At 72.2% G+C, this 57,671-nt stretch carries 45 protein-coding genes and 1 pseudogene (2 of these 46 cut by a window edge); 26 read left to right on the top strand and 20 right to left on the bottom strand.

The genetic code is table 11. The features are described from left to right. Positions 1–273, bottom strand: partial view of a GNAT family N-acetyltransferase gene (locus tag J8403_RS39680; RefSeq protein WP_211127395.1) — the beginning only. It extends 288 nt beyond the left edge of the window; only the first 273 of its 561 coding nucleotides appear in the window; the start codon lies at positions 271–273; its stop codon lies off the left edge, out of view. 108 nt (positions 274–381) lie between these two features. Between J8403_RS39680 and J8403_RS39675 the strand changes: the two genes are divergently transcribed. From J8403_RS39675 to lplAB, 4 genes are all read left to right on the top strand, one after another. Continuing rightward, entirely contained in the window at positions 382–945 is a 564-nt protein-coding gene (locus J8403_RS39675) for a TetR/AcrR family transcriptional regulator (protein ID WP_211127394.1), read from the top strand. 76 nt (positions 946–1,021) lie between these two features. Then, positions 1,022–1,408, top strand: coding sequence for a tautomerase family protein (locus J8403_RS39670; RefSeq protein ID WP_211127393.1), 387 nt, complete (start codon positions 1,022–1,024; stop codon positions 1,406–1,408). Positions 1,409–1,569: 161 nt separating this feature from the next. Then, the gene (locus J8403_RS39665; protein WP_211127392.1) at positions 1,570–2,046 is read left to right on the top strand and encodes a hypothetical protein; all 477 of its coding nucleotides are present in this window, start codon (positions 1,570–1,572) and stop codon (positions 2,044–2,046) included. 90 nt (positions 2,047–2,136) lie between these two features. Further along, complete coding sequence (gene lplAB, locus J8403_RS39660; RefSeq protein ID WP_211127391.1) at positions 2,137–3,192, top strand: lipoate-protein ligase LplAB; 1,056 nt, start codon at positions 2,137–2,139, stop codon at positions 3,190–3,192. A gap of 127 nt (positions 3,193–3,319) precedes the next feature. On the opposite strand, the gene ligD is transcribed toward lplAB, so the two are convergent. Next, the gene (ligD, locus tag J8403_RS39655; RefSeq protein WP_211127390.1) at positions 3,320–4,333 is read right to left on the bottom strand and encodes a non-homologous end-joining DNA ligase; all 1,014 of its coding nucleotides are present in this window, start codon (positions 4,331–4,333) and stop codon (positions 3,320–3,322) included. A 90-nt stretch (positions 4,334–4,423) separates the two neighbouring features. Beyond that, complete coding sequence (locus J8403_RS39650) at positions 4,424–4,861, bottom strand: TIGR03618 family F420-dependent PPOX class oxidoreductase (RefSeq protein WP_211127389.1); 438 nt, start codon at positions 4,859–4,861, stop codon at positions 4,424–4,426. Positions 4,862–5,219: 358 nt separating this feature from the next. Here J8403_RS39650 and J8403_RS39645 point away from each other — a divergent pair. Next, a pseudogene (locus J8403_RS39645) lies at positions 5,220–5,957 on the top strand (sensor histidine kinase); the annotation flags it as partial. 31 nt (positions 5,958–5,988) lie between these two features. Here the strand turns inward: J8403_RS39645 and J8403_RS39640 are convergent. Next, positions 5,989–8,715, bottom strand: a complete 2,727-nt coding sequence (locus J8403_RS39640) for a helix-turn-helix transcriptional regulator (protein ID WP_211128662.1) — start codon at positions 8,713–8,715, stop codon at positions 5,989–5,991. A 94-nt stretch (positions 8,716–8,809) separates the two neighbouring features. Here J8403_RS39640 and J8403_RS39635 point away from each other — a divergent pair, with 94 nt between their 5' ends. After that, positions 8,810–9,706: an MBL fold metallo-hydrolase gene (locus tag J8403_RS39635; protein ID WP_211127387.1), complete on the top strand. Its 897-nt coding sequence runs from the start codon at positions 8,810–8,812 to the stop codon at positions 9,704–9,706. Further along, positions 9,697–10,833 (top strand): carboxylesterase family protein, encoded by a 1,137-nt coding sequence (locus J8403_RS39630; RefSeq protein ID WP_211127386.1) that lies wholly within the window; start codon positions 9,697–9,699, stop codon positions 10,831–10,833. The genes J8403_RS39635 and J8403_RS39630 overlap by 10 nt, the downstream gene beginning before the upstream one ends. A 302-nt stretch (positions 10,834–11,135) precedes the next feature. On the opposite strand, the gene J8403_RS39625 is transcribed toward J8403_RS39630, so the two are convergent. Further along, positions 11,136–12,023, bottom strand: a complete 888-nt coding sequence (locus tag J8403_RS39625; protein ID WP_211127385.1) for an MHYT domain-containing protein — start codon at positions 12,021–12,023, stop codon at positions 11,136–11,138. A gap of 330 nt (positions 12,024–12,353) precedes the next feature. Between J8403_RS39625 and J8403_RS39620 the strand changes: the two genes are divergently transcribed. Genes J8403_RS39620 through J8403_RS39610 form a run of 3 tightly spaced genes read left to right on the top strand, consistent with a single transcriptional unit; the run spans position 12,354 to position 17,346 of the window. Next, the gene (locus J8403_RS39620; RefSeq protein ID WP_211127384.1) at positions 12,354–16,010 is read left to right on the top strand and encodes a CHAT domain-containing protein; all 3,657 of its coding nucleotides are present in this window, start codon (positions 12,354–12,356) and stop codon (positions 16,008–16,010) included. Beyond that, positions 16,007–16,693, top strand: a complete 687-nt coding sequence (locus J8403_RS39615; protein ID WP_211127383.1) for a hypothetical protein — start codon at positions 16,007–16,009, stop codon at positions 16,691–16,693. Before J8403_RS39620 ends, J8403_RS39615 begins: the two co-directional genes overlap by 4 nt. A gap of 26 nt (positions 16,694–16,719) precedes the next feature. Next, the gene (locus J8403_RS39610; protein ID WP_246586211.1) at positions 16,720–17,346 is read left to right on the top strand and encodes an RES family NAD+ phosphorylase; all 627 of its coding nucleotides are present in this window, start codon (positions 16,720–16,722) and stop codon (positions 17,344–17,346) included. Positions 17,347–17,397: 51 nt separating this feature from the next. On the opposite strand, the gene J8403_RS39605 is transcribed toward J8403_RS39610, so the two are convergent. From J8403_RS39605 to J8403_RS39590, 4 genes are all read right to left on the bottom strand, one after another. Further along, the gene (locus tag J8403_RS39605) at positions 17,398–17,784 is read right to left on the bottom strand and encodes an FHA domain-containing protein (RefSeq protein ID WP_211127381.1); all 387 of its coding nucleotides are present in this window, start codon (positions 17,782–17,784) and stop codon (positions 17,398–17,400) included. A 194-nt stretch (positions 17,785–17,978) separates the two neighbouring features. Continuing rightward, positions 17,979–20,048, bottom strand: a complete 2,070-nt coding sequence (locus J8403_RS39600) for an AAA family ATPase (protein WP_211127380.1) — start codon at positions 20,046–20,048, stop codon at positions 17,979–17,981. After that, positions 20,045–21,700: a hypothetical protein gene (locus J8403_RS39595; RefSeq protein ID WP_211127379.1), complete on the bottom strand. Its 1,656-nt coding sequence runs from the start codon at positions 21,698–21,700 to the stop codon at positions 20,045–20,047. Before J8403_RS39595 ends, J8403_RS39600 begins: the two co-directional genes overlap by 4 nt. Beyond that, positions 21,697–24,285, bottom strand: a complete 2,589-nt coding sequence (locus J8403_RS39590) for a serine/threonine-protein kinase (protein WP_211127378.1) — start codon at positions 24,283–24,285, stop codon at positions 21,697–21,699. Before J8403_RS39590 ends, J8403_RS39595 begins: the two co-directional genes overlap by 4 nt. A gap of 223 nt (positions 24,286–24,508) precedes the next feature. Here J8403_RS39590 and J8403_RS39585 point away from each other — a divergent pair, with 223 nt between their 5' ends. Further along, positions 24,509–25,675, top strand: a complete 1,167-nt coding sequence (locus tag J8403_RS39585; protein WP_246586210.1) for a macro domain-containing protein — start codon at positions 24,509–24,511, stop codon at positions 25,673–25,675. 217 nt (positions 25,676–25,892) lie between these two features. Here the strand turns inward: J8403_RS39585 and J8403_RS39580 are convergent, their stop codons facing one another. Beyond that, positions 25,893–26,600: a 4Fe-4S cluster-binding domain-containing protein gene (locus J8403_RS39580; RefSeq protein ID WP_211127376.1), complete on the bottom strand. Its 708-nt coding sequence runs from the start codon at positions 26,598–26,600 to the stop codon at positions 25,893–25,895. 323 nt (positions 26,601–26,923) lie between these two features. On the opposite strand from J8403_RS39580, the gene J8403_RS39575 reads away from it, so the two are divergent. From J8403_RS39575 to J8403_RS39560, 4 genes are read left to right on the top strand one after another with little or no spacing between them, the layout of a single operon-like run. Further along, positions 26,924–27,607 carry a hypothetical protein gene (locus J8403_RS39575; protein WP_211127375.1) on the top strand — a complete coding sequence of 228 codons (684 nt, stop codon included), beginning with the start codon at positions 26,924–26,926 and terminating at the stop codon, positions 27,605–27,607. Further along, complete coding sequence (locus J8403_RS39570) at positions 27,604–28,383, top strand: hypothetical protein (protein WP_211127374.1); 780 nt, start codon at positions 27,604–27,606, stop codon at positions 28,381–28,383. Before J8403_RS39575 ends, J8403_RS39570 begins: the two co-directional genes overlap by 4 nt. Beyond that, positions 28,358–29,884 carry a hypothetical protein gene (locus J8403_RS39565; RefSeq protein ID WP_211127373.1) on the top strand — a complete coding sequence of 509 codons (1,527 nt, stop codon included), beginning with the start codon at positions 28,358–28,360 and terminating at the stop codon, positions 29,882–29,884. Before J8403_RS39570 ends, J8403_RS39565 begins: the two co-directional genes overlap by 26 nt. 46 nt (positions 29,885–29,930) lie before the next feature. Continuing rightward, entirely contained in the window at positions 29,931–31,346 is a 1,416-nt protein-coding gene (locus J8403_RS39560) for a hypothetical protein (RefSeq protein ID WP_211127372.1), read from the top strand. A 74-nt stretch (positions 31,347–31,420) separates the two neighbouring features. On the opposite strand, the gene J8403_RS39555 is transcribed toward J8403_RS39560, so the two are convergent. Continuing rightward, positions 31,421–32,245 carry a MerR family transcriptional regulator gene (locus J8403_RS39555; protein ID WP_211127371.1) on the bottom strand — a complete coding sequence of 275 codons (825 nt, stop codon included), beginning with the start codon at positions 32,243–32,245 and terminating at the stop codon, positions 31,421–31,423. A 111-nt stretch (positions 32,246–32,356) separates the two neighbouring features. On the opposite strand from J8403_RS39555, the gene J8403_RS39550 reads away from it, so the two are divergent. Beyond that, entirely contained in the window at positions 32,357–33,400 is a 1,044-nt protein-coding gene (locus tag J8403_RS39550; protein WP_211127370.1) for a 3-dehydroquinate synthase family protein, read from the top strand. Positions 33,401–33,415: 15 nt separating this feature from the next. Here the strand turns inward: J8403_RS39550 and J8403_RS39545 are convergent, their stop codons facing one another. Further along, a complete protein-coding gene (locus J8403_RS39545) occupies positions 33,416–34,315 on the bottom strand; it encodes an ROK family protein (RefSeq protein ID WP_281427999.1) in 900 nt (299 codons plus the stop codon). 86 nt (positions 34,316–34,401) lie between these two features. Then, entirely contained in the window at positions 34,402–34,836 is a 435-nt protein-coding gene (locus J8403_RS39540; protein ID WP_043236498.1) for a type II 3-dehydroquinate dehydratase, read from the bottom strand. Positions 34,837–35,062: 226 nt separating this feature from the next. On the opposite strand from J8403_RS39540, the gene J8403_RS39535 reads away from it, so the two are divergent. The 4 genes from J8403_RS39535 (at position 35,063) to J8403_RS39520 (ending at position 38,630) form a co-directional block, all read left to right on the top strand. Then, complete coding sequence (locus J8403_RS39535) at positions 35,063–36,229, top strand: DegT/DnrJ/EryC1/StrS family aminotransferase (protein WP_211127368.1); 1,167 nt, start codon at positions 35,063–35,065, stop codon at positions 36,227–36,229. After that, a complete protein-coding gene (locus J8403_RS39530) occupies positions 36,226–37,350 on the top strand; it encodes a Gfo/Idh/MocA family protein (RefSeq protein ID WP_211127367.1) in 1,125 nt (374 codons plus the stop codon). The genes J8403_RS39535 and J8403_RS39530 overlap by 4 nt, the downstream gene beginning before the upstream one ends. 172 nt (positions 37,351–37,522) lie before the next feature. After that, positions 37,523–38,218 (top strand): HAD-IA family hydrolase, encoded by a 696-nt coding sequence (locus J8403_RS39525; protein WP_211127366.1) that lies wholly within the window; start codon positions 37,523–37,525, stop codon positions 38,216–38,218. Between the two features lie 121 nt (positions 38,219–38,339). Next, positions 38,340–38,630, top strand: coding sequence for a hypothetical protein (locus J8403_RS39520; protein ID WP_211127365.1), 291 nt, complete (start codon positions 38,340–38,342; stop codon positions 38,628–38,630). Positions 38,631–38,749: 119 nt separating this feature from the next. Here the strand turns inward: J8403_RS39520 and J8403_RS39515 are convergent, their stop codons facing one another. Further along, positions 38,750–39,382: a sigma-70 family RNA polymerase sigma factor gene (locus J8403_RS39515; protein WP_211127364.1), complete on the bottom strand. Its 633-nt coding sequence runs from the start codon at positions 39,380–39,382 to the stop codon at positions 38,750–38,752. A gap of 184 nt (positions 39,383–39,566) precedes the next feature. Next, positions 39,567–40,262, bottom strand: coding sequence for a hypothetical protein (locus J8403_RS39510; protein ID WP_211127363.1), 696 nt, complete (start codon positions 40,260–40,262; stop codon positions 39,567–39,569). Positions 40,263–40,478: 216 nt separating this feature from the next. On the opposite strand from J8403_RS39510, the gene J8403_RS39505 reads away from it, so the two are divergent. Together J8403_RS39505 and J8403_RS39500 are read left to right on the top strand one after the other, a co-directional pair. Then, positions 40,479–42,008 (top strand): PepSY-associated TM helix domain-containing protein, encoded by a 1,530-nt coding sequence (locus J8403_RS39505; protein ID WP_211127362.1) that lies wholly within the window; start codon positions 40,479–40,481, stop codon positions 42,006–42,008. Positions 42,009–42,062: 54 nt separating this feature from the next. Then, positions 42,063–43,115, top strand: coding sequence for an NAD(P)/FAD-dependent oxidoreductase (locus J8403_RS39500; RefSeq protein ID WP_211127361.1), 1,053 nt, complete (start codon positions 42,063–42,065; stop codon positions 43,113–43,115). A gap of 125 nt (positions 43,116–43,240) precedes the next feature. Here the strand turns inward: J8403_RS39500 and J8403_RS39495 are convergent, their stop codons facing one another. Beyond that, positions 43,241–44,164: a S1 family peptidase gene (locus J8403_RS39495; protein WP_211127360.1), complete on the bottom strand. Its 924-nt coding sequence runs from the start codon at positions 44,162–44,164 to the stop codon at positions 43,241–43,243. A gap of 180 nt (positions 44,165–44,344) precedes the next feature. Between J8403_RS39495 and J8403_RS39490 the strand changes: the two genes are divergently transcribed. The 4 genes from J8403_RS39490 (at position 44,345) to J8403_RS39475 (ending at position 49,366) form a co-directional block, all read left to right on the top strand. After that, positions 44,345–47,026, top strand: a complete 2,682-nt coding sequence (locus tag J8403_RS39490) for a SpoIIE family protein phosphatase (protein ID WP_211127359.1) — start codon at positions 44,345–44,347, stop codon at positions 47,024–47,026. Positions 47,027–47,171: 145 nt separating this feature from the next. Beyond that, positions 47,172–47,678, top strand: a complete 507-nt coding sequence (locus tag J8403_RS39485) for a methylated-DNA--[protein]-cysteine S-methyltransferase (protein WP_211127358.1) — start codon at positions 47,172–47,174, stop codon at positions 47,676–47,678. Between the two features lie 116 nt (positions 47,679–47,794). Beyond that, a complete protein-coding gene (locus J8403_RS39480; protein ID WP_211127357.1) occupies positions 47,795–48,523 on the top strand; it encodes a 2OG-Fe(II) oxygenase in 729 nt (242 codons plus the stop codon). Positions 48,524–48,673: 150 nt separating this feature from the next. Further along, positions 48,674–49,366, top strand: a complete 693-nt coding sequence (locus J8403_RS39475; RefSeq protein WP_211127356.1) for an alpha-ketoglutarate-dependent dioxygenase AlkB family protein — start codon at positions 48,674–48,676, stop codon at positions 49,364–49,366. On the opposite strand, the gene J8403_RS39470 is transcribed toward J8403_RS39475, so the two are convergent. The 4 genes from J8403_RS39470 to J8403_RS39455 all read right to left on the bottom strand — a co-directional run. Beyond that, positions 49,348–50,547, bottom strand: coding sequence for a cytochrome P450 (locus tag J8403_RS39470; protein ID WP_211127355.1), 1,200 nt, complete (start codon positions 50,545–50,547; stop codon positions 49,348–49,350). The two genes, J8403_RS39475 and J8403_RS39470, sit on opposite strands and share 19 nt — an antisense overlap. 96 nt (positions 50,548–50,643) lie before the next feature. Further along, the gene (locus tag J8403_RS39465; protein WP_211127354.1) at positions 50,644–51,870 is read right to left on the bottom strand and encodes an LLM class flavin-dependent oxidoreductase; all 1,227 of its coding nucleotides are present in this window, start codon (positions 51,868–51,870) and stop codon (positions 50,644–50,646) included. A gap of 69 nt (positions 51,871–51,939) precedes the next feature. After that, complete coding sequence (locus J8403_RS39460; RefSeq protein ID WP_211127353.1) at positions 51,940–52,698, bottom strand: arylamine N-acetyltransferase family protein; 759 nt, start codon at positions 52,696–52,698, stop codon at positions 51,940–51,942. 51 nt (positions 52,699–52,749) lie between these two features. Beyond that, positions 52,750–57,671: the 3' portion of a type I polyketide synthase gene (locus tag J8403_RS39455; RefSeq protein WP_425519920.1), read on the bottom strand. 3,445 nt of this gene lie beyond the right edge of the window; the window shows 4,922 of its 8,367 coding nt (coding positions 3,446–8,367); its start codon lies off the right edge, out of view; it ends in the stop codon at positions 52,750–52,752.

The following is a 57,671-nucleotide window of genomic DNA, read 5'->3' as shown; positions in this document are numbered from 1 at the left end:
CTGGTTGACGTCCATCGTGCGGAAGAGGACTCCGCCGACCAGCTTGCCGTCCGTCCAGATGCCGTAGATCCGCCCGGCGTCGGCCGCCGCCTTGTCCGCGTAGCCCTGGAGGAACGCCCGGGCCGACTCCAGGTCGGAGGCGGCGTCCGCCAGCGGGATGTACCGTCCGATGAATTCCCGTCCCCGGTCCATGTGCGTAAGGAACTCCTCGGCCTGCCACGGCTCCAGCGGGCGCAGCTCGGCGCCGTCCTCGCCCAGGGATATCGCGTACATCGTCACCTTCCACCGTCCGGACCAGCCCACACAGTACGGCGGGATCCTCTCACCGAGGGCGCGTCCGCGCGCTTCAATTTGTACCTACTAGTATGTATGATCTTGCTCATGGACACCCGGGAACGACTCATCGCAAGCACCCGCGAGCTGCTGTGGGAGCGCGGCTACGTGGGCACGAGCCCGAAGGCGATCCAGGAGCGTTCCGGAGCGGGCCAGGGCAGCATGTACCACCACTTCCGCGGCAAGCCCGATCTGGCGCTCGCCGCGATCAGCCGCAGCGCCGAGGAGCTGAGGGGCAGGGCGGAGGCCGAGTTCAGTGGCCCCGGCACCACGGTCGAGCGGATCAGCGCCTATCTGCGGAGGGAACGGGACGCGCTGAAAGGCTGCCCGGTCGGCCGCCTCACCCAGGACCCCGATGTGATGGCCGATCCGGAGCTGCGCCGACCGGTCGAGGAGACCTTCGCCTGGCTCACCGACCGGCTGGCCGGGCTGCTGGCGGAGGGCCGGGCGAGCGGGGAGCTCGACACCGGGCTCGACCCGGCGAGCGCGGCCACCGCGCTGGTCGCGGTGTTGCAGGGCGGCTATGTGCTGGCCCGTGCAGCCGACTCGGTGGAGGTGTACGCCCGGGCCATGGACGGAGCGCTCGGCCTGCTCACCGCTCATGTCCGCTGAGGCCATGTCCCCTGAGCTCATGTCCCCTGAGCCCGCGACCTTCCGCCGACCGACTCGCCCGAAAGAGAGTCCCGACATGCCCTTCGTCCGCATCGACGCGCTACGGGCCGACCCCGACCGGCTCGACGCCCTCGGCCGTGCCGTGCACGACGCCCTGGTGGAAACCATCGGCTTCCCGCCCAACGACCGGTTCCAGGTCCTGACCAGCCATGACGGCACCAGCGGCATGCTGCGCTACGACGACTACCTCGGGGTGCGGCGCGACGACGGCATCGTCTACATCGCGCTCACGATGCGCTCGGGGCGTACACCGGCACAGAAGCAGTCGCTGTACCGGCGGATCGCCGAGCTCGCCCAGGAGTACGCGGGGACCGAGCCGCGGAACGTGTTCATCACCCTGACCGAGAACGAGTCGGCCGACTGGTCGTTCGGCCACGGGGTGGCGCAGTACATCGACGGATGACCATGTCAGGGGCCCGGTATGGCGAGAATCCGTTGACTTCTGTCGTTCCAGCCCCTGGGTGATCTTCTCGCGGCTGCCTAGCGTGGGGCGGGCACCAGCCGCCCACGCTCGGAAGGAGACGCGGTGCCTGCCACGTTCGAAAGGGAGCCGGACACCACCCGATGACCAAGATCCTGCTCTCTCTGCATGTCCTGGCCGCCATCGTCGCGATCGGCCCCGTCACCGTCGCGGCCAGCATGTTCCCGCCCGCGGCCCGCAACGCCCACGCTGCCGCGGCGGCAGCCGCCGAGGGCAAGGCGGACCTGGGCACGGTCCGGCTTCTGCACCGCATCTGCCGCGTCTACGCCAAGATGGGCCTCGCCGTGCCCGTCTTCGGATTCGCCACGGCCGCCGTGATGGGTGTCCTCAGCAGCGGCTGGCTCACCGCCTCCATCGCGCTGACGGCCGCGGCCGCCGGTGTCCTGGTCGCCTTCGTCCTGCCCCGCCAGGACGAGCTCATCGACAGCCTCGGTGCGGGCAAGGCCCTGGAGCGGACCGATACCGCCCAACTGGCCATGTTCACCGGCGCGTTCAACCTGCTGTGGGCGACGGTGACCATTCTCATGATCGTCCGCCCGGGCTCGACCACGGGAGCCTGACCCCGCCGGATCACCGGTGCCGACCGAAGCCGCCCCGGCGCGGGATAATGATCGAGAGCGCCGGGGCGGAAACAGAAGGCGGTGCAGGGCATGCACGGTGAGTACAAGGTGCCGGGCGGCAAGCTGGTCGTCGTGGATCTGGATGTCCACGACGGCGTGCTGCGCGGGGTGCGGGTCGCGGGCGACTTCTTCCTGGAGCCGGACGAGGCGCTGCACGCCATCGACCGGGCCCTGGAGGGCGCGCCCGCCGACGCGGACGCGCAGGCCCTCGCCGCGCGCATCGAGGCGGGACTGCCCGCCGGCACCGTGATGGTCGGTTTCTCCGCCGAGGCCGTGGGCATCGCGGTGCGGCGGGCGGTGGCCCGGGCCACCGACTGGACGGACTACGACTGGCAGCTGATCCACGAGGGGCCACAGGATCCGGCGCTGCACATGGCCCTGGACGAGGTGCTGACCGGGGAGGTGGCCGCCGGGCGGCGGCCGCCGACGCTGCGGGTGTGGGAGTGGGACCGTCCGGCCGTCATCATCGGCAGCTTCCAGTCGCTGCGCAACGAGGTCGACCCGGCGGGCGCCGAGCGGCACGGGGTGACGGTCGTCCGGCGGATCAGCGGCGGCGGCGCGATGTTCGTCGAACCGGGCAACACCATCACGTACTCGCTGTACGTGCCCCAGTCGCTCGTCTCCGGCCTGTCCTTCGCCGACAGCTACGCCTATCTGGACGACTGGGTGCTCGGCGCGCTGGGCGAGATGGGCGTCAAGGCGTGGTACCAGCCGCTGAACGACATCGCCACGGAGGCCGGGAAGGTCGGCGGGGCCGCGCAGAAGCGGCTCGCGGCACACGGCGGTGCGGTACTGCACCACGTGACCATGTCGTACGACATCGACGCCGCCAAGATGGTGGAGGTGCTGCGCATCGGACGGGAGAAGCTGTCCGGCAAGGGCATCGCGAGCGCCGTCAAGCGGGTGGACCCGCTGCGCCGCCAGACCGGGCTGCCGCGCCCCGCCGTCATCGACCGCATGGTGGCCTCGTTCCGCGGGCGGTACGGGCTCACTGACGGCAAGGTGACGGACGAGGAGTCGGCGACGGCGCGGCTGCTGGCGGCCGGGAAGTTCGGCTCACCGGAGTGGACATCGCGGGTGCCGTGACACGGGCCGGGCGCGGTGGGCACGTCGAGTGCTGGGCTCGCGGGCACATTGGCCGGCTCACCCCTCCGCAGCGCTCAAGCGGACTTCCCCGGACTCGGCTCGGGCAACCGTCCGATGGCGGCCGCGCTCACAGCTCCTCGCGGACGACCTCGCGGGCCGGTTTGTCACGGCGCAGCCCCAGGAAACGGGGGTGACGCAGACGGCCTTCCGCTGTCCACTCGGTGAAGGCGATCTCGGCGACGAGTTCGGGGCGCGCCCAGTTGACCCCGGACCCGGTGGGCGGGGCGCCACGGGTGAATGGGCAGGTGGGGGTGCGCAGCTCGGTCAGCTGTCGGGCGAGGGCCTCCAGGGTGCGGGTGTCGAAGCCGGTGCCGACCTTGCCCGCGTAGACGAGGTCGCCGTCGCTGTAGTAGCCGAGGAGCAGGGCGCCGAGCCCGGGGCGGGTGCGCCGGGGATCGGTCCATCCGCCGATGACCAGCTCCTGCCGCCGCTCACATTTGAACTTGAGCCAGTCGCGGGAGCGGCCGTGCTGGTAGGGGGAGTCGACACGCTTGGCGATCAGCCCCTCCCATCCGTGGGCGCAGGCATGGCGGTAGTAGGTCTCGCCGTCGCGGTAGCGGTACGCGGTCAGGCGCAGCGGATCGCTCCAGGTGAGCAGGGAGCGCAGCAGGGTCTTGCGGCGGCGCAGCGGCAGCGCGGTGACGTCGTGGTCGCCGATGGCCTGGACGTCGAAGAGGTAGTAGTACACGGTCACGCCGGTGCGCCGGGCCTGTTCGGGTGAGCTGACGTGCATCCGCGGCTGGAGCCGGGCGAAGCTGGTGCGTCCGCGTTCGAAGGCCACCACCTCGCCGTCGAGGACCCAGTCGACCGTGGCTCGCCCGGTGAGGGCGTCGATGAGTTCGGGGTAGGCGGAGGCGGCGGAGAGGCCGTTGCGGCTGAACAGGTCGACGCGGCCGCGTTCGCGGACGGCGACGCAGCGCTCGCCGTCCAGCTTGCGTTCGTACAGCCAGCGCTCGTCGGAGAAGCGTTCGTGGGTGAGGGTCGCGAGCATCGGCTCGCGGCCTTCGAGCCCATGGCCGTGGGTGACGGGCCTGAGCAGTCGGCGCTCAGCGGGAGACAGGGCCCCCAGTGGATCGTTCACGTCGCCGGTTTCCCTCCGTGCTCTCCGCTCTCGCCCCATCTCCGCGCCGTCACGACGTGATCGGCCCCGCCCGGTCATGCGCCCCGGGGGTCAGTTGCTGTAGACGCGCTCGGGGTGGACGAAGACCGCGGCGCGGCCCTGCTCGGCCATCACCCGGTCGTAGGCGCCCCAGTCGTCGTGTGTGCCGCCCGCGGCGGTGAAGATCTCGCGCAGCAGCAGTCGCAGACGCTCCTGGTCGATCCCGGGGGACGGGTCGTCGGGGCCCGCGATCTCGGTACGGCCCTCGACGGCGGCCCAGTTCCATCCGGCGCGGAAGACCACGGTGGCCCGCGGTCGTGCCCGCAGGTGGGCGAGTTTGGCGCGGCCGTAGGTGACGAAGGCGACCACCGGCTCACCGGACACCGGATGGCCCATGATCCCGGCGTTGACCACGGATGCCTGGACCGAGCAGTCGGCGCGCGTCGTCGTCACGACCGCCAAGTGGTGGTCGGCCGTGGCGATGCGGTCCACTTCCTGAAGATCCGTCATCGGGTGCCTTTCTCGGCGGACCGGTCCTTCCACCATGGCTTCCTCGGCACGCTACCGCACCCTGGTGCGTCCATGCCGGTGAATCCCGGACCGCAGGGGCGGGCGTGGGCCGGCCGCCGGGCCGGGGGTGTAGCGGGCTCCACCGTCGATGGGGCGGCTCGCTCTCCCGCCCGCGTCCGGTCGGTCTTCTAGCCTCGTCGGCATGGGGAGAACGATGCGGCACGCGGTGCGGGCCACGGCCCTGCCGGCGTCCGCGCTCGCGTTGGCGTTCGGCTCGTACCTGCGCCGTCGGCGGCCCGGCCCGACGGACACGGAAACGGACACGGAAGCGGAAACGGACACGGAAACGGCCACCGACACGGCCACGGCCGCGGCGCGGCTGGCCGAGCGGGTGGCGGAGCTGGTGGAGACCCGGGCGGGCGCCATCGCCGCGCACGGTGCCGAACTACGCCGTATCGAGCAGGAGTTGCACGACGGCACCCAGGCACGGCTGGTCTCCCTGTCCCTGCGGATCGGCCTGGCGAAGCGGGTCTACGACCGGGATCCGACGGCGGCGCGCAGGATGCTGGACGACGCGCAGGACCTGGCCGAAGAGGCGCTGACCGAGCTGCGCCGGATGGTGCGTGGCATGCATCCGCGCGTCCTCACCGACCGTGGCCTGGCCGGGGCGGTACGGGCGCTCGCCGCGAGCAGTGGGCTCGATGTCACCGTGCGGGTGGACGGTCTGGAGGACGGGACACGGGCCCCGGCGGCGGTCGAGGCGGCCGCGTACTCCGTGGTGGCGGAGGCGCTGGCGAACGTGGCGAGGCACAGTGGCGCAGGCCGGGCCGAGGCCCGGCTGGCCCGCACACCGAGCGGGTTGTGGGTCTCGGTGCGGGACGAGGGACGAGGTGGCGCCGAGGCGGTGGCGGGCGGGTCCGGTGCCGGGGAGACGGGTGGTTCCGGCAGCGCCGAAGGTGGCTCCGGACGCGGTCCCGAAGGTGCCCGCGGGCTGCTCGGGATTCGTCGCCGCGTCGCCGCGCTCGATGGAACGGTGACGGTGACGAGCCCACGGGGCGGGCCGACGGTCGTCACGGTGGAGCTGCCCTGCCGGTGGCGATCGCCGGGAGCCCGCGTGGCCACCGCCACTACGACGGGGAGGACGCCTCGATCAGGTCGCGCAACTGGGAGCGGGCGGTGACGCCGAGTTTCGGGAAGCTGCGGTAGAGGTGCGAGCCGACGGTACGGGGAGAGAGAAAGAGCCGTTCGCCGATCTCACGGTTGCTCAGGCCCTGCGCCGCCAGGCGGATGATGTGCTGCTGCTGCGGGGACAGGGAGGTGAGGGCGTCGGGGCTGGTGGGGGCGGATTCGATCCCGGCGGCGCGCAGTTCGGCCTGGGTGCGGTCGATCCAGGGGCGGGCGCCGAGGCGGCGGAAGGTCTCCAGCGCGGTGTTCAGCTGGTGGCGGGCCTCGGTGATGCGGTGGCGGCGGCGCAGCCATTCGGCGTGGTCCAGCAGGAGCTGCGCGCGTTCGAAGGGCCATTGGCCGCCCGTGGGTTCGGCGAGGGCCGCGGCGAAGTGCGGCTCGGCAGCCGCCGGTTCGAGCAGCGCACGGGCGCGGTGGAGCAGGATGCGCATCCGGGGCGAGGGGTCCTCGGCGAGCCGGTCGGCGATGCGCTCCACGATGGCGGCGGTCTCGGCGCCGTGGCCGGTGCGGACGGCCGCGGCGGCCAGTTCGGCGACGGCGGGGAAGGAACACGCGTAGTGGACGGGCTCGCCGTCGGCCGTGAACAGCAGGCGGAACTGCTCGTAGGCGCCGACGTGGTCGCCGTCGGCCACCGCGGCCATGCCCAGCGCCCACCGGGCCCGGACGGCGACGGCGCGGCTGCGGTGCGGATCGACGAGGGCGAGCGCGGCGGAGCCCGCGGTGCGGGCCTCGTCGGTCCGGCCGGTCAGCGCGAGGGCGGCCGCTTCGAGCGACCGTGCGGCGGCGTCGAGGTGTGGCAGCCCGGCACCCGCGGAGTTGCTGTTCACGGCGGCGGTACGGGCCTGGGCCCACAGCCCGTGGTCCAGATAGGCCCACCCGGCCGAGCAGCCGAGCCCGATGGGCAGGGTGCCCCCCAGCCGCCAGCGGTGGAGGGCGTCGTCGAAGATCCGTACCGCGAGTGCGGTCTCGTCGAGCAGCCAGGCCATGGCGCCGAGCGAGATCAGCCGGGCGGGGTCGCCGTCCGCCCGCTCGACCAGCGCCGGGATCGCCGCCACCCGCTCGGACCGGTGCGCGGTGGGGTCGGTCACCGCGAGCGTCCAGGGGTCGTCCTGTGCCCGGGCCCGTACGGTGAGGCGGTATTCCTCGTCGCCCGAGTAGAAGCCCGCCACCGACGCGGAGGCGAGCGCGATCCGGCGCAGCCCGGGATCCTCCGCCGCCCGCAGCAGCAGGGACAGCGCGGTGTCGTGCTCGGTGCTCAGCGTGAGCACCTGGCCCACCCGCAGCGATGCCTCGGCCGACAGCGCCGGGTCGTCGGTGAGCTCCACGGCACCGGCGGCGAGCCGGCGCACCCAGTGCGGCTGTCCGGTGGACACCGCCGCACCCGCCGCGGCCACCAGGCGGCGGGCGCGGTCGCGGCGCCCGGGGCTCAGCTCGGCGGCACGTTCCAGCGCGGTGGTGGCGGCGGTGTATCCGCCACGCTCCAGCGCCCTGGCCGCCGACTCCTCCAGAGCCGCGGCGATCTCCTCGTCCGGTCCGTCCGCGGCGGCGGCCAGATGCCAGGCGCGGCGGTCGGGTTCGGCACCGAGCAGCGCGGCGAGGTCGCGGTGGGCCTGACGGCGGGCGGCCAGCGGTGCGGAGTGGTAGATCGCGGACCTGATCAGCGGATGCCGGAAGCGGGCCCGCCAGCCGTCGTGGCCGCCACCGGTGAGCCGCAGCAGTCCGGCGGCCTCGGCCGGGGCCAGCGCCTCGACCCGGCCCGCCACCGCCCGCTCGTCCGCCGCGACCAGGAGCAGCGCCTGCCGGGTGGCCTCGGGCAGGGGATCGAGGTCGGCGGCGAAGACCCGCATCAGACGGTCGGTGGGCGGCAGGAGCTCGCCTTCGGCGGAGTCGGCCGAGTCCGCGCCGCAGGCGCCGTTCGCCCGGGCCAGTTCGACCAGCGCCAGCGGGTTTCCGGCGGCCTGGTCGAGGATGCGCAGCCGGCCGCGGCCGGTCGGCGGATACGGCTGCCGGTCCAGCAGGAGGCCCGCGGCGGTCGCGTCCAGCGGGCCCAGCGTGCGCACGGGAAAGCCGGAGAACGGCGCCGTGGCCCCGCCCCGGATGCCCTCGCCCGCCGGTTCCCTGGCCGCGGCCAGCACGGCGAGGGGTTCGTCGCCGATGCGCCGGGCGGCGAAGGCGAGCAGTTCCAGCGAGCCGGCGTCGATCCACTGCAGATCGTCGGCGACCACCAGGACGGGCGATCGCCGGGCGAGGTCCGAGAGCAGGGTGAGCAGTGCGACGCCGAGCAGCAGCCGGTCGGGCGGGCCACCGTGGCCGCTGTCGATACGGCAGGGCTCGGCCCCCACGCGGCCGATGTCGTGGGGCTCGGCCTCCGCGCGGCCAGTGCCATGGGACTCGGCGTCCTCCAGGCCGATGGCGCCGAGCAGGGCCGACCGCTGACGCGCCGACAGCCCGGCGGTCTCCCCCAGCACCGGCCGCAGCAGCTGGTGCAGCCCCGCGAACGTCAGGTTCGCCTCGCTCTCGCTGCCCGTCATCCGCAGCACCCGGCCCTGGTGGCGATCCGCCGCGAGGCCGAGCAGGGTGCTCTTGCCGGCACCCGGTTCGCCCGTAAGGATCAGCACACCGCTGGTCAGACCGAGTACGGCCGCGCTCTCACTCTCCCGCCCGACCATGGTCATCCCTCGACTCTAACCCGTGGTGCAGTAGCCCGGTGGTGCAGTCACATGACGGATACCGCCGACGCCCGCGGACGCACAGGCTGGACTCATGGACACCATCACGCTTGGCAATGTCGAGATCACCCGCGTGGTAGAGGTGGCCCCAAGGGGTCTGCCACGCGACTTCGTCTTCCCCGACGTGGCCATGGAGCACTGGCGCACGCACGAGGGCTGGCTGGCACCCGAATTCCTGGATCCGGCCGCCGATGAGGTACGCACGACGATCCAGAGCTGGCTGCTCCGCAGCGAGGGCCGGACGATCCTGATCGACACCGGCGTCGGCAACGACCGGGAGCGGCCGCATATGCCGTTCTTCCACCATCTGCAGACGGACTACCTCGGGAAACTGGCCGCGGCCGGGGTCCGCCCGGCCGATGTGGACCTGGTGATCTGCACCCATGTACACGGGGACCACGTCGGATGGAACACCGCGTGGACGGAGGGCGAGTGGCGGCCGACCTTCCCCAACGCGGAGTATGTGTTCCCCCGGGCCGACTTCGACTACTGGAACCCCGAGAACGGACACCGGACCCGCTCCGGCCCCCGCATGGCGAACGTGTTCGAGGACAGTGTCGCCCCCGTCCACCAGGCCGGGCAGACCGTGCTGTGGGAGGGCGACCACTACGACATCGACGCCCAGCTGCGCCTCGAGCCCGCCCCCGGCCACACCCCCGGCTCCTGTGTGGTGCGGCTGCGGTCCGGTACGGATCGGGCGATCTTCGCGGGCGATGTGCTGCACAGCCCGCTGCAGATCGTGGAGCCGGACGTCTGCCCCTGTTTCGACGAGGACGAGCCCCGGGCGCGGGTTGCCCGCCGTCGGGTGCTGGGCGAGGCCGCGGACGAGCGCGCGCTGCTGTTCCCCGCGCACTTCCCCGGCGCGGGCGCGGCCGAAGTGCGGCGGGACGGCGGGCGGTTCGCGGTGAAGGAGTGGGCGGCATGGCGGTGAGCGTGGTCCGGAACATCCCGTACGCGGCCGCGCCCACCGGCGCCGCGCGGTTCGCCGCGCCGACCCCCGTGCACGGTGCCCCAGGCGGCGATGGGCCGGGGCCGACGGCTCCGGCACCCGAGCGACGGTTCGCGGTGGACCTGAGCCCGGCGCTGGGTCAGGGCTGGGTGCGTGGCGAGGACTATCTGACGGTCAACGTCTGGACACCCCGGACCGACGGCAGCGCCCCGGTGATGGTCTTCGTACACGGCGGCGGCTTTCTCTCCGGCACCGGCCAGGCGCCGCTGTACGACGGGACGTCCTTCGCCCGCGACGGCGTGGTCCTGGTCACCCTCAACTACCGTCTCGGCGCGCCGGGTTGGCTCGACCTGCCGGACGCCCCGCGCAACCGGGGGCTGCTGGACGTGCTCGCGGCGCTGCGGTGGGTGCGCGAGCACATCGCGGGCTACGGCGGGGACCCGGACCGGGTGACGGTGTTCGGGCAGTCGGCGGGAGGGATGATCGTCAGTGCGCTCCTGGTGACGCCCGAGGCCGCCGGGCTGTTCCGGGGTGCGATCAGCCAGAGCGGTGGGCTGCACACCCTGACCGGCGCGGAGGCGGCGCAGACGACCCGGGCCCTGGCCGACCGGCTGGGCATTGCGGCCACGGCCGAGGCGTTCGCCGACATCCCCGACGAACGCCTGGTGGCCGCGCTCGCCGGCCTGCCCGGGGTGGGGCCGAGGCTCTCGCCGCTCGGTGTGGTGCTCGATGAGCTGGAGGAGGTGTCCCCGCCGCATCCGGTGGATCTGCTGGTGGGCACGAACACCCAGGAGTCGCTGCTGTACCAGCGGCCGGAACGCGGCGCGGGCATCGACGCCATGTTCCGCGACGCCCGTGAGCGGCTGGTGTCCCGCTACGACAAGGTGTTCACCTACGACTTCGACTGGCGGGGCGGGCCGTTCGGCGCGTGCCACACCGCGGAGGTCCCGTTCGTCTTCGACAACACCGCTCTGCCCGCGCTCCGTACGGCGAACGGACTGCTCGGCCCGGACATCCCGCCGTCGCTGGCCAAGGAGATGCACGGCGCGTGGGTACGGTTCGCCATGACGGGGGATCCGGGCTGGTCGGGGACGCGCCGGTTCCACTAGGCCCTGTCCGATGCATCTTCGCGGATCAGCCCGCGGCGTCTGGTGCGGGGGGCACCTCCCAGCGGTAGCTGGGGGAGCATCGCAAGGCGGAGGGTCGTCCTCGTACCGGGTCGTACTCGGACGACCCCGACAACGCAGCGAGGTGCCGTGCCAGGCGTCGCGGGCCCGCGAAGATCCGCCGGACAACACACCCAGGGCCCACGGGACGCGGCGCGGGGGTGGCCGTTGGCGGCGGATCGATGCCCGCTCCGCCGCGTCGGCCTCGGCCCGCCTCGTCGCGCCCCGGACCGCCGGCCGCGGGTTCACCAACCGCCGTATTCCTGGCCGCCGTGGGGCGGGGCCGGGCGGCTGGCCGGGGCCTGAACGGGGTCCTCCGGCGGCCGGGCCGGCCAGACGGGCCGAGGTGGTGGCGGGGGCAGGCGCGAGCTGTCCGCCTTCTTTTCGTTCCACTCCCCCTCGCCCAGGACCAGCAGCGGATCGAACATGATGATGGTCCCCGCGACCACCAGAAAGATCACCGGGCCGATCAGCATGGGGAGGATCAGCGAAGCCGGCGCATTACCGCCGACGGAGGCGCCGAGCACATCGTCCAGCCGGACACTGACCGCGGCCATGCCCGTGTAGTGCATCCCGGTCACCGCGACCCCCATCACCATGCTCGATCCCAGGCTGGCGCGGAAGCCATGGATGGTCACGGCGGCCCAGAGGGCGGCGGTCGCGGCCACGACCGCGATCAGGACGGAGAGCAGCACGGTCGGCACGGAGTACTCCAGATGCCCCTGCATGCGCATCGCGGACATCCCGATGTAGTGCATGCCCGCGACGCCGAGTCCGGTGAACACACCGGCCGAGAGCAGCACCCCCCGGGAGACGCCCCGGTAGCCCACCATGAAGACGCCGATGCCGACGACGACGATCGCCACCAGAAGGCTGAGAAGGGTGGTCGGTATGTCGAAGCCGACCGGGGTTTCCTTCACATGGAACCCCATCATGGCGATGAAGTGCATCGTCCAGATGCCCGAGCCGATCGACGCGGATCCGAGCGCGAGCCAGCCCGGCTTCCAGGAGCGCTGAGTACGCACCGACCGGGCGGTGCAACGTAAGCCGAGGGCTCCCCCGAGACAGGCCATGAGGTAGGCCGCCAGCGGGGTGGTGACCCCGTAGTTGAACCCGTCGATCGTGCCGTACATGTACGTTCCGTCCTTCTCGCCGCGGGGGTTCTGTGCAGAAACGTTGAGCCACCGGCGAGGGTAGGGCGCGGGCAAGCACACCACCCACACATTTGGTCACGCATCGATAAAGGTGTTTCACCGGGCGTGACAGGATGTCGCATCATTCACCCCATGTCCCTTTTCGCCGTGACCACGGGGCGGGAGTTCCCGCGCGGCCCCGAACCCGCGTATCCGACTGGGCGATTCGAGGACGTCTTCCGGGCGGTTTCCGGAAAGAGCGATCAAAGGGGTCCTGTGCTCGGGCGGCCGGGCGGATGATGAGTGGGGCATGGCGAAGGGGGACGTTTCATGCACGGCAAGGACCTCGTGGCATTACGTGACCGAGCCGAACGAGCGGCGGCCGACGCGCTGGCGTGGATCGTCCCGCCCCCGCCGGACGGCCCGCCCCCGCCCGACGGCCCGGCGGCCAAGGGATCGTCCGACGGCACTCGGTCGCCCGTGGACTCGCCCGCCGACGCCGACGCCGACCCCGGGTCGCTCGACCGCCTCATCGCCGAACTGGGCGAACTGGAGGCGGCGTTGGCGGCGGCCGCCGTGCCGGAGGAGGACGCGCTGCTGTGCACCGTGCGCGCCCGGCTCGGCGGCCTGTACGCCGAGCGCTACCGGCACCACCCCACCGACGACGACCGGAGCCGGGGCCTGCGGGTGCTGCGGGCGGCGCGCGCCCGTGGGACGCTCGAGCCGTCGGACGAGCGGGCCTCCACCCTCCACCTGGTGCGGTTGCTGCTGACGCCCGGTATGACTGCCGGATGGGACGGCACGCTGCCCCGCCTCCTCGAATCCTTCCATGTGGGCCGCCAAGTGGTGGTGGGCGAGCCCGAACTCACCGCCGATCTGGCCGAGCTGCGCGGACTGCTGACCGACCTGCTGCCGACCCTGCCCGAAGACGTCGCCGAACCCCTGTCCTGGGCGGCCGAGGCCCTGGAGCGGGTGCCCGCCGCCGCGCGCTCCGGGGACTTCGAGCAGATGGCCGCCCTGGCCGCGGAACTGGCGGAGCGGATGCCGGACGCCAACTCCCCGCTGATTCAGGCCCTGTGCGGGATGGCCACCGAGTTCGCCACGACCGCGGCAGGCGGAGGCGATGAGACCGATCGGCTGGAGGAGCTCAGCGCGGAGGAGGCCGCCCTCACCTTCGCGCAGGCCGCGCTCATGCTGGAGCTCGAAGTGCCCGGCACCATCCGGACCGAGGATCTGGAGGCCCTGGTCAACGAGGTGAGCAAGGGGCCGGCCGGTGAAGAGGCGGAGACCGCGATGCGCGCCGCGATGAGCCGCATGGCGCGCGGTATGCGCACGGGTGACGCCGACCGGCTGGCCGAGGCGGCCGAGTTGATCGGCACGGCCGCCGGTAACGGATCCGGACGGGTGGACTGGATGGCCGGGGTCATCTCGCCCGGACTGCTCACCGCGGCCAACATCCTGGGCGGCAATCTCACCGACCGCGACCAGGCGCGTGCCCGCCTGGACGCGCTCTTCGGCCCCGCCTCCTCGGTGTTCGAATCCGCACACGCGACCGGGCCCGGCGCGGAGGGGCTGAGGCTGTGCTCCCGGAGCATGCACCTCCAACTGCGCCTCGACGAAGCGCTGGACGAGCGGGACGCCGAAACGCTGGAGGAGCTGCTGGACGAGCTGCTCGACCTGTTGGAGGAGGCCGGCGAGGACAGCGAGTGGCAGTTCCTGGTGCTCTTCCTGCTGGGCCAGGCGCAGTTGAGCCTGGCCACGCTGGACGGCGGGATCCCCGCACTGCGGGCCGGCGTGGCCTACTTCGAGGAGGCGGCGAACCACCCGAGGCTCCCGACCTTCGCGCGGCCCCTCATGGACGCGCAGTGGGCGCCCCTGCTGGCCCTGTTCTCCATGATCGAACCGGATCCCGTACGGGTCTCCGAGGCCGTGGCCAGGGCCCGCCGGGCCCTGGACGGCCCCGCCTCGACCCCCGACCAGCGGGTGTGGATCCGGCAAGGCATCGGGATGGCGCTGCTCACCGTCCACAGGTCGACCGGCGACCGCTCCGACCTGGAGGAGGCGGTCGGGGAGCTGGAACAGGCCAGGCGGGAACTGACCGAGCGCACCAGCCCGGCCATCCGGCAGAAGCTGCTGTGGGAGCTGGCCGAGGCGTACCGGCTGCGCGAGGACCGCGAGCGCGATGACACGGGGGCGGCCGTCGCCACCGCCCATGCCTCGCTGTGGGTGCTGGCCGAGGACGTGCTGCTGCAACTGGGCGCCGAGCACGGCCTGGAGGTGGCCAGGGCAGGGGCCAGCCGTGGACTGCTCGCCGCCCACTGGGCCGCCGTGGACGGCCGGATCGAGGAGGCCGTGGCGTCGCTGGAGAACGGGCGTGGCCTGGTGCTGCGGGCCGCGGCCGCGGCCGCCGGGATCCCCGAGCAGCTGGCCGCCCGGGGCGAGGCGGAGCTGGCCGAGCAGTGGCGGGCCGCCGTACGGGACCTCCCGGCCCCGGCCGCGCCGACCGGCGGCGGACTCGCGCCCGGCACCGGCGGCGGTACCCCGGACCAGGTCCGGAGCGCGCTTACGCAGGTCATGTCGGCCGCCCCCGGCGTCGAGATCCCCAGCAGGCTGCGCCGCCGCGCGCTGGACGTGCTGCGGCGGGACAGCGGCGAGGCACCGCTGCGCGGGCTGCTCGGCGCCCCGGACATCGGGGAGTTGCGGGAGGCGCTGTGCGCGACCGGCACCGACGCCCTGGTGTATCTGGTGCCCGGGCGGGGCACCGCCGACGGCGTGGCCGTCCTGGTACGGAGCGCCGCTGAGCCGACGGCGCTGGCGCTGCCGGGGCTCGGCGCGCCCGGCCGGGAGCCGTTGGAGCGCTATCTGGACGCGGGCGCCCGGCGGTCCGCCGTATCCGAGCACGGCATGGACGCCCACGCCGAGGCGCATCGGCACTGGGAGGCGGCGCTGGAGGGGCTGTGCGACTGGGCGGGCCCGGCCGTCCTCGGCCCCGTACTGGACGCGCTGGGCCCCCGGGCGGAGGGGCGCGAGGAACACAACACGCCGGTCCGGCTGGTCCTCGTGCCGTGCGGCAACCTCGGTGCCGTTCCCTGGCACGCCGCCCGCCTCCCCGGGCCACGGGCCGGTGCGCGGCGTCCGTACACCTACGCCTGCGAAGACGCGGTCATCTCCTACGCCGCGTCCGGCGGTGAGTTCCTGCGGGCCGCCCGGCGCGGCCGGGTGCCGGCGGGCGAGCGCGCGGTCCTGGTGGCCGATCCGAGCGGGGATCTGACGTGGGCGCAGGACGAGGTGTCGGCCCTGCGCACCGCGTACTACACCACGGCCCTGCTCTACGGCTGGCACGACGATGCCCCCGAGAACGCGCTGGGCACCCCCGAGGACGTGCTCTCCCACCTCCCCGGAGACCCGGCCGCGCCCGCCGCCTCGATGCTGCATCTGGTGGTGCACGGCCTGGCCGGGATGCGACCCACCGACTCGGCCCTCCACCTGGCCGGCCCGGCCCCGGAGGACGCCCCGGACCTCGAAGCCGCCCCGGGCCCGGGCAGGCTGACGGTGACGCGCATTCTCGACGTACCCGCCGGGGAACGGGCCGCCACCGGGCCGCTGATCGTGCTCAGCGCCTGCGAGACGGACCTCAGCAGCCGCGACCACGACGAGGCGCTGACGCCGACCACCGCACTGCTGGCGCGTGGTGCCACGGATGTGGTCGGCTCGCGGTGGAAGGTCTCGGACAGCGCGTCCGCCGCGCTGATGGTGGTCTTCCACCACCACCTGACCGTCGCCGGACTGGCCCCGCCGGATGCCCTGCGCGCCGCCCAGCTGTGGATGCTCGACCACGACCGCCGTCCCGTCCCCGGGCTGACCGGCCCGCTGCTGGCCGAGACGCAGAGCGATACGGGGGGCCTGGCCCGGATCGTCTCCTGGGCCGGATTCATCCACCAGGGCAACCCCACTCCGCACGCACCCGTGGAAGGACGACAGCCATGACCACCGACGATCTCCTGGAGCTGCTGCGTCGGCATCTGCCGGAGATCCGCGCCTCGCTGACCGCCACGCAGTTCAGTGGATTCCAGGACAGCGTGCTGCGGCTGCGGGCCGCCGGGGACGACGCCAGGGCCGTGCGCGCCGCGCTGCGGGAGATACGGCTGGCGCTGCGGCCCCTCCCCCGCGAGAACGAACTGCGCAGAAGACTGGACCAGTTCCGGTCCGGGGGCGCCGCTCCCTCCGCGGTCGTGCCGGACGCCGACCGGCTGGCCGATCTGATCCGGCTGCTGGAGTCGGTGGACTGGCCGGCGCTGGACCCCGCGAGCGCCGAGATCGCCCGGGCCGTACGGGACCGGCTGCTGACCGCCCCCGCGCGGGGCCCGGAGCAGCTCATCGGCGCCGCCGCCGAGAATCCCGCCGGGGCCGGGCTCATCCGCCTCTCCGACCCGGAGCGCGGCGATCGCTACCCTGACTTCCAGTTCGACCCGGACACCGGTGAGCCACGGCCGGTGGTGCAGCGGATCAACAGGATGCTGCTGTCGGACCAGGATCCCTGGGGCGCCGCGGACTGGTGGCTCGGTGGCAACACCTGGCTGCGCGACGCGCCGGCCGCCCTGGTGGGGCAGGTGCCGGACGCGCGGCTGACCGAGGCCGCCGCCGCGCTGCTGGGAGACGGCGGATGGTGAGGCAGGCGCCCCCCGAGGGCGCACGTATGAGCCCGAATCTGTTCGTCCTGAGCGCGGGCACCGAGCTGTGGCGGTGTCATGAAACCGCCTACCCCTGCACCGAGTTCAACCCGAAGCCCGCGCACTCCTTCTTCGGTGGCAACCGCTTCGACGCCACCGCCGAGGACCGGTATCCGTATCTGTACGCGGCCGTGGAACCGGCCACCACGCTCGCCGAGGTGATGCTGCGGGACATGGAGTTCACCGGGCCGGAGGCCCGGCGTCAGGTGCCGTGGGCGCTGGCGGCCACCCGCTCGCTGTCCAAGGTGCGGGTGACCGAGGATCTGGTCCTGGTGCGGCTGGTCCGGGAGGAGGACCTGGCCGCGGTGTTCCAGACCTCCTGGCTGCTGGAGACCGACGAGTACGCGCAGACCCGCGCCTGGGCGCGGGAGATCCGGCGCCAGGTGCCGGACGCCCAGGGGCTGGTGTGGCAGTCACGGCGGCACCGCCCGCACCCCGCCCTGGTGCTGTTCGGCGATCGCTGCGGGGAGGAGCCGCTGAAGGCGGTGCCCGGCCAGGCGCACAACCTGGGCACGTTCGAGGGGGCGGGCGAGGCCAACCGCCTGCTGGCGCCGCTGCGGGCGGTCGTCATTCCGCCCGGTACGCGGGCATGAGCGCGCGGGGCGGCCCGGGGTCGCCGCCCCGCGACACCGCCCGGCACCGGCTCAGCCGGTGCCGGGCCCCGGTCCGTACAGCCGTACGACGAAGCCGACCCGCAGCCCGAGCCGGAGCTGGTCGCCGTCGCGGACGGGGGTGCGCACGCCGGGCGCGATTCGGGCGCCGTTGAGATACGTGCCGTTGCGGGTGCCCGCCTCGGGCTCCTCGACCCAGGCGCTTCCGTCCGGCTCCACGGTGAGCGACGCATGCTGCCGGGAGATCTTGTTCCAGCCGGCGAACGCGGCGGCGGTCCGCGGTGCCCAGTCGGGGTGGCGGCCGAGGTGCAGCGGAGGGCCCGGGCCGTGGCGGAGCTCCAGACAGGGCTCGGTGCAGACCAGCAGCACATGGGTGCGCGTACGGTCGCAGGACGCGCAGCGGGCGTCCCGGGGGGCCACCGGCGCACGGCAGTTCCAGCAGGGCGCGGACACCTCGACACCGGCCGTGCCCGGCGCGGGCCGGGGTGCGGATTCCGCGATCGGCTCAGGCGCCGGTGCCTCGCCCGGCCTCCGCGCTGTCTCCCCTTCCTCTGGGCCTTCCAGTTCCTCGCCGTCCGGTATGTGAATCCACCCCGGGGGAGCGGCCCTCTCGCTCATCGGCCGCCCCCGGGACCGGGATCGGCGTCCCCCGTGTGCACCACCCGCAGGTCCAGGGCGACCGTGCCGTCCCCTGCGGGCCGCACACCGGTGACGGTGACCGCCGTGCCCGACAGCCGTTCCTGGTCGAACAGCGCCCGTGCCAGCGGGTTGATCAGATGCGTCTCCAGCAGCATGCCGATCCCCCGGCCGCCGTTGTCGACATCCGCCGTGCAGTAGGCGGACAGCGCCCGATGCGCCTCGTCGGAGAGGCGCAGATGCACTCCCTGCTCCTCCCGCAGCACCCGTTGGATGTTGCCCACCTGCGAGTCGAAGATCTCGGCGGCCACCTTGGCGTCGATGTAGTCGAAGACCACCACATTGCCGCCGAGCCGGTTCATCAGCTCCGGGCGGCCGATCTCCTCGACGAAGTGTTCCTTCACATTGGCCAGGATGATCTCCTCCAGCTGGTGGTACGGCATCCCGGGCTCGGCCACCCGCCCCTCGTGTCCGCGTCCGCCCTCGCCGGTCCGCTTCCTGACCCCGAGGTTGGAGGTGAAGATCAGCACGCATTCGCTGAAGTACGTGGTGACGCCCTGCCCGTCGGTGAGCCGGCCGTCCTCGAGCACCTGGAGGAACTTGTCGAGCACCCCCTTGTCGGCCTTGTCGATCTCGTCGAACAGCACCACCCGGAAGGGGTCGTTGCGCACCGCCGTGGTCAGTTCGCCACCGGCCTCGTAGCCCACATATCCCGGTGGTGCGCCGAGCAGCCGGTCCACCGAATGCGGTGCGGAGAATTCGCTCATGTCGAAGCGCAGACAGGCGTCCTCGGTGCCGAACAGCAGCTTGGCCACCGACTTGGCCAGCTCGGTCTTGCCGGTGCCGGTCGGCCCGGCGAAGAACAGCACCCCGCGCGGCCGGCTGCCGGGGTGGGACGCCTGGGCGCCGGACAGGCTGAGCGCGGCGCGCTTGAGGATGTCCAGGGTCTTGCCGACCGCCTTCTCCTGGCCCTTCACCCGCGCCCGCAGGTCCGCCTCGCCCTTCTTGATCTGCCTGCGGATGTAGTCCGCCTGCCACGGGTTGTCCTTGACGCCGAGCTGGTAGACGCGGACCGCGTCCCGCATCTCGGCGAACGACAGCCCGCGGTCGAGCGCCATACGGGCGCTCTCCCGCATCGCGCGCAGGGTCAGCCCGGCGGTGGCCCGCGCGAAGGTGTCGATGTCGTGTTCGTTCAGCGGCCGTCGCTTGTCGAGCCGGACCGGCCCGCCGTCGTCTTCGCCCTCGGACCCGGACGCGGCGGTGTGCTCCTCGGCCAGCAGCTCGGCCATGCGCCGCCTGCTGCCCAGGTCGGGCAGCGGGATGCCGATGGTACGGACCCGTTCGCTGCCCGCGACCAGCCAGGTGGGCAGATCGCGCTCCCCGTCGGCCAGCCAGATCACGGGGTTGAACAGCCGCCGTCCGCTGCCCGGGGAGGTGATCGGCCGTGCGTCCTCGGCCAGCTTCAGGCAGTTGAGGAAGAAGTCCCGCTCCGGATCGCTGAGCCGGGTGACATCGGTGGGGATCCGGGCGGCGTAGTCGATCAACAACACCACCCGGTAGGGCTGTTGGCGCGGTGCCGGGTCCGGGCGGGGCCGGCCGTCCGGTGTCTTCGGCTGCCGCCCCTGCTGCTTCCAGCCGGTGATGATGTCGCGCAGCGTCCGCTCCGCGTCGGCCAGGTGGACGGGGGTGTCGGCGCGCCGGGCGCGCCCGGGCCTGGCGGCGTCCCGCCCGTGCAGCAGCTCGCGGATCTCCTGGGCCGCAGGGCCCACGACGACGGTGAAGCCGTCCGCGATGTCGAAGCGGATCAGCGCCTCGTAGCCCTCCTGCCACAGGGCGTTCCACAGGACCTCGGTGAGGGTGTGATGGGCGTCGTACGTGGCCTCGGGGCCGCCCTCGTCGGGGTCCTTGTCGTGGCGGACGAGGTGGATGTCCCGGATGCTGCCGTGCAGGACGTACTGGGACTGGACGCCGAGCGTGCCGACCAGCTCCTCGGCGAAGGCCGGGAGCCTGCGGTCGTCGCGGCCCGGGGACGTCACCGGCTCGGTCATGACTTCCTCTCCTGGTCACGGTGGCGGGCCTTGGGTCCGGTGTGGTTCCGAGCGGGCCGGTCCCCCATGCGCCGGACGGGTCGTGCGGGCAGCTCGCCGAAGTCGAACGGGACGCTGAGCCCGGCCCGTTCGGTCAGCTCGCACAGCTTCCCCAGATGCTCGGGGGCCTCGTGGCACCGCTGCCAGTCGAGGTCCAGATCGTCGTCGGTCTCCTCGGCGGGGTCGCGCTCGCGGTGCATGGTGGCGACCCGGGCGGCGCCCCCGGCCTCCACGCTGACGCGGAGCCAGTGCTCCTCCCCCCAGCCCGGCGGGGTCCAGTCGATGATCTGCACCGCTCCGGAGGTGGTGCATCCGGCCGTCTCGGGCTGCGACCGCCGGACCGCCGCGCGGATCACCTCCGTGGCGTACATCCGCTGATACACGTCGACCCGCTCGCCGACGCGGGCCGCGACGCGCACACGCTCGGCCTCCGCCAGCGTCCCGCCCTGGTACAGAAAGCGCTCCAGGACCGCGATCTCCGCCGTGGCATCGGGCAGCGGAACGGGGGTGCCGGGCTGGTCGTCACGGGGAGTTCCGGGGTGGTCGTCGCGGAGGAAGGCGAGCTGCTGGGCGGCCCACTCCTCGGTCTCCTGCCGCCGCTCGGCGTCGCGGGTCATCCGCTCGGCGAACCCGGCGGCTTCCCGCAGATGGCGCTTGGCCGCGGCGGGGCGCCGGGCGGCGACCTCCGCGGCGACGGTGACCCTCTCCTCCACCAGCCGGTAGTCGGCCGCCGACACATTCCGCGGAAGCATGGCCAGCAGGTCCGCGCCCAGCCGCAGCACCTCCTCCTCGGTGGGGGCCACGGTGGCGGCGGGCGGCGGCTGCGGCAGCGCACCGCGCGCCTCGGCTTCGGTGGCGGCCTCCTCGTACGCCTCCAGCGCCCGGCGGCGGCGGGCGCGCAGGGTCGCGTGCCAGCCGGTGTGCTCGGGATGCGCTCCGGTCACCGGGCGGGCGGCCGCCTCCATGGTGGCCCGTGCGTAGGCGGCCTCCGCGTGGCGCAACCGGTGGTCGGTCTCGGCCAGTTGCCGCCATGCCTCGTCCAGCTTCTTGCCCGCCAGGGTCAACGGCGGTGGCAGGTCGGGCGGTTCCGGTGGCCCGTCGGGGCCGGCCCGCCGTATCCGCGCGCGCAGGGTGTCGATGCGGGCGTTGGCCCGGACGGCCGCGAAGGCGGCGTCCCGCCAGCACGCGGCGGCCTGCCGGGCGTCCAACTGCCGCTGACGCAAAGCGGCCTGGTCCTCGGCGGCCCGGATGGCGGCGGCCGCGAGCACCTGCGCCCCTGCCATGGTGGCGCGGCCGACGAGCAGCGCCCCGCTGAGCGAGCCGAGGCCGATCAGGGCGGGCACCATCAGGTCGTGCAGCTGGTCCATGGCGGCGTTCAGCGCATGGCCGGTGGTCTGGTGCACGGCGTCGGCGAGGTGCTGCCCGGCCTGGGTGCCGAGGTGGTCCGTCAGCCCGGTGCCATGGACCGCGTCGTGCGACACCCCGGTGTGCGGGACGGTGTTGGTGACGGTGTCGGGGACCGTGTGATGGAGGGTCTCGACGGTCGGCGGCGGGGGGAAGTACACATCGGGCATCACATCGCCGATGCCGGCAATGGCCTGTCCTGAACTCATGTGAGGCTCCCTGGAGTCGGCGGGGCGGCCGCCCTCGGGTAGCCGGGGCGGTGCCGTTCGTCCCGGCCGCGCAGCTCGGCCACGTAGCGGCGCCAGCACCGCAGCCGGTGCCAGGTCCACCAGACGAGGACGGCCACCGTGGCCAGCGGCCACACCCAGGGGGCGTAGGCCACGGTGGCCCACAACAGGGCGATGACCGGGAGGATCAGCAGGCCCTGGACGGGGAAGCGGGAGCCGGGGCGGCGGATGAACCGGGCCACCGGCAGCGCACGGTCGATCAGCAGCCCGGCCAGGGACCGGTCCGGGTGGTAGCCGGGGCTGCCGATGCGGAACGCCGTCCACAGCTCCAGGGCCAGGACGGCGGCGGCCGCCGGGACGGCCAGCATCCACGCCGTCACCACCGCGCGCTGGGCGGGCCATCCCACCAGATCGCCCAGGCCGATCACGAAGATCCACGGGAAGACGAAGGCGACGGCTCCGCCGAGGGCCCAGCCGAGGGTGGGCAGCATGTCCTGTCTGCGCACCCACAGCGTGGCCACGTCCAGGTCCCGCTCCTGGCGCAGCAGGGCGCGCTCGCCCTCGAGCCGCCCCTGCGTCTCCGAGGACTCCTGCTCGGCGAATCCCCCCAGCCATTCGGCCAGTTGCAGCCGCACCAGATCGTCGGGGTCGCGCACCAGCCGTCCGTACCAGGCCACCGGTTGTGGCAGCGAGGCCTGGACGCGGGCGGTGCGCTCCCGGAGCCTGCGCCGGTGCGCGGTGGGGGCGACGGCGAGCGACAGGAGGGCGGCGAGCCGGGAGCGGTCGAGCCGGGTGGCGGCGCGCACCTCGGCGCGGCGGTCGCGCAGCCACGGCGACTCGTGGAGCACCTCGTCGACGGTGTGCTGCCAGCGGGAGCGGGCCGTCAGCCAGCGCTGCTGCACCTCGGCGAGCCCATCGCCGCCGGGCCGTGAGTCCAGCAGCGGCAGGATGGTGTGGTCCCGCAGGTCCGCCACGACGGAGAGGGCGAACTCATCGCCGCGCCCGGCCTCACGCAGCAACTCCCCCAGCCCCGCGTGGTCCAGCGGCACCCCGCGGTAGGACGCGTCGAGGGTGGGGCCGAGCCAGGAGATCAGCCGCACCATCGTGACCGGCTTCGGCTCACGTGGCCCAGCCGCGGGGTGCTGCGGCTCCAGGAGGTCCAGCAGCGCCGCCAGTTCACCGGCATCGCGGTCCGGTGCGCCCTCGAACTGCCGTAGCCAGCGGGTGAATTCGCCCCGGCCGCGCCGCCGGGAGAGTAGCTGCCGGGCGGGCCGCCAGTTCTCGCTGAACGCCCTGGCCAGCTGCTTCGGCCTGGTGTAGTGCTCGTCGAGGAAGGCGAACGGCTCGATGCCCGGGGCGTCTTCCGGGTCCGAGGCGCCGGGTGCCGTGCCCGCCTCCCAGGGGGCGATCGGTGGCGAGCCGCCCACCAGCCACTGCGCCACCTCGTCGGTTCCCCAGCGGTGGTCGGGGTCGCGGGTGAGCAGCCCCATGCACAGCAGCCGCAGCCGGTGGTCGGTGACCAGGGACAGATCCGGGGCGCGGGAGCTGATCTCCTCCCGGACGAAGTCGTTGTCGGTGAACCGCACGGGATGGCGCCCACCGGCCATCTCGGCGACGATCATGCCGAGCGACCACCAGTCGGCGGGCGGGTGGATCAGCTGGTGGCGCAGCGACGCCTGCGGGGACATATAGAGGGCGGTGCCGACCCAGCGCTCGTCGCGGGTGTAGCGCTCGGCGGGTTCGTGGGCGGAGACGGCGAAGTCGACGAGCACGAGGTCCGGGGCGGCCGGGTCGAGGCTGCCGAGCACGATGTTGGCCGGGCTGATGTCCCGGTGGACGATGTTCAGTTCGTGCAGGGTGGTGAGGGCCTCGTGCAGCTGCCGTACGACGCTGTGGATGAGCACGGGGTCGGCCGGGCCGGGGTTGTCCCTCAGATATCCGGCCAGGTCGGTCTCGCCGTAGGAGGGCGCCAGGTCGTACGGATGGCCGTCGGCCCCGGTGTCGCCGGTCTCGGTGAAGTGGGTCAGGTGCCGGCGCGGCCGGTCCCGCAGCAGCTCCCACACCCGGCGGTCCGGGGCGTGGCCGCGGTGGTACCACTTGAGGATATGGCTGCCGCGCTCGTCCTCGACGCGGTAGACGGCCGCCTGGTGCGGATGGTCGGGGCGGCGCAGCACGGCTCTCAGGCGGAACCGGCCGCGCAGCGAGACCGGCAGCGCTCCGGTGTCCCCGCGCAGGTCGCGACCCCCGTGCGCGACCTGCGCGGGCGCCGCCGAGAGGAGCTCGTCCTCGGTGGGCCCGGCCATCGTGGCGGCCGCCGACGGAGGCGGCTCCTCGTGTTCGGTGGGCCCGACCGTCGTGGTCGCCGCCGACGGAGGCGGCTCCTCGTGTTCGGTGGGCGGCGGCCCGGCGTCGTGGGCGCGCCGCTCTTCGGGCTCCGCTTGGTCCCGGTGGTATCCGTGGTCCCCGTGGGCTGCGTATCGCTCGTCGTCCCCGTAAGCCCCGTAGGCCCCGTAGTCCTCGTCGTCCTCGGATTCCGTGGGGGGCGGCTGCTCGTGCGGATGGGTCACAAAGGTCACCTCGTGAACGGGTGGGCGGTTCGGATTCAATGGCGGCGAGAGCGGCGGCAGGGGGCCGCCGGGCCGTGGATCAAGAAAGCGGAACCCGGGAAATCGGAAATCTGTTCCAGCACGGCGTGAATTACCGGCGGTACAAAGCCCGCCGCGGCACGGCACCGCACGGCCACCGAGAGGACGATTTCCTCTTTCCTGGCCGGTCGCTAGCCTGGTGACCATGAGTCAGGAGCCATTTGCGTCAAATTCGCCCACATACGATCAACTCCTGGAAGAACTGAAAGGCATACGCAGACCCGGACTGCCGGATCTGCGCAGGACCGATCGGCCGGCGCTGCGTGCCGCGGCCGTGGCGGGCGGCTTCTGCGATGGCTCCGACGACGCCCCGGCCGGTATCGAGGCGCTGCTCAGGGAGGCGGTACGGCGCCTCGGCGAGCGGGATCTGCTCGGCCAGGCCGCGGCCCACACCTTCGGACTGCTCCCCGACCGCCGGGGCGCGCCCGCCCATGACCGCCGCAAGATGGCCGCCGCCGTATACGGAGTCACCCCCGAGCGGTTCCGAAAGCAGCAGGAACCGCAGGTCGTCCAGCAACTCACCGAGGCCGTGCTGACCATCCTGCGGGAGCCTCCGCCCTTCCCCGGGAAACCGGGCTCGGCGGGGCAGAGCCCCGGACCGGGCACCGGGCCACAGCCCTCCGGCGGACCGGGCCCGACCGGGCAGAGCACCATCGCGCGGAGTGGCCGGGCCGGTCAGGAGCCTCCGCTGCGGGTCGACAGCGTGCCGGTGGACGCGCGGAGCACGTTCACCCTGCATGTCTCGCCCATCGAACTGCTGCGGGACATCGAGGTGCTGGTCTCCTCGGAGAACGTCTATCTGGAGATGTCCAAGACCTTCCGCCCCACCGTGTCCGGCGCGCTGCGCCTGGCAGCGGCCGTACGCGACCCCGCCGGGGAGATCGTGGACGATGTGCTGGCCCGTGAACTGGCCGGGTGGCTGCGCGCCCACGGCCGCCCGGGGCTGCCTATCCGGCCGGGCACGGTGGTGCCCACCGCACCGGGAGCGCTCGCCGCGCGCGGCGTCCGGCGGATCTACCACGCCGCGGTCGCCACCCCGCGGGACGATACGTACGAGGTCCGCCCGGAGAGCATCGCCCGCGCGGTCAGCGCGTGCTTCGCGCTCGCGCGGGCGGAGCGCGACCGGTACGAGCCCGCCCTGTCCTCCATCTGCTTTCCGCTGCTCGGCGCGGGCCGGGGTGGTCTGGCACCGGCGGTCAGCGCGACCTGGCTGCGCTGGGCGATCCGGGACGAACTCGCCCGGGACGCCCGCTGGCGGGTGCACTTGGTGGTCCGCAGCCGGGAGATCGCCGAGGCCGTCGGCGCGCTGTGACCACCACCGACCGAGACCTTCGGGGTTGTGCGACCACGACCGACCGAGACCTTCAGGGCCGTGCGACCGCCACCAACCGAGACCTTCGGCCCTCGGTGACCGCCACCCACCGAGACCGGCGGCACTCGGTGACCACAGCCGACCGAGGCCGCGGACCCTCTGTGGCCGCGCCCGCCGGGCCCGCCGCCCGCCGTGCCGTCCGGCCGGGCGCTCTCGCTCAGGGGCGCCAGCTGGCACCGGTGAGGGTGATCCCCGCCCGCCGCAACCGGCGCTCCAGCGCGGCCAGTTCGCCCCGCCTCGGCACTCCGTAGAGCCGCACATCGCCCTCCCCCTCGACCATCTGCAGACGCGGCCCGCTCTCCGTCCGGGCCAGATGCTCCTGGTAGCGCGCCCACCCCCGCGCCGTACGCGGCCGCAGCCGCTGGTTCGCCGAGCCGCGCCACACCAGGGCGGTGGGCTCGGCCGCCCGGAAGCGCCCGGTCACCAGCGCATCCGCGTGGCCGACGGCGGCGGAGCGCGCCGCGTCGCCCTCCACTTCCTCCTGCTCGTATCCCGTGTAGAGGAGGATGTCGATCTCACGGCCCGCCGCCGGGCCGCCCGGTGCCGTCGCCTCCGCACGGGCCCGCACCGCCCCGGCCAGCAGGGCCTCCAGAGCGGCGGGCTGGTCGAGCGGCTCGCCGCCGCTGACCGTCAGCCCGTCGGCGCCCCGCGCCAACGCCTCGCGCCAGAGCCCGAGCAGGGACGAGACCGTACGGGAGGCGCCGCCGAGCGGATCCCAGGTGTGCCGTGACATACAGCCGGCGCAGGCCAGGCCGCAGCCCTGGGTCCAGATGCCCAGGCGCCGCCCCGGGCCCAGGGTCTCCACCGGGAAGTGGGTATGACTGATCCGGAGCGTGGGCTCCGCGCACTCTGGGACGTTCTCCACCGACCCATCTCCTATTCCCCCGAGGTCGTGTTTCCGAGATCCATGATCAAAAAGGCGTGGCCCCGGAACCGTTCCAGTATGACCCGGCGTCAGGCATCGACGAGGGCGTTCTCCGGTCGACTTCCGGGCGTTTCCGGGAGCGGGCCCTATGGGGAGCATTCCCGGGTACGACCTCACCGATACGGTATGGCAAGGAATCGAATCGACAGCGTCATCGGCATCGACTGCGAGCCGTTTGCGGGAGAAAGCGGAATTCCGCTGTCCGCAAATGCGGCTGTCCGGTGCGGCAATTGCGCACCGGGGAAATCGGGGGATCCATTTCCATGATCACATCTGACAGTGTCAACGGGGTGGTGCGCCGGGGAAGGCTCGGCCGTACCGCCCGCTTCGCCGCCCGCTGGCGGGGCAAGCGCGACGGCGCGCGCGGCGTCCCGCGCATCCCGCTCCCGGAGCCGCCCGAGGAGCGGAAGGGCGAGATGCCGCCGCCCATCGAGCCACCGGCTCCCGAGCTGCTCATCACGCCGTATGTGATGGAGGTGCGGACCGGCGTCCGCCGGGCCACCGAGCAGATGCGCTCCGCCCTCATCGGACGCGAGCACGCCCTGCTCAGCCGGGTGCGCGCCGAGTCGGTGCGCGTCGTCACCCAGTACGACGTCCGCGAGGACCCCCGGCCCGCCGCGCTCGCGCGGTACGGCCACTGGGTGGGCCAGTGGCGCACCAGCGTGGATCGCTGCCGGTCGCATGCCCAGGCCGTCGTCGACCAGGCCAATCAGCGACTCGCCTGCTACTGGGACGCGGTGCGCGAGACCCACCCCCAGCTCTCCCGCCTCCCCCGGCGCCCGCCCGGGGACTGGCTGCCGGGCCGGGTGGAGCTGGACCGGTCCTGGCAGCAACCCGACGTCTGGCTGCTGGCCGACGACGACGGCGCCCGGACGGCCACCTCCCGGGCGCTGCAGATACTCGAACGGCAGAACACCGACCGCGTCGACGGGAGGACCGCGCGATGACCGTCCACAGTCCCGCTCCGGAGCAGTTGGGCGCCCGGCGCCGGAACCGGCGGCGCGCCCTGTCCGCCGCGCTGGTGCTCGCCCTGGCGTCCGCCCTCACGGCCTGCGGCTCCGACGAACCGTCACGCTATTCCCGTGCGTGCGGCGTCGTGGTCGACGGCTCGGGCTCGGCCGCCGCCTCCCGGACCGGCTTCGACGCGGAGGCCAAGCTCAAGGCGACCCTGCAGAAGTTCCTTGCGGACAACAAGTGCCGCAAGACGTCCTTCGCCCCCATCACCAAGGTGTCCGAGGCGTCCAAGTGCCAGGTCAGCCCACTGGACCTGGACCCGGACACCTCGAAGACCGCCGACCGCGAGCGGGCCCGCACCACCATGCGCGCGGTCGCCCTCTCCAACGCCCTGAAGCTGCTGCGCTGCGCCCAGAAGGAGGAGCCCGGCTCCGATGTGCTCGGGGGGCTGTCGCGCATCGCGCTGTCCAAGCCGTCCGGCGACGACGCCTCGTTCGACGTCCTCGTGGTGAGCGACTTCGACCAGGGCGACACCGACTTCCGGCTGGGGCGGCAGGACCTGTCCACCGCCACGAGCCGCCGGACCGTCATCGACGGCTTCCTCAAGTCGCACGGCACGCCGAAGCTGTCCGGCGCCGACATCTACCCGGTGGGCTACGGCATGAAGTACCACACCGACACCTCCCACTACGAGCGGTTCAACGCCTTCTGGACGGAGCTTCTGGAGGGGAGGGTGAAGGCACATGTCGACACCACCTATCGCCGGTGACGACCAGGCGCCGCGTCGGCTGAGGCTGCGCCGCCGCAGGGCCGACGGCGACCGCGGGCGCCGGGGAGGGCGGGCGGCCGCACGGCGGTTCCCGGACGGCGCGCTGCCCCAGCCCGATCCCGTCGCATCGGATCTCATCCGGGCCGGGGACAGCGCCTGGCTCCTGGACCGGGCGCGCAAGCACGGCGCGTCGGCGGCCACCGGGAAGGTCTTCGACCCCTGGGTCCTGGCCACCCCTGACCGGGTGCCCTACTTCGCCGAGCTGGCCAGCCTGCGCGACCGGGTCAGGCACCGGCTCGCCGAGGAGCAGGCGCGGGCCGAGGAGGACGGCGCGCTGGAGGCGAGCCGGGTCAGGGCGGCCGCCACCGCCGCCGGTGAGCGGCTGGAGCGGGCGGGCCGCCGACGGGCCGCTCTGGAGCAGCAGCAGATGGTCACCACCGCCCAGTTGGACCGGCTGGCGCGGCGGGCCGACCGGTGGCAGACCTTCCGCGACACGGTGCGGGGCGGGTTCGAGCGCCGGTGGCTGCGCGCCCGTATGCCCGCCGGCTGGAACGACGGCGCCGACCCGGGGCGGCCGGGCGCCACGCGGCGCGAGGACGAGCCGCAGACCGCCGGTGGCCACGCCGGCTGGCAGGCGGTGTCCGAGCACGATCCGGTGGCGGAGGCGGACGCGGCCGACCGGGCGCTGTCCACCAGAGCGGCCTGGGAGGGCGCGGCGGCCCGCCCCGGTATGCCGCGCTGGATGAAGCTCGGGGTGCTGGCCGCACTGATCGTGGTCGAACTGCCCGTCTACTACTCGGTGTTCGAGAATCTGCACGGTGTCGGGCGCTTCGCCGATCTGCTCTCCTACAGCCTCATGGTGGCCGTGGCGGTGGCGATGATCCTCGCCCCGCATATCGCGGGCTGGATACTGCGGCGGCGCTCGGCCACCGGCGCGGTCCGGCTGTCGGCCCTGCCCGCCCTCGCCCTGCTGGGCGTATGGGCGTACGGCGCCTGGGCGTTGGGCGACCTGCGGGCCAAAGTGGCGTTCCGGGAGGAGCCTCCGCTGGATCTGCCGCCCGATGTGGCCGCGGACGTCGGAGACAGTGTGCGCAATCCGCCGAGCCTGATCGAGTCGCTGCATCTGGACCCGCAGAGCGTGTCCTGGATGTTCGTCGCGCTGCTGCTGCTCTCCGGCGGTATCGCCTTCCTGATCGGCCTTGGCGAGGAACACCCGTATCTCGCGGCGTACCGGACCACGGCCGAGCGGCTGCGGGAGCTGGAGCAGGAGATCGAGACGGATCTGGCCGGCTCCGAGCGCGCCAAGGAGGCCGAGGCCACCATGGGCGCCCGCGGGGGTGCCCGCCGCGCGGCCCATGAGGCGCGGCTGTACGCGGTCGACGACCTGTACGAGGCCGCGGCGCACGCCTATCTGGACGGGGTGGCCATGGAGTCCGGCGATCCGGCGGTGACCGAGGCCGCCATGCGGCTGTCCCGGCAGTGGCCGCTGCTGCCGCACTGAGCGCGTGCGGCACACCGAAGGCAGCCGGCAACCCACGGGGGTGGCGATGGATCCGACGACACCGGCGCAGTACATACTCATCACGCAGTGTCTGCAGAACGACTTCTTCCTCAACCTGGACTGCCAGTTGTCCCTGCCGGACAGCGCGGTCTCCAAGCTGCTGCTGGACAGCGAGAGCGGTGCGGCCCTCCGCACGGAGGGCCACCGCAGGGTCCTGTCCGACGCGGAGCTGCACCGTTCGCCGCTGGCCCGTTTCCTGGACGCCACCGTCGGCTCCCGGACACGCGGCCACGGGGACGGGGTCCTGCATCTGATCAACATCCGTGACTGGCATGTCCCGGGAGAGGCGTACGACCTGGAGCGCAGGCAGTACGGGGCCCACTGCGAGGCCGGCACCTGGGGAGCGGCGTACGTCGACGGGCTCACGGATCTGCTGGCCCCGGACCGGTGCGCCCCGGCGGACAGCGAGGACGGCTGGGGCGGAAGGCTCCGCGTCCACCACGTGCGGTCCAATACCCTCTTCGACTTCCAGCACAGCTCCGGCGGACGTCCCGACCTCGGCGAACCGGCGCCGCTGACGACCCTGCTGGACGGTCTGCTGGGCGACGGACGGCAGGAGACGACCCATGTCGTGGTGATCGGTGTCCTCACCGACATCAAGGTCCAGCTGCTGCTGACCGGTATCCGCTCCCGCTACGACGTCCGGCAGCTCGTGGTCTCCGACGCGCTCACCGCCAGCAGAACCCTGGAGCGCCACCTGACGGCCCTGGACTTCTGCCAGCGGGTGCTGCGCGCCGAGGTGATGGCCGGTCTGGCGGAGCTGGCCCGTTTCCTGGGCTCCCGGCCGGACGACGACCGGCGGCTGTCCCGTGGCGGGGACGCGGAGTTCGCGGGCTACTCCTCGTACATCCAGGACAAGCAGGGCATCCTGTCGTACGAGGACGCCAGGCTGCGGGACTACCGCATCCAGACCTCCGAGCGCCTCCGGCGGGCGCAGCACACGGTCGGCTTCGCCAGCAAGTTCCTGCTGGGGCTGGGCACATGTCTGCTGCTCACCGCGCTTGTGCTGTCGCTCGTCGGGGTCTTCCTCCCGGGCCGTATCGGGTGGCAGAGCCCCGCCGTGCTCGGCGCGCTCGGTGTGGGGCAGATCGTCTCGCTGTTCTTCACCCGGCCGGTCAGATCCGTGCAGGACGCGCTGGCGGAGGAGACCATCTACCGGATGATCCTGGAGAGCCGCAGCCTGAAGGTGGCGCTGGCCCGGTTCCACATCACCACGGCGACCTCGCTCCGGCGGCATGACGATGTCGACGGGCAATCCGAGGCACTGGCACGGCAGTTGGAGATCCTGGAGAAGATCGACACAGCCGACTTCGAACGGCTCAGCCAGCTGGGGGTGACCCCGGGCGCCGAACCACCCGGGCCGGGCCGGTCCCGTCGAAGAAGCCGCGTGCAGGCTCCCTGAACATCTCGTACTGCCGAGCGGCCACCCACCGGGTGGCCGCCCGCCGCGCGAGGCGCCCCGCTACGGCCCGGCCGTCAGACCTCGACCACCGGTGTCTGGAGTTCGGTGACCCACTCCTCGCGGTTCTCCGGGCACTCCAGGGTGACCTCGCGGGGGTAGCCGGACGACCGGTAGCCGTTGCCGTCGATCCAATGGGCCAGGGCCTGGGACGTGGGCACCACGGCGTCCATCGGGCCACGGTGGACGATAGTCGCGGCCCGGTCGACGGACTGCAGATCGAGAATCCGGAGGTCCGCACCGTCCCGGAGCGGGGCGGTGACCTGGACGGCGGCGTGAACGGTGATGGCGCCACCGCCTTCCGGGGCGTCCTCGTAGTACGCGACACCGGGGCCCGTCGGGGTGATGCCCGCCGCATCCAGGCGCCGGAACAGCTCGTCGTAGAGAGGTGTGATGACCGGGCCGATGTCCCGGGGGTCGAAGCCGTTGGCGGTCGCGGTGAGCTCCGCCACCCGCACGGCCGGAATCTCCTTGATGACGACGTCGTTCGTGGGCATGTGTCCTTCGCTTTCGATCGACCGGAGCCTCGCCTCGACCTGCACCAGCCGCGCCGCCATGGCGGCCACGGTGGCTTCCAGCTCGGCCCGCCGCAACCGCAGCATGCCGCGCAGCTCCTCGGTGCCGACCTTCTCATCCACGATGTCCCGCACCTGCTGGAGGGTGAAGCCGAGTTCTTTGAGCGCGATGACCCGGTTGAGGCGGCTGAGTTGGGCGGCCGAGTAGTAGCGGTAGCCGGTGGAGGGGTCGACATGGGCCGGGCGCAGCAGTCCGGTGGCGTCGTAGTGGCGCAGCATCCGGACCGATACGCGGCCGTGCCGGGCGAAGTCTCCGATGGTGAACATGATGTCTCCGAGTCCAGCGCCTCACACGGTGTGAGGGCCAACCCTCGATCCAGGCACTACATTCGACGATAGAGAATGCCCGGTCATCGCCCATGGAGGGACGGACAACGCATGACGGCGTCGGCTCATCCGCATACCCGGGTCATGGTGGAACTCGGCGAGCGTTCCTATCCCGTCGACATCGGGCCGGGTGTCCGGCATGCGCTGGCCGGGGTCATCGCGGGGCTCGGTGCGCAGCGGGTGGCGATGGTGTCCGCCCGGCCGGACGGCTGGCTGCCCGACCCGGGCGTGCCCTCGGTGGTGCTGCGGGCCCGGGACGGGGAGGCGGACAAGTCGCTGGCCACGGTGGAGGAGCTGTGCCGTGAGTTCGTCCGTTTCGGGCTGACCCGGTCGGACGCGGTCGTCTCCTGCGGCGGCGGGACCACCACCGATGTCGTGGGTCTCGCGGCGGCCCTGTACCACCGGGGTGTGCCCGTGGTGCATCTGCCGACCTCGCTGCTGGCGCAGGTGGACGCCAGCGTGGGCGGGAAGACGGCGGTGAACCTCCCCGAGGGGAAGAATCTGGTGGGTGCCTTCTGGCAGCCGTCCGCGGTGTTGTGCGACACCGACTATCTGGAGACCCTGCCCGCGGCGGAAATGCTCAATGGATATGGGGAGATCGCCCGCTGCCACTTCATCGGCGCCGGTGATCTGCGCGGGCTGCCGCTGCCGGAGCAGATCGCGGCGAGCGTGGCCCTGAAGGCGTCGGTGGTCTCCGCGGATGAGCGGGATTCCGGGCTGCGTCATGTGCTCAACTACGGCCACACCTTGGGCCACGCGCTGGAAATCGTGACCGATTTCCGGCTGCGGCACGGTGAGGGGGTGGCGATCGGCACGGTTTTCGCCGGGCGTCTGGCGCTGGCCCTGGGCCGGATCGACGAGGCGCGGGCGGCCGAGCATCTGGAGGTGGTGCGGGGGTACGGGCTGCCGTTCGCGCTGCCCGCCGATGCGGATCCGGGGCGTCTGATCGAGGTGATGCGGCTGGACAAGAAGGCGACGGACGGGCTCACCTTCGTCCTGGACGGTCCCGGCGGTCCTGAACTGGTCTCGGGCCTCGCGGAGGAGACGGTCGCCACGGCGCTGGCCGGGATGGACCGGGCCGACTCGTACCCGTAGAACCCCACGGGCGGATCAGTCCGGCAGCCCCCTGGCCAGCAGGACGGCGCCGTGCAGTGAGGACAGCCCGCCCAGTTCCGCGGGCCGGACCGGTGGCAGCGGATGTCCCGGGCGCCCCAGCGCGGCCGTTCGCTCGGCCACCATCGCCACGAGTTCCGGCATCGCCGCGGCGAACCCTCCACCGATCAACACGAGCGAGGGATGGACCAGTTCGCATACGCCGGTCACCGCCGCGGCCAGGGCCCTGCCGCTCTCCCGCAGCGACGCCACGGCCCAGGGCTTCCCGTCGGCCACGGCCTGGCGCAGCGCGGCGAAGGTCACTTCCTCGCCCCGCCGCCGCGTCGCCCGGCGCAGGGTCGCCGGGCCCGAGGCCGCCGCCTGGACACAGCCGCGCCGGCCGCAGTCGCACAGCGGTCCATCGCGGTCCACGACCAGGTGGCCGACTTCGCAGGAGCCGCGGCCCACGCCGGGGACGGGTTTTCCGTTCAGCACGATGCCACCGCCGATCCCGGTGCCGACGCCGAGGTAGAGCAGATCGGGGCAGCCGGCCTCGTGTGCTTCGGCGAGGGCGGCCAGATCGCCGTCGTCGGCGCAGCGCACCTCGGCGTCGGAGAAGAGCGCGGACAGCGCGCCGCCCAGGTCCACTCCGGCCCAGCCGGGGCGGCCGGGCCAGGCGGTGACCGTGCCGGTGGCGTCGAGGGTGGCGGGCATCGCGACCCCGACGCCGGTGAGCCGCCCGGGGGCTCCGGCGCATAACTCCGTGACGTGGTGCGCCAGCAGATCCAGGTCGCGGGTGGGGTCGACGGACATCATGGCGTCCGTACCGTCCGGCTCGGCCCAGCGGAAGGAGGATTCGCTGATGCTCAGGTCGTCGTGTTCGAGGCGCAGCGCCACTTTGGTGCCGCCGACGTCGATTCCCAGCTGACTGATGGTCGCCTCCCGGCTCGTCGGCCTTGGCGGTGTGGGGTGGCGGCGGGGTGGAGTGACGGCGGAGTGGCCGCTCAGTCCGGGACCTTCTCGAGCAGGGCGCGTGCGGCGAGCCGGTACCCCAGGGCGCCGAGTCCGAAGATGACGCCCGCGGCCAGCGGGCCCGTCACCGACTCATGGCGGAACTGCTCACGGGCCCAGACATTCGACAGATGCACTTCTATCCAGGGCCGCGGATAGTTGGCCAATGCGTCCCGAAGGCCCCAGCCGGCCATCATGAGCGCGGCCGGATTGATGATGGCGCCGACCGTGTCGTAGTTCCCCTGAATGGTGCGGATGATCTCCGCTTCGCCATCGAACTGGTAGGAATCCACTTTCCAGCCGCGCTCCGCGACCTCTTCTCCGACCCAGCGCTCGATGTCCTGCAGCGTATCCGTGCCGTAGATCTCGGGCTGCCGCTTCCCGAGTATGCCGAGATTCGGCCCGTTCACCAACAACAGCCTGCTCAATGCACACCTCACCATGCGGGGTCGGCTGAATTACAGCGGCTCATCACGGAAGTGCATTTATAGCACGGCCCCCTTGGCCTCGGCCCGAGAGCTTGGTCAACTCCGTTTTTAAGGGGGCTGTAGGGGGGCCTTGAGGGGGAATGACGTTTGCCCCGTCGGCCGGTTAGCGTGCTAATGCGTCCGCCGCGGACCTGCCTCCATAACGCATTAAGGGAGTAGGGAAATCATGAGCAATGATGTGCGCCTGGGATCCGAGCTGCCCGCATGGCCGCAGTATGGCGACGAGGAGCGCGAGGGCCTGATCCGGGCCCTGGATCAGGGGCAGTGGTGGCGTATCGGCGGCAGTGAGGTCGACGCCTTCGAGGCGGAGTTCGCCGCGGCCCATGGCAGCGAGCACGCCCTCGCGGTCACCAACGGAACGCATGCGCTGGAGCTCGCTCTCGAGGTGCTCGGCATCGGCGCCGGCACGGAGGTGATCGTTCCCGCGTTCACCTTCATCTCGTCCTCGCAGGCCGCGCAGCGCCTGGGCGCGGTGGCCGTTCCCGTCGATGTGGACCCGGACACCTACTGCATCGATCCATCGGCGGTCGAGGCGGCCATCGGTCCGAGGACCCGCGCGATCATGCCGGTGCACATGGCGGGTCAGATGTGCGACATGGACGCGCTGGGCAAACTGTCCGCCGACTCCGGGGTCCCGCTGATCCAGGACGCGGCCCACGCCCATGGTGCTCAGTGGCGCGGCAAGAAGGTCGGTGAGCTGGGCTCGGTCGCCGCGTTCAGTTTTCAGAACGGGAAGCTGATGACCGCCGGTGAGGGCGGCGCCGTGCTCTTCCCCGACGCAGAGATGTACGAGCGGGGCTTCGTCCGGCACAGCTGCGGACGCCCGCCCACCGACCGCGGCTACTTCCACCGCACCTCGGGCTCCAACTTCCGGCTGAACGAGTTCTCCGCGTCGGTGCTGCGCGCCCAACTCGGCCGTCTGGAGGACCAGATCACCACGCGTGAGCAGCGCTGGCCGGTGCTGAGCCGGCTGCTCGCCGAGATCCCCGGTGTCGTACCGCAGTCGCGCGACGACCGCGGTGACCGCAACCCGCACTACATGGCGATGTTCCGGGTGCCGGGCATCACCGAGGAGCGCCGCGCGAAGATCGTCGACGTGCTCATCGAGCGGGGGGTGCCCGCGTTCGTCGGCTTCCGCGCGGTCTACCGTACGGACGCCTTCTGGGAGATCGCGGCGCCGGATCTGACGGTGGACGAACTCGCCCGCCGCTGCCCGCACTCCGAGGCGCTCACCCGCGACTGCGTATGGCTGCACCACCGGGTGCTGCTGGGCAGCGAGGAGCAGATGCACGACGTGGCAGCCGTCGTCGCCGACGTGCTCGCGGGCTCATGAGCGCCCCGTCCGCCGGCGGGACGCCGATCCGGACCGCCGTGGTGGGGCTGGGGTGGGCGGCCCGCTCGATCTGGCTGCCCCGGCTCCGCCGCAACCCCGCCTTCACCGTGATCGCCGCGGTGGATCCCGACGAGCGCGGTCGCGCGGCCGTCGCCGAAACGCAAGGCACGGACCGGCTGCCGGTGCTGGCGGCGATCCACGACCTCGATCCCGCGGAGGTGGACCTGGCGGTGGTCGCGGTGCCCAACCATCTGCACTGCACGGTCGCCACCGAACTGCTGGCCAAGGGCATCCCGGTGTTCCTGGAGAAGCCGGTGTGCCTGACCTCCGAGGAGGCCGAGCGGCTGGCCGCGGCGGAGCGCTCCGGTGGCGCGGTGCTGCTGGCCGGCAGCGCGGCGCGCTACCGCGCCGATGTGCGCGGGCTGTACCGGATCGCCGCCCGGCTGGGCCGTATCCGCCATGTCGAGCTCGCCTGGGTGCGGGCGCGCGGGGTGCCCGACCGGGGCGGCTGGTTCACCCAGCGGTCGCTCGCGGGCGGTGGGGCGCTGGTCGACCTGGGCTGGCATCTGTTCGACATCGCGGTTCCGCTGCTGGGCACCGCCGCGTTCCGGCATGCCATCGGCACCGTGTCCGCCGACTTCATCACCCAGCGGTCCTCGGGGGCCGCGTGGCGGGGCGACGACGGTGGCCCGGAGCTCTCGGGCGACACCGATGTGGAGGACACCGCGCGCGGATTCCTCATCACCGACGACGGCCGTTCGGTGGTGCTGCACGCGAGTTGGGCCTCGCACGAGGCGCTGGACACCACGCGGGTCACGATCGACGGCAGCGCGGGCAGCGCGACCTTGCGCTGCACCTTCGGATTCAGCCCGAACCGCCTCGAGAAGTCCACCCTGACCCGCACCGCCGACGGTAGGACCCGTCCGGTGGCCGTGCCCACCGAGCCGATCGGCACCGAGTACGACCGGCAGCTCGACATGGTTCCCGCGCTGCTGCGCGACCCGGCGGGGCGGGGCCGGGTGATCGAGGAGGTCCGCCGGACCATCGGCGCCATCGAACGGGTCTACGCCTCGGCCCGGATCCCCCAGGAGATCCGGAAGTCGGTGTCGGCGCCGGTGTGACCACCCCGGCGGGCTGCCGCCTCACCCGGCTCGCCGTCGCCATCCCCCGCCGCCTCACACCGCGCGCCATCGCCATCCCCGTCACCTTCCCCGGACCGCCCCTGAGCCCCGGACCGCCTCCGAGACCCGGACCGGCGGTACGCCGAACCGGCCCGCACCACGGGAGTGTTCAATGACCAGCCATCCGATCAGTCATGGCGACCCGCTCTCCGGATCGGGTATCGCCCCGGTCACCTCGGTGGTCTTCGACCTCGACGGTGTCCTCGTCAACAGCTTCGCGGTGATGCGCGAGGCGTTCACCCTCGCCTACGCCGAGGTCGTCGGCGAGGGTGAGCCGCCCTTCGAGGAGTACAACCGGCATCTGGGCCGCTATTTCCCCGACATCATGCGGATCATGGGCCTTCCGCTGGAGATGGAGGCCCCGTTCGTCCGCGAGAGCTACCGGCTCGCCCACCAGGTGGAGATCTTCGACGGCGTGCCCGAGCTGCTGACGGAGTTACGCCACCGCGGGCTGCGGCTCGCCGTGGCCACCGGGAAAAGCGGCCCCCGGGCACGTTCGCTGCTCGACACGCTGGGCATCCGTGGCCAGTTCCACGTGGTCCTCGGCTCGGACGAGGTGGCGCGGCCCAAGCCCGCGCCGGACATCGTGCTGAAGGCGATGGACCTGATGGACGCCGACCCCGACCGGACGGTGATGGTCGGGGATGCGGTGACCGATCTGGCCAGTGCGCGGGGGGCCGGGATCACCGCCGTGGCGGCGATGTGGGGCGAGAGCGACGAGAAGACCCTGCTCGCGGCGGAGCCCGATGTGGTCCTGCACAAGCCCGCCGAACTGCTGGCGCTCTGCCCCGAGGTGACGGCTCCCTAGCTCCGCGCGTTACGTCCGCGCAGCAACCTCCACCCGGGCCCAGGCCCGGGCCTGGGTCCGCACCGGATCCGGCCCCGGCCCCGGCTGGTCCGCATCGGGCCACGGCGAACGTCACGCTCCGGTGGTCGAGCCGGCCGTCACCAGCACTCCGGCCCGCCGGCTGCCCACCCCGCACCGGCTGCCCCTGGCGATCGCGTGGGTCGGCACCACGGCAGGGGTGGCCATGGGGATCGCCACACTCACCCTCGCCGTCGCTTCCCTCCTGGCCACGGACCGGCCGCTGCTCGCGCTCGCCGGGGCCTTCGCCGCCGTGTCACACGCCGTGGTGGCCCCTTCGGCCCGCGCCTGCCGCCGGTGCCCCCGGCCGGCGTTCGCCTCCCCGCCGTCTCCCGGCGGTGTGCTCGGCCACTGAGCAAGGCCCGCACCCCCGCCCGCCACCGGCCGGGCGGGGGACAGTGGTGACGACGTACGGGACACGGCAGGCGGTGGCCGATGGCCCGCCACCCGCCGCGTCCCGCGTCGTCGTTGGGCTCAGCCCGCCAACCGCACGGGTTCCGCGGCCTTCTCCGCCGCGGCCAGCAGTGCGGTGATGTCCTCACGGGCGCGGGCCACACGGGAGCGCACGGTGCCGATGGGGCAGCCGGTCGCGGTGGCGACGTCCGCGTACGGCAGGCCGAGCACCGTGGTGAGGAGGAACATCTGGCGGCGGGCCGGGGCGAGCGCCGCCAGCAGGTCCATCAGCGCCACCCCCTCGTCGAACCCGGGGAGCCCGACGGGCTGTGCCCGCTCGGCCACCTCCTGCCAGTCGTCCGCGTCCAGGGTGCGGGGGCGGGCGGCGGCCGTGCGGTAGCGGTCGACGACCACCCGGCGGGCGATCGACAGCAGCCACGTCCGGGCCGACGAGCGGCCGGCGAAGCGCGAGAGTCCGGTCAGCGCCCGCAGATACGTCTCCTGGGCGAGGTCCTCACAGCCGTGGGGGTCGGCGCTGAGATGGCGGACGAAGCGGCGTACATCGAGGTAAGTGGCGCGGATGAAGTGGTCGACCGCATCGCGGTCGCCGTCACGGGCGGCCAGCGCCCATGCGGTGACCTGGCGGTCATTCGCCGCGGTGGTGAAGCCGTGCACGGCTCTCACGGGTGCGGCGGGCAGCGTGGCGGAAGGCATCGTCACACGTCCTTCGGATGGCGGTGAACGGCACACCGGCGCGCGCCACCGGCCGCGCGAGGGCGCGGCGGGACGGCGAGAGGCCGGCGGTGCCGACGGATGGGGCCGACGCCGGGCAGGCGCCGGTACTCCGCCCGTCAACCGACGCTCACCCCAGGTCAGGGGCGGGGGAAGGACGGGCGGTTCAGCGGATGGCCAGCCGCCTTGGTGGCCCTCTGCGGAGAATGACGTGCCGTAGCAGAACTTCGCGCGGCCGACGGACGAAGGCCGGTGCGGTGGGCCATGCGGGCAGCGGAGTGGCGCCCGCGCCCAGGACGCGCAGGGCGAGGGCGAGGGGGACGAACAGCAGGGCCGCGAGCGCGCGGCCGAGCCGGAAGGCCGCCCGCTCGCCGCGCCACAGCCACAGTCCGCAGATCAGCGCGGCGAGCAGGTGGGCCGTGGCCATGCCCGCCCCGCCGGGACCCGCCCAGGGCCACGGCAAATGGCTCATCGACGGCGCGGCGGCGGACATCGCGTCCGCGCCATGGTGCATATAGCCCATGGCGCCGCCGCTCATCGGGGTGGCGCCCATGTCCCGCGTACCGGGCATCCCGTCGCCCATGGCGCTGCCCGCGGCGGGAGCGACGGTCGTCTCCGCGAACCGGAACGCCATGTGCAGGCCGAGTTGGGCGACCACCGTCGTACCGGTCACGACCAGCGCTCCGCGCTCGCGTCCGGCGACCCACCACGCGGCGGCCGTCGTCCCGGCGAACGCGGCTGCCACGGCCCACACCGGGAGGGTGTCACCGGACATCAGCGTGTGCCCGAGCGCGGTCACCACGACACACACCGCCGCGAAGACGGCGGCTCGTGCGAGACGGAAGGGTGGCCCGGCGGACATGGCAGCCATGGTGCCAGCCGCCGCCGGTGTGCGTGACGACGGCTCAATCTTCATCACGCCGATGACAAGCGTGGCGTGGGGCCATCCCCGAATGGCCCCATGTGACCCAGATCACAAGTAATGCCCGGAACTCGACTGGGTGTGCGGCCGACAACTCAACCGGCGCGGCCCCCTATGCGTCCGCCCCCGCCCTTGCCCCGGAACCAGGAGTCGTCCATGTCCGCTGAACCGCTCGCCCCGGCCACGGGCGATTCCCCGGATGACGCCGCCGGCAGGAAGCCACACTCCCCCGCCGACGCCGAATCCGGCGGCGCCGGAACCGGGTCCGCCTCCGACGGGTCCGGGTCCGGGTCCGGGTCCGGCGGGTCCGTATGGGCGGGACTGCGGCCGCTGGTGCTGCGGCTGCACTTCTACGCGGGGGTGCTGGTCGCGCCGTTCCTGCTGGTCGCGGCCACGACCGGACTGCTGTACGCCGGATCGTTCCAGGCCGAGAAGCTGGTCTACGCCCATGAGCTGCGCGTCCCGGTCGGCGACCGGGAACTGCCGATCTCCGAGCAGGTGGCGGCCGCGCGCAAGGCCCACCCCGAGGGCGAGATCAGTGCCGTACGGCCCTCCCCCGAGGACGGCGCCACCACCCGGGTGCTGCTCTCCGGCGTCAAGGGCGTCGATCCCGAGCACACACTGGCGGTGTTCGTCGACCCGTACACCGGGAAGGTGCGCGGGGCGCTGGAGCAGTACGGCTCCACCGGCGCCCTCCCGCTGCGCACCTGGATCGATGAGTTCCACCGCGATCTGCACCTCGGGCAGACCGGACGCCTCTACAGCGAACTCGCCGCCAGCTGGCTGTGGGTCATCGCCCTCGGCGGTGTGGTGCTCTGGCTCAGCCGCCGCCGTAAGAAGCGCACACTGCGGGCGGTGGCGCTGGCCGACCGCACCGCCACCGGCCGCAAGCGCACCATGTCCTTCCATGGCGCGGTCGGGCTGTGGGTGGCACTGGGGCTGCTGTTCCTGTCCGCCACCGGCCTGACCTGGTCCACCTACGCGGGGGCCAACGTGGAGGACCTGCGCACCGCCCTCGGCCAGACCACCCCGACCGTCTCGGCCACCGTCGGCGGCGGCGAACACGCCGGACACCATATGGGCTCCGGTTCCATGCCGGGCATGGACATGGGCGGTACGGGCGAGGCTGCCGGGCACACCGATGTGGGTCTGGACACCGTACTGAAGGCCGCCCGCGCCCAGGACCTGGACAACCCCGTCGAGATCGTCCCGCCCGCCGAGCCGGGCAGTGCGTATGTCGTCAGCCAGATCCAGCGCAGCTGGCCCGAGAAGCAGGACTCGGTGGCCATCGACCCGGCCACGGGCGAGGTGACCGACGTCCAGCGGTTCGCCGACTACCCGGTGCTCGCCAAGCTCACCCGCTGGGGCATCGACCTCCACACCGGAAACCTCTTCGGCCTCGTCAACCAGATCGCCCTGGCCGCTCTCGCACTCGCGCTGATCTTCCTGATCGTCTGGGGCTACCGCATGTGGTGGCAGCGTGGCCGCGCCTCCGCCTTCGGGCGCCCGGTCCCCCGCGGCGCGTGGCGGCGGGTGCCGCTGTATGCCCTCCTCCCCCTGGCCGCGGCCACCGCCGCGATCGGCTACTACCTGCCCCTCCTCGGCATTCCGCTGGCCGCCTTCCTGGCCGTCGACATCGTCGCGGGCGAGATCGCCCGCCGGCGCGGCACCGCCCCCGCCGACTGACCCTCGCTTTGCCGCCTCGGCAACAAACTTTGCGCTCACGGTGGACGGGTTCGCATGGTGGCCGTGGAGGTGGTCGAAGTGACCGATGAGCTGAAGAACACCTATGACGTGGTGGTGATCGGCGGTGGCGCCGCGGGGCTGAGCGGGGCGCTGATGCTGACCCGGGCACGGCGGTCGGTGGTGGTGATCGACGCGGGCGCCCCGCGCAACGCTCCGGCCTCGGGGGTGCACGGGCTGCTGGCCCGGGAAGGGATCGGACCGGGAGAGCTGGTGGAGCGGGGCCGGGCCGAGGTCCGCGGCTATGGCGGTCAGGTGGTGTCCGGCGAGGTCGGCGCCGTCACCCGGGAGGAGGCCGGGTTCCAGGTGGCCCTGACCGACGGCCGGAGCGTCCGTGCGCGCCGATTGTTGCTGGCCACCGGGCTGGTCGACGAGTTGCCTGACGTCGCGGGGCTGCGGTCCCGGTGGGGCCGGGATGTGGTGCACTGTCCGTACTGCCACGGCTGGGAGATCCGCGACCAGGCCATCGGTGTCCTGGGGAGCGGGCCGCTGTCGGTGCACCAGGCGCTGCTGTTCCGTCAGTGGAGCGACGATGTCACCTTCTTCTCCCACACCCTGCCGTCGCCCTCCGGTGAGGAGGCGGAGCAGCTGGCCGCCCGTGGCATCCGTGTGGTGGACGGCGAGGTGGCATCCCTGGAGATCGTCGATGACCGCCTCGTCGGCGTGCGGCTGACCGACGGCGGCGTGGTCAAGCGCGAGGCACTGGCCGTCGCGTCGCGGATGGTGGCGCGCACCGGCCTCCTGTCGGCGCTCGGGCTGCGGGCGGTGGAGCATCCGAGTGGTGCCGGTGAGCACATCCCGTCCGACGCGACCGGCCGCACCGAGGTGCCCGGGGTGTGGGCCGCGGGCAATGTCACCGATCTGTCCGCCCAGGTCGGTGCCGCCGCGGCGGCGGGCGCGGCCGCGGCGGCCCAGATCAACGCGGATCTGATCGCCGAGGAGACCCGCCGGGCCGTCGCCGCCCGGGTGCGCGGCGAGGTGCCGTTCTCGCCGGAGATGGAATCGCGGGTCTGCGAAGCGGTGTTGGGCGACCGCCGCCACGGCCTGTGACGGCGGCTCTTCATGGGCCACCGGCTGCCTCCGCCGCCGGGCCGGGACCTTTTGGCGGGCGGTCCCGGCCCGGCGACGACGCGCCACCGGGCCGCCACCGGTAGGCGGTGGCCGGTGGGCGGGTGTCAGTAGACGGTGAGGCCGTAGGCGCTCAGCACTTCCTGGATCGGCTGGTAGAAGGTGGTGCCGCCGGAGGAGCAGTTCCCGGAGCCGCCCGAGAGAATGCCGATGATCTTGTCGCCCGCGTAGAGCGGACCGCCACTGTCGCCCGGCTCGGCGCAGATGTTGGTCTGGATCAGGCCGGAGACGATGTCACCGCCGCCGTAGTTGACGGTCGCGTTGAGCGCGGTGACCTGACCGCAGCGGACACCGGTCGTGGCCCCCCGGCGGCAGACCTGCTGGCCGACGTGGGCGGTGGCGGTCCCGGTGACATCGACCGTTCCCACGGTCCCGGGGTGCGGAACGGCCGTGTTGGTGTACCGGACGACGCCGTAGTCATTGCCCGGGAAGCTGGTGCCGGTCGTCGGGCCGACCTGGGTGGTCGCACCGGAGTCGGCGTACCACGTGGGGTTGCCATCGGTGCAGTGGCCGGCCGTGATGAAGTAATACGCGGCGCCACTCTGCACATTGACCCCCGCGGAGCAGCGGATCCCCATGGAGGAGTAGATCCCGTCGCCGCCCGAGAGAAGGGTACGCAGCGGACCGTCGAGCCGCTCGACGCTGACGGCGCCGCGGAAACGCTCGGCGGTGCGGTCGAGCCTGGCCAGGTCGGCTCCCCGGGCCGTGGAGCCGACGAGAACACGCAGCGTTCCGGTGCGCTCGTCCACGCTCCAGGCGGTGCCCGGGACATCCAGGGATTCCACGGCGGAGGCGGCGGCGGACACGGCCGTCGACACAGATGCGGACGTGGCCGGGGGCGTGGACGGGGCGGTGGACGCGGAGGAAGCGGCCGCACTCGTGCCGACTGTCGCGAGGGCTGCCGTGGCGAACAGACCGGACATCGCGGCGATCAGCCGACCACGTCTCCTGGTACGGCGTGCTGTTCTCACCGAACCTCCTTGAAAGGGCCGTCAGTTGGTCCAGCCGCCTCATTGTGCCCGCGTCCGGGCGGACGCGTAACCCACCTTCCCGAGTCGTCGAAAACCGCCCTTGATCAGCACATTGATCGATCAAAACGATGTCGCTCTCTCCTTCTCGCCCAGGACGAGGAGGATGTTATAAATGCCGTTATGAGCGGATATGCTCGTTCGACCCGGAGTCGGCTGGGACCCTGGTCGCGGCTGCGGAGCGTCGCCGGGCAGTCGTTCGTCCTGCAGCTTCTGCTGACCCTGGTTCTGGTGACCGCCGCGGTGGTGGCCGTCGCGGCGGATGCCCATAAACACAGCACACTCGACGCTCGCCGACGATCCCTCGCGGTGGCCGAGACCCTCGCGCACTCCCCCGGAATGGCGCGGGCCGTCAGCGACGACAAACCGACGCCGCAGCTGGAGTCCCATGCGGAGGCGGCGCGGAAGGGCTCCGGCGTCGACAGCGTCGTCGTGTTCAATACGCATGGCATCCGCCTCACCCACCCCGAGACGCCCTTGATCGGCAAGCGGATCGTCGGACCGGCCGGGCTGGTGCGGGACGAGCTGAGCGGAAAGACGATCACGGAGACCTTCCGGGCCAGCCAGGGCCCGTCCGTCGTCTCGGCGGTCCCCGTCACCAGGGCCGACGGGGCCTTCATCGGCGGCGTGTCGGTCGGCGTCAAGGTGGAGAGCGTGAACAGCGCGGTGGACCACCGGCTGCCGCTGCTGCTCGGCAGTGGCGCCGGGGCGCTGGCCCTGGCCACGGGCGGGACGGCGCTGATGAGCGGGCGGGTGCGGCGGCAGACCCGTGGCCTGGGCACCGTGGAAATGCGGCGGATGTACGAACACCATGACGCGGTGTTGCATTCGGTCCGCGAAGGGGTGCTGGTCCTGGCGGAGGACGGGCGACTGCTGCTGGTCAATGACGAGGCCCGGGAGCTGCTGCGACTGACTCCGGACGCGGAGGGGCGGCACATCGGCGAGCTCGGCCTGGAACCGCACCTGACCGAGCTGCTGGCGTCGGGACGGCGTGTCACGGACGAGGTGCACCCCTGCGGGGACCGGCTACTGGTGGTCAATATCCGGTCCACGGACCGTGCGGGCGACCCCGCCGGAAGTGTGGTGACGCTGAGGGACACCACCGCGCTGCGGGTGCTGTCCAGCCGGGCCGAGGAGGCTCGCGAGCGACTGAAGCTGCTGTCCGACGCCGGGGTGCGGATCAGCTCCTCCCTGGAGCTGACGGGCACCGCCGAGCAGCTGGTGGACGTGGCCGTCCCCCGGTTCGCCGACATCGTCACCGTCGAACTGCTGGAGCCCGTGCTGCGCGGCGAGGAGCCCGAGCCGCCGTACGAGCCCCTGGCACCGCACCGGACCGCCGTGGGCGGGGTTCCGCCAGAAGCCCCCGTGTTCCGCGTGGGCGAGCGGGTCGTCTACGCACCGGCCACACCGCAGAGCCGGGCCGTAAAGGCTGGGACTGCCGTACTCCAGGACGATCCGACCGGCACCGCGGAGTGGCCGGCCGGATACGGTGCCGAGGCCCGGCACCTCCTCGACCGCGGGGTCCACTCGCTGATCACCGTCCCGCTGCGGTTCCGCGGCGTCACCCTCGGCCTGGCCACCTTCTGGCGGACACGGCGCGGCGAGCCGTTCGACGAAGCGGATCTGGCGATCGCCGGGGAGCTGGCCGTGCGCACCGCCGTATGCGTCGACAACGCCCGCCGCTACACCCACGAACACGCCATGGTCGCCGCCCTGCAGCGCACCCTCCTTCCCGGCGGACTGCCCGATCAGGACACCGTGGAGGTGGCGTCCCGCTATCTGCCCGCGCAGGGGGCGGTGGGCGGAAGCTGGTTCGATGTGATCCCCCTCCCCGGCGCCCGGGTCGCGCTGGTCGCCGGGAAGGTGCCCGGGCAGGGTGTGCACGCCGCGGCCACGATGGGCCGACTGCGCACCGCGGTGCAGAACTTCTCGGCCCTGGACGTGTCCCCGGACGAGCTCATCTCCCATCTGGACGAGCTGGTCACCCGTCTCGACCTGGAGCATGACGCCGACGCGCACGGCGGCCGGATCACCGGCGCCGGGTGTCTGTACGCGATCCACGACTCGGTGTCGGGCCGGTGCACCATGGCCCGGGCCGGCGATCCGGGCATCGTCCTGACCCGCCCGGACGGCACCGTGGACATCCCCGCGATGCCCGCCTCCCCGCCCCTGGGCCAGGGCGGAGAGCCCTTCGAGGCGATCGGCCTCTCGCTGCCCGCCGCGAGCCGCCTGGTGCTGTACACCAGCGGTCTCCTCCAAGGCCCCGGCCAAACCGCCGGCACCGGCCTGGAGCTGCTGCGCCGCACCCTCGAGGCCGAGCCGGACCTCGGTCCGGACGAGACCTGCCGCAGCCTGTTCGACACCGTCCTTCCGGCCCGTCCGGGCGATGATGTCGCACTGCTGGTGGCCCGCACCCGCCTGCTGGACCCCAGGAACGTGGCCGAGTGGGATGTTCCGTTCGACCCGGCGGCGGTCGCGCCGATCCGCGCCACCTGCGCAGGGACACTACGGGCGTGGGGTCTGGAGGACGCCGTGTACACGGCCGAGCTGGTCATCAGCGAACTGATCACCAATGCCCTGCGGTACGGCACCCCTCCCGTGCGTATACGGCTGCTGCGCGGCCGGGACCTGATCTGCGAGGTCTCCGACGGCAGCAGCACCTCGCCCCATCTGCGGCGGGCCGCGACCACCGACGAGGGCGGGCGCGGACTGTTCCTCGTCGCCCAGTTCGCCCGGCGCTGGGGCACCCGCTACACCTCGTATGGCAAGGTCATCTGGGCCGAGACGGCCCTGGACGGCCGCTGACGCAGGGAAGTCGCGCGCTTCGGGCCCCGGTACTCGGCGCCGGAAACACCATGTCCGAATCCCGCCAGCTTTCCGCTTCCGAAAGCCGCATGCTGGGAGCAGCGCACGACAGAACAGCGAGAAGAAGAAGAGAGGGACCACAGCCATGACGGTCCACACGACGATCGACAGCCCGCTCGGCGAGCTGCTGCTGGTGGGCGAGAAGTCCGCCACCGCGCCCGGGGGCACCGCGCTGGTCTCCCTGTCCGTGCCCGGCCAGAAGGGCGGGGCCGTCGTCCAGGACGGCTGGAGCGAGGACGCCGAGGCATTCACCGAGATCATCTCCCAGCTGCGCGCGTACTTCGACGGCAAGCGCATCCGGTTCGACATCCAGTGCGTCGAGGGCGGTACGGACTTCCAGCGCAGGGTGTGGCAGGCGCTGGAGACCATTCCGTACGGCACGACGGTCAGCTACGGCGACATCGCCCGGCAGATCGGCGCCCCGCGCACGGCGGTTCGCTCCGTCGGCACCGCGATCGGCCGCAATCCGCTGCTGGTCGTACGGCCCTGCCACCGTGTCATCGGCGCCACCGGCGCACTGACCGGCTACGCGGGCGGGCTGGAGCGCAAGCAGCGACTCCTCGTCCACGAAGGCGCCCTCCAGACCCTGTGAGCACGGGCCTCGCACCCACCGGTCGAGGCCCGCACCGCGCCCTTCCCGGATCGCGGAGAACACCGTTGAGCACGATCCCGGAGAACACCGACGAGCACGATCCCGGAGAAACACCGATGAGCACCACGACCGACACCACACGTCTCCACCAGCGCGTGGCCGCGGCCGACTGGACACAGCTGGCCGAAGAGCTGGACACCCACGGGTGCGCGCTCACCCCACGGCTGCTGACCCCCGCCCAGTGCGCCCGGATCGCCGGGCTCTATGAGCGGGAGGAGCGGTTCAGGAGCACGATCGACATGGCCCGCCACCGCTTCGGCTCCGGTCAGTACCGCTACTTCACCCATGACCTGCCCGAACCGGTCGCCGAGTTGCGCGCCGCGCTCTACCCGCGGCTGCTGACCATCGCCCGTGACTGGGCGGAGCGGCTCGGCCGCCCGGCGCCCTGGCCGGACAGCCTGGAGAAGTGGCTGGCCATGTGCCATGAGGCAGGACAGGACCGCTCCGCGCAGATCCTGCTGCGCTACGGCCCCGGCGACTGGAACGCCCTGCACCGGGACGTGTTCGGCGACATGCTCTTTCCGCTTCAGGTGGTGATCGGGTTGGACGCGTACGGCACGGACTACACGGGCGGGGAGTTCCTGCTGGTCGAGCAGCGGCCCCGGGCCCAGTCCCGGGGCACCACGGCCGTCCTTCAGCAAGGCCATGGGCTGATCTTCACCACCCGTGACCGGCCCGTGGCCACCAAGCGCGGCTGGTCGGCCGGAGTCATGCGGCACGGGGTCAGCACGGTGCGCTCCGGGCGCCGCCACGCACTGGGCCTGGTCTTCCACGACGCGGCCTGACGCCACGACCGGAACACCGCCGCCGCCGACTTCGCGGCCGAACCCACCGCCTCACAGCGCCGCCCGGCAGCACCGCCCCATATCGCGGCCCGGCACCACCGACCCCACGTCGCGGCCCGACATCGCCAACCCGCCCGCGGAGAACCCCGTATGAACGCCCTGATCCCCCGCCCACGCCTCGAGGTGGCCCCCGGCGCCGTCCATGTGCCGGGCTGGCTCACCCTCGAACAGCAGCGGGAGCTGGTCATCGCCTGCCGTGGCTGGGCCACCGGCCCGGTCCCGATCCGGCACACCAAGCTGCCGCGCGGGGGCGTCATGTCGGTGCGGACGGTGTGCATCGGCTGGCACTGGCAGCCCTATGCGTACACCCGCACGGCCGACGATGTGAACGGCGCCCGGGTCGCCGAATTTCCGGACTGGATGGTCGAGTTGGGCCGTCGTGCCCTGGCCGACGCTTACGACGACGCGACGTCCGGTGAGGACTACACCCCCGACACCGCGCTCATCAACTTCTACGACGCCCCTGCGAAACTCGGCATGCACCAGGACAAGGACGAGAGGTCATCCGCCCCGGTGGTCTCGCTCACCATCGGCGACAGCTGCGTCTTCCGCTTCGGCAACACCGAGACCCGTACCAGGCCGTACACCGACCTCGAACTCGGCTCCGGGGATCTGTTCGTCTTCGGAGGCCCCTCCCGCTACGCCTACCATGCCGTCCCCAAGATCCTGCCCGGAACCGGCGACCCGGCCACCGGACTGCGGTCCGGACGGCTGAACATCACGATGCGGGTCACCGGCCTGGCCGATCCGGTGTCGTCCAGCGATCACCCCGCGGGACGCTGAGCCTCGAACTCGACGGGGAGCGCGGTCAGCGAGCGGATGAACGGGTTCTTGCTGTGGCTGATCTCGGAGGCGGGAACGCCCAGCCGAAGGCCGGGGAACCGCCGGACCAGACTCTCCAGGGCGATCTGCCCCTCCACCCTGGCCAGTGGCGCACCGATGCAGTAGTGGATGCCGTGGCCGAACTGGAGATGCATACCGGAGTCCCTCGTCAGGTCCAGCCGCTCGCCGTCGGTGAAGTGTGCCGGGTCGGAGTGTGCGGCGTCCATGTCCAGCAGCACCTGGTCGCCGGCCCGGATCCGTACGGGGCCGATCTCCACATCCTCGTTGGCGAAGCGCACGACGAGGATGCCCGGCCCTGCGTGCCGGAGCAGCTCCTCCAGGCCGCCGCGCCCGGCCAGTTCGGGGTCCTTGCGCAGCAGCTCCAGCTGGTCCGGCCGGGACAGCAGGGACAAGACCGCGTTGCTGATGAAGCTGCCGGTCAGCTCGTATCCGGCGATCAGCATCATCCGTGCGGTGGCGACCACTTCGCGGTGGCTGAGCCGGTCGTCCTCGTGTGCGGACATCAGATCGCTGATCAGATCGTCCTCCGGGGCCTTCCGCCTGGCCTCGGCGAGATCCTCCATGTACGTCCACAGCTTGGTGGCGGCGTCCTGGGAGCGTGCGGCGGTGTCCGGGTCCAGTGGGGGCGTGAGCATCAGGTCGGCCCACTGGTGGAATTCGGTGCGGTCGGCGATGGGCACGCCGAGGAGTTCACAGATCACCTGCATGGGCAGCGGGATGGCCAGCGCGGTGACGAGATCGGCCCGGCCGTCGACGGCGATCCGGTCCAGCAGGGTGTCGGTGATCTCCTGCACCCGCGGCCGCAGGCTCTCCACCCTGCGGGTCGTGAACGCCTTGGCCAGCAGCCTGCGCAGCCGGGTGTGCTGGGGCGGATTGGTGCCGGGCAGCGTGTCCTCGAACAGCCCGCTCACCGGAGTGGTCTGGCCCTGAGAGGCGGCGTAGGCGGCGGCCGGGCTCATGCCGGGGTGTCCGAGACAGTCCCTGACCTCGTCGTACCGGGAGACGAGCCACGCCGTGGTGCCGTGCATCGTGATCTGCCGCGGCGGACCGTGCTTGCGCAGTTCGTCCGCGACGGTCTTCGGGTCGAGGATGCGAAGTTCTTCTTCGGAGGTGTCAGCCATGGCGGTATCGCGTGCTCCTTCTGTGGGTGTCGGCCTGTGGGTGTCAGCCTGTGGGTGTCAGCCTGGTGTCGGCCTGTGGGTTTCAGCCTGGGGGTGTCAGCTCTGGCTACGGGCGGGGATGATGTAGTCGGGGTCGGCCGTCCGTGGCGGCTCGCGCCGGGCCATGGCGGCATCGATGGCGGGCCGGAGCCGGGCCGCCTTCAGCCGTTCGGCGGTCTCATCGCGCTCCTTGAACTCGGGCATCACCTCGTTGGCGAAGAGCTCCAGCGACTCGCAGATGTGCTCGTGCCGGGTGCCACCGCCCTGGACGAGGAAGATCGCCTGGTCCAGTCCGGCCTCCTCGTGCAGCCGCAGGAAGTCGCGTATCTGGCGCGGAGTGCCCACCGCGCCCCGGGCCGGATTGCCCAGCGGCATACCGGGCTTGCCGAAGGAGGAGCGGCCCATGCCACGCTTGTCGCGGTCGCGCTGGAACTCCTCCCACAGCCGGGTGCGGCCCGGTGCAGCGGTGCCGAAGCCCGCGTAGAAGCCGAGGCCGAAGTTGAAGAACTGCACGCCGTCGACGGAGCGTTCCACCGCCGTGGTCTCGTCCTGGTGGCAGAACATCGGAATGGTCGCGGCGATCTGCGCGTTGACCGCGAACCCCGCGGGTACGCAGTCCGCCGACTCGATGCCCGAGTAGTAGGCGTCGACCCATGTCTTGGTCTCGGCCGGTCCGAAGAAGGAGAAGTTCAGCGCGCCGAGCCCCTTGGCGGCCGCGATGCGGATCGCGTCCCGGTTTCCGCAGGCCATCCACATCGGCGGATGTGGCTTCTGCCGGGGCTTGGGCAGCACATTGCGGACCGGAGCGGAAACGTACTTGCCCTCGCATCCGGCGAAGGGCTCCTCGACGAACATCCGGGCGACGGCGTCCACCGCCTCCGCCCACTGGTCCCGTTTGTCGGAGCGCTCCACGCCGAACCCGCCCAGCTCGGTGGGGGTGGTGGACTCGCCCGTGCCGAAATCCACCCGCCCGTCGGAGAGAAGGTCCAGCGTGGCGATCCGCTCGGCGACCCGGGCCGTCGGATTGAACCTCGGCGGCATCAGAGCGACCGCGTGGCCGATGCGGATGCGGCTGGTGCGCTGGCTGACCGCGCCGAGGAACACCTCGGGCGCGGACATGTGCGAGTACTCCTCCAGGAAGTGGTGTTCAGGACACCACACATGGTCGAAGCCGAGCCGGTCGGCCAGCTCGATCTCGTCCAACATGTCGTTGAACAGGCGGTGTTCGGAGTTCTGGGTCCAGGGGCGGGGCAGCTGCGCCCCGTACAGCAAACCGAATTTCATGGCGCATCACTCTCATCTGCTGGTCGTCGGCCACGGGCCGGGACGGGGATGGCGGCACCGGCTCGGTCGTCAGTCGCGACCGTCCCAGTACGTGTCGAGCACCTGGGCGCGCTGTTCCGGATCGACGAGGAGGGTGACCTTCTCATGGCCGTCCTCCACGATCGTGAACATGTTGTTGGTGAAGAAGACCTGCCCCTTGTCGATGACGCGCCGGCGCCGGCGCATCGCCGCCAGGATGGCCGGGCCGTTGCCCTCACCGACCCCGGCCCAGGCGTCATACGTCCGGGGCTCGGTGGTGAACCGGTAGGTGGTGCGCCAGTCGTGGTCCAGGGTCTTGGCCTGCAGTACGAGATAGCCGTCCCGCCGGATCAGCCGGAACGCGCAGCCGTACTGCCACTGCACCTCCTCCTCCGACAGGCGCAGCGGCTCGATGAAGCAGAGACCGGCGTGCCCCACGTCGGCCAGCCACTCCTGCCCCTCGATACGGACGAGCATCAGCATGTGCTCGGGGTCGGGGGCGAAGATGTCACCGGGCAGATACGTGCCACCGCTGATGACGTCCAGGTCATAGCCCAGCTCGCGGAGCAGCCGGGCGAACAGGGTGTTCAGCTCCAGGCACATGCCCCCGGCGCCGGTCGGCACGATGGCCTCGAATGCCTTGTCGATATCGATGTCGGCCATGTTCTCCGCGCTCAGGCGGTGCGTGTGGTTGGTGTCGTAGGGGACCGCCATCAGATGGCTGCGGTGCAACTGCCGCAGGTTCGGCAGGGTGGGGGCGGGCGGCTGGGAAAACCCCAGATGCGCCAGGTAGGTGTCCGTGCTGAACATGTGCGATCCCTTTCGCAGCGGGTCCGGCTGAACCGGGCGGGTGTGTCGGACTCACTCCCGGGCGCCTCCGGGAGAAGCGTCCGCATCGGCTTTCTCCAGCTCCTCCCGCAGTTGACGGGCCAGCATCCGGAGAGTCGGATGGTCGAAGACAAAGCTGGGAGGCAGCCGCAGCGCGGTGCGCTTGGCCAGGCGATCGCGGAGTTCCACCGCCATCAGGGAGTCCAGGCCGATCTCGGTGAACAGCACATCGGGGTCGAGCGTGGCGGCCGCCGAGTGCCCCAGGACCCGGGCGGCCTCCTGCTGAACCATGTCGAGGAGAATCCGCTCCTGCTCCTCGGGCGCCGCCCCGGCCAGCCTGCCGGTCACCAGTTCTTCGTCCGCAGGGGCCCGAGCGGCTCGCCGGACCGGTGGCACCAGTGTGCGCAGCAGCGGTGGCACCGCCCCGTCGGCGGCCTGGGTTCGGAGCGCGCCGAGGTCCAGCTTGATGGGGAGCACCGTGGGTTCGGCCGTACGCAGCGCGGCGTCGAAGAGTTCCATGCCCTCGGCCGGGGACAAGGGGGCCACACCGCCGCGTGTCATCCGGCGCTGGTCGGCCTCGCCGAGGCGGCCGGTCATGCCCGTTCCGGCGGCCTGTTGCCACATGCCCCAGGCCAGGGAGACGGCGGGGAGTCCCTGCGCCTGGCGCTGATGGGCGAGCGCGTCGAGGTAGGCGTTGGCGGCGGCGTAGTTGCCCTGGCCCGCGTTGCCCAGGGTGCCGGCGGCGGAGGAGAACAGGACGAAGGCGGACAGGTGCAGATTCAGGCCCCGGGTCAGCTCATGCAGATGGAGCGCCCCGTCCACCTTCGACTGGAATACGGCGTCCATGCGCTCCGGGGTCAATGCCGTCAGCACACCGTCGTCCAGAACACCGGCCGTATGCACCACCCCCGACAACGGGGCATCCTCCGGAATCACATCAAGCAGCCCGGCCACCGCGTCGCGGTCCGCCACATCACACGCCACGATGCGTACCCGTGCACCCGCCTTCACCAGCTCCGCCTCCAGCTCGGCGGCGCCAGCGGCCCCAGGCCCGTTCCGGCTCGCCAACACCAGGCTCCGCACCCCATGCACCGCCACCAGATGCCGCGCCACCACCGCACCCAGCGCGCCCGTGCCACCCGTTACCAACACCGTCCCATCCGGGCCCACAACACCCGTTCCGGGCTCGGGCACGTCCACGACACGGGTGAGGTGCCGGGTGAAGCAGGTGGCCTCGCGTAAGGCCAACTGGTGCTGGTCACCGGCAAGCATCGCGGGCAGGAACGCGACGGGGATCGTCTCTTGATCGATGTCGAGGAGAAGGATCCGCCCGGGGTTCTCCGCTTGTGCGGACCCCATCAGGCCCCACACCGCGGCCACCGCCGGATCGGCCGTATCGGCCTCCCGGACGGCGACGCCACCGCGGGTCACCACGACCAGCCGGCTGGACGCCAACGAGGGCTCGGCCAGCCACGCCTGTACGACCCGCAGCGCCCGCCCGGTCAGCTCCCGCACATCGGCCGTACCATCGCCGGTGCCACTGCCTGCGCCACCGCCGACGCCGCCGCCGAGGTCCAGCACCAGTACGTCTGGTGGCGAAGCCTCCGACGTGGTGGCCAGGCAGTGTATGTCCTCGGCGTCGACCACCGTTACGGGTTCCACGGTCGTGCCGCCCGGCCGAACCGGCAGTTCTTCCCAGGCGACGCGGAACATCCGGTCCGCCGTCGCCGCCGTGCCGAACTGCTCGGGGCTGACCGGACGGGACACCACCGAACCCACCGAAGCCACCGGGGTACCGGACTCATCGGCCAGATCGAGGGTCATGGTGTTCGGGCCGGCCGGTGTGACGCGTACGCGCAGTGACGAGGCCCCGGAGGTATGCAGCGCCACCTCTCGATAGGCGAACGGGAGTACAAGTTCCGCATCGGCTTCGTCACGGTCGTGGAAGGCGATGGTGTGCATGGCCGCGTCGAGGAGTGCGGGATGCAGTCCGAACCCCGCCGCCCGGACCCGGTGCTCCTCCGGCAGCGCCACCTCCGCATACACCGCACCATCCGACCGCCACGCCGCCCGCACCCCCTGAAACACCGGCCCATACCGATAGCCCACCTGTTCCAGACCGTCGTACAGGCCCTCCACCTCTGCCCGATCCACCGCCACCGCACCCACCGGAGGCCACACCGACAGCCCCGCGTCGGGGACGGAGATCCCCTCCGCAGGACGCACCGTCCCGGTGGCATGCCGCACCCACGCAGCGCCTACGCCAGCGTCCTCCGCCCGTGAATACACCCGCACCCCACGCCGACCACCCTCATCGACCTCCCCCACACTCACCCGCACCTGCACCGCCCCACCCTCCGCCAACACCAGCGGAGCCTCCATCACCAACTCCTCCACCCCACCACACCCGACCTCATCCCCGGCCCGCACCACCAACTCCACAAACGCCGCACCCGGCAACAACACCGCACCCGCGGCCACATGATCAGCCAGCCACCCATGCGACCCCAACGACAACCGCGACGTGAACAACACCTCGCCCGAACCCGGCACCTCCGTCACGGCGCCCAATAGTGGATGGCCGACGCCCGTCAACCCGGCAGACGCCACATCACCGACCCCGCGGCCGTCCCCGACCAACCAGTAATGCTCCCGCTGGAACGCATACGTCGGCAGCTCCGAAATATGGGAGGGCAGAGCCGTCGCACCGAACAGGGCACCGAAGTCGATGCGTACGCCTGCCACATGGAGTTGGGCGGCGGCGGACAACAGCGCACGGACCTCATCGCCCTCCCGCCGCAGGGACGGCACCACCACGGACTCCGCGGCCGCCGACTCCTCCGGCAGACAGTCACCGACCATCGCGGACAACACCGCGTCCGGCGCGAGCTCCAGATACGCGCTCACTCCGTAGTCGGCGAGTGCTCGCACTCCATCCGAGAACCGCACGGCCGAACGCACATGTTCCACCCAGTACTCCGGCGAGCACACCGTCTCCGCATCCGCCAACGCACCCGTCACGTTCGACACCAAGGAGATCACCGGCGCTGAGAACGACAGATCAGCGATCGCTGCCCGGAACTCCTCCAGCATCGGCTCCATATGGGCCGAGTGGAACGCATGCGAAACCGCCAGCCGCCTCGTCCGACACCCCCGCGCCGATAGCTTTTCCGCCACCCGCAACACCGGCTCCTCATCGCCGGAAAGGACCACGGCCGCAGGCCCGTTCACTGCCGCTATGTCCACCCCTGCCACCAGCAGCGGCCGCACCTCCTCCTCACCCGCGCCCACCGCCACCATCGCACCGCCCTCCGGCAGCGCCTCCATCAACCGACCCCGCGCCGCCACCAACACCGCCGCATCCGCCAACGACACCACACCCGCCACATACGCCGCCGCCACCTCACCCACCGAATGCCCACCCACCACATCCACCACCACACCCCACGACTCCACCAACCGGAACAACCCCACCTCCACCGCAAACAACCCCGCCTGAGCAAACACCGTCCGCTCCAACAGCTCCCCATCCCCGAACACCACCTCCCGCACCGAACCCGACACACCACCCGCACCCAACTCCCGGTCCAACGCCTCACACACCACATCAAAAGCCTCCCGGAACACGGGGAACACCTCATACAACCCACGCCCCATCCCCACCCGCTGACACCCCTGACCAGCGAACAACACCCCCAACCGACCACGCACCACCGCACCCGACACCACACCCGCAGACGACTCACCCCGCACCACCGCACCCAACCCCGCCAACGCCTCCGCCCGATCCCCCGCCACCACCACCGCACGATCCGACAACGCCGCCCGACCACAACCCAACGCGAAGCCGAGTTCACTCACGTCGAGCTGCGGCTCAGCCGCGACAAAGGACCGTAGCCGTCGCGCCTGGGCGGCGAGCCCTGCGGCGCCTCGACCGGACACCACCAGTGGTACCGGGACACCCTTCGGCCAGGACATCACCGGATCGGCCGGCTCGGTCGCCGTCGGAGCCGCCTGTTCCAGGATGACGTGGGCGTTGGTGCCACTGACTCCGAACGCGGACACCCCGGCCCGACGCGGACGCCCCACCTCCGGCCACACCCGCTCTTCGGTCAGCAGCTCCACCGCACCCGCCGACCAATCCACCTGCGGCGTCGGCTCATCCACATGCAACGTTCGAGGGGCGATGCCATGCCGCAGCGCCAACACCATCTTGATCACACCAGCCACACCCGCGGCCGCCTGCGCATGACCAATATTCGATTTCAACGACCCCATCAGCAGCGGCCGCTCACGATCCTGACCGTACGTGGCCAACACCGCCTGCGCCTCGATCGGATCACCCAGCGCCGTGCCGGTGCCATGCGCCTCGATCACATCCACCTCGGCGGCCGACACACCCGCGCCGGCCAGCGCCTGGCGGATGACGCGCTGCTGTGACGGTCCGTTCGGCGCCGTCAGACCGTTCGACGCACCGTCCTGGTTCACCGCGCTTCCCCGCACCACCGCCAGCACTTGGTGGCCGTTCCGCTCCGCGTCCGACAGTCGCTCCAGCGCCAGCACACCCACACCCTCGGCCCAGCCCGTACCGTCGGCCGAGGCGGCGAAGGACTTGCACCGGCCGTCGACCGACATCCCGCGCTGGCGCGAGAAGGCGATGAAGATGCCGGGAGTCGGCATCACCGTGACACCGCCGGCCAGTGCGATCGAACACTCACCCGCTCGCAGCGCCTGCGCCGCCAGATGCAACGCCACCAGGGACGAGGAGCATGCAGTGTCCACCGCGACCGAGGGCCCCTCGAAGCCCAGCGCATAGGACACCCTCCCTGACAGCACGCTCGCCGAGGCGCCGAGCCCCAGCATGCCCTCGAGCTCGGCGGGAACCGGCTCCACACCCGACCCGTAGTTGTGGTACGTCACCCCGGAGAAGACACCCACGTCCTTGCCCCGCAGGG

Origin of the sequence: Streptomyces yatensis (assembly GCF_018069625.1) — a bacterium.
Classification (GTDB): Bacteria; Actinomycetota; Actinomycetes; order Streptomycetales; family Streptomycetaceae; genus Streptomyces; species Streptomyces yatensis.
The sequence above is the reverse complement of the archived record's forward strand: the minus strand, read 5'-3'. Positions and strand labels throughout refer to the sequence as shown.

Bases quoted from the DNA above. Each gene is read 5' to 3' on its own strand.
- J8403_RS39560 (WP_211127372.1), top strand. From the start codon at position 29,931: ATGGATCCGACGACACCGGCGCAGTACATACTCATCACGCAGTGTCTG.
- J8403_RS39585 (WP_246586210.1), top strand. From the start codon at position 24,509: ATGAGTCAGGAGCCATTTGCGTCAAATTCGCCCACATACGATCAACTC.
- J8403_RS39490 (WP_211127359.1), top strand. From the start codon at position 44,345: ATGAGCGGATATGCTCGTTCGACCCGGAGTCGGCTGGGACCCTGGTCG.
- J8403_RS39515 (WP_211127364.1), bottom strand. From the start codon at position 39,382: ATGCCTTCCGCCACGCTGCCCGCCGCACCCGTGAGAGCCGTGCACGGC.
- J8403_RS39575 (WP_211127375.1), top strand. From the start codon at position 26,924: ATGATCACATCTGACAGTGTCAACGGGGTGGTGCGCCGGGGAAGGCTC.
- J8403_RS39480 (WP_211127357.1), top strand. From the start codon at position 47,795: ATGAGCACCACGACCGACACCACACGTCTCCACCAGCGCGTGGCCGCG.
- J8403_RS39630 (WP_211127386.1), top strand. From the start codon at position 9,697: ATGGCGGTGAGCGTGGTCCGGAACATCCCGTACGCGGCCGCGCCCACC.
- J8403_RS39555 (WP_211127371.1), bottom strand. From the start codon at position 32,245: ATGTTCACCATCGGAGACTTCGCCCGGCACGGCCGCGTATCGGTCCGG.
- J8403_RS39615 (WP_211127383.1), top strand. From the start codon at position 16,007: ATGACCACCGACGATCTCCTGGAGCTGCTGCGTCGGCATCTGCCGGAG.
- J8403_RS39620 (WP_211127384.1), top strand. From the start codon at position 12,354: ATGCACGGCAAGGACCTCGTGGCATTACGTGACCGAGCCGAACGAGCG.
- J8403_RS39675 (WP_211127394.1), top strand. From the start codon at position 382: ATGGACACCCGGGAACGACTCATCGCAAGCACCCGCGAGCTGCTGTGG.
- J8403_RS39635 (WP_211127387.1), top strand. From the start codon at position 8,810: ATGGACACCATCACGCTTGGCAATGTCGAGATCACCCGCGTGGTAGAG.
- J8403_RS39485 (WP_211127358.1), top strand. From the start codon at position 47,172: ATGACGGTCCACACGACGATCGACAGCCCGCTCGGCGAGCTGCTGCTG.
- J8403_RS39665 (WP_211127392.1), top strand. From the start codon at position 1,570: ATGACCAAGATCCTGCTCTCTCTGCATGTCCTGGCCGCCATCGTCGCG.
- J8403_RS39460 (WP_211127353.1), bottom strand. From the start codon at position 52,698: ATGTTCAGCACGGACACCTACCTGGCGCATCTGGGGTTTTCCCAGCCG.
- J8403_RS39550 (WP_211127370.1), top strand. From the start codon at position 32,357: ATGACGGCGTCGGCTCATCCGCATACCCGGGTCATGGTGGAACTCGGC.
- J8403_RS39505 (WP_211127362.1), top strand. From the start codon at position 40,479: ATGTCCGCTGAACCGCTCGCCCCGGCCACGGGCGATTCCCCGGATGAC.
- J8403_RS39535 (WP_211127368.1), top strand. From the start codon at position 35,063: ATGAGCAATGATGTGCGCCTGGGATCCGAGCTGCCCGCATGGCCGCAG.
- J8403_RS39530 (WP_211127367.1), top strand. From the start codon at position 36,226: ATGAGCGCCCCGTCCGCCGGCGGGACGCCGATCCGGACCGCCGTGGTG.
- J8403_RS39610 (WP_246586211.1), top strand. From the start codon at position 16,720: ATGAGCCCGAATCTGTTCGTCCTGAGCGCGGGCACCGAGCTGTGGCGG.
- J8403_RS39475 (WP_211127356.1), top strand. From the start codon at position 48,674: ATGAACGCCCTGATCCCCCGCCCACGCCTCGAGGTGGCCCCCGGCGCC.
- J8403_RS39625 (WP_211127385.1), bottom strand. From the start codon at position 12,023: ATGTACGGCACGATCGACGGGTTCAACTACGGGGTCACCACCCCGCTG.
- J8403_RS39600 (WP_211127380.1), bottom strand. From the start codon at position 20,048: ATGACCGAGCCGGTGACGTCCCCGGGCCGCGACGACCGCAGGCTCCCG.
- J8403_RS39510 (WP_211127363.1), bottom strand. From the start codon at position 40,262: ATGTCCGCCGGGCCACCCTTCCGTCTCGCACGAGCCGCCGTCTTCGCG.
- J8403_RS39670 (WP_211127393.1), top strand. From the start codon at position 1,022: ATGCCCTTCGTCCGCATCGACGCGCTACGGGCCGACCCCGACCGGCTC.
- J8403_RS39500 (WP_211127361.1), top strand. From the start codon at position 42,063: ATGGTGGCCGTGGAGGTGGTCGAAGTGACCGATGAGCTGAAGAACACC.
- J8403_RS39565 (WP_211127373.1), top strand. From the start codon at position 28,358: ATGTCGACACCACCTATCGCCGGTGACGACCAGGCGCCGCGTCGGCTG.
- lplAB (WP_211127391.1), top strand. From the start codon at position 2,137: ATGCACGGTGAGTACAAGGTGCCGGGCGGCAAGCTGGTCGTCGTGGAT.
- J8403_RS39640 (WP_211128662.1), bottom strand. From the start codon at position 8,715: ATGGTCGGGCGGGAGAGTGAGAGCGCGGCCGTACTCGGTCTGACCAGC.
- J8403_RS39525 (WP_211127366.1), top strand. From the start codon at position 37,523: ATGACCAGCCATCCGATCAGTCATGGCGACCCGCTCTCCGGATCGGGT.
- J8403_RS39595 (WP_211127379.1), bottom strand. From the start codon at position 21,700: ATGAGTTCAGGACAGGCCATTGCCGGCATCGGCGATGTGATGCCCGAT.
- J8403_RS39465 (WP_211127354.1), bottom strand. From the start codon at position 51,870: ATGAAATTCGGTTTGCTGTACGGGGCGCAGCTGCCCCGCCCCTGGACC.
- J8403_RS39470 (WP_211127355.1), bottom strand. From the start codon at position 50,547: ATGGCTGACACCTCCGAAGAAGAACTTCGCATCCTCGACCCGAAGACC.
- J8403_RS39570 (WP_211127374.1), top strand. From the start codon at position 27,604: ATGACCGTCCACAGTCCCGCTCCGGAGCAGTTGGGCGCCCGGCGCCGG.
- J8403_RS39650 (WP_211127389.1), bottom strand. From the start codon at position 4,861: ATGACGGATCTTCAGGAAGTGGACCGCATCGCCACGGCCGACCACCAC.